53 protein-coding genes (2 of these 53 only partly in view) are annotated in these 55634 nt (G+C 63.4%); 19 read left to right on the forward strand and 34 right to left on the reverse strand.

All coding sequences use genetic code 11. The annotated features are described in order from the left end of the window. From NKH43_RS07355 to hutI, 6 genes are all read right to left on the reverse strand, one after another. Positions 1–3747 carry the beginning of a glycoside hydrolase family 94 protein gene (locus tag NKH43_RS07355; RefSeq protein ID WP_352857264.1) on the reverse strand. It extends 4824 nt beyond the left edge of the window, so only the first 3747 of its 8571 coding nucleotides appear in the window; the start codon lies at positions 3745–3747; the stop codon falls past the left edge of the window. A gap of 268 nt (positions 3748–4015) precedes the next feature. Next, positions 4016–4603 carry a HutD/Ves family protein gene (locus tag NKH43_RS07360; RefSeq protein ID WP_023717208.1) on the reverse strand — a complete coding sequence of 196 codons (588 nt, stop codon included), beginning with the start codon at positions 4601–4603 and terminating at the stop codon, positions 4016–4018. An 8-nt stretch (positions 4604–4611) separates the two neighbouring features. Beyond that, on the reverse strand, positions 4612–6282 hold the full coding sequence (hutU, locus tag NKH43_RS07365; protein ID WP_352857266.1) for a urocanate hydratase: 1671 nt from the start codon (positions 6280–6282) through the stop codon (positions 4612–4614). Positions 6283–6314: 32 nt separating this feature from the next. Beyond that, on the reverse strand, positions 6315–7124 hold the full coding sequence (gene hutG / locus NKH43_RS07370; RefSeq protein WP_352481267.1) for an N-formylglutamate deformylase: 810 nt from the start codon (positions 7122–7124) through the stop codon (positions 6315–6317). A gap of 490 nt (positions 7125–7614) precedes the next feature. Next, positions 7615–9150 (reverse strand): histidine ammonia-lyase, encoded by a 1536-nt coding sequence (gene hutH / locus NKH43_RS07375; RefSeq protein WP_352495270.1) that lies wholly within the window; start codon positions 9148–9150, stop codon positions 7615–7617. Continuing rightward, on the reverse strand, positions 9147–10397 hold the full coding sequence (gene hutI, locus NKH43_RS07380; protein WP_352857269.1) for an imidazolonepropionase: 1251 nt from the start codon (positions 10395–10397) through the stop codon (positions 9147–9149). The genes hutH and hutI overlap by 4 nt, the downstream gene beginning before the upstream one ends. 98 nt (positions 10398–10495) lie before the next feature. Here hutI and NKH43_RS07385 point away from each other — a divergent pair, with 98 nt between their 5' ends. Then, the gene (locus NKH43_RS07385) at positions 10496–11848 is read left to right on the forward strand and encodes a formimidoylglutamate deiminase (RefSeq protein WP_352481270.1); all 1353 of its coding nucleotides are present in this window, start codon (positions 10496–10498) and stop codon (positions 11846–11848) included. Continuing rightward, positions 11845–12606: a histidine utilization transcriptional repressor HutC gene (gene hutC / locus NKH43_RS07390; RefSeq protein ID WP_352481271.1), complete on the forward strand. Its 762-nt coding sequence runs from the start codon at positions 11845–11847 to the stop codon at positions 12604–12606. Before NKH43_RS07385 ends, hutC begins: the two co-directional genes overlap by 4 nt. 181 nt (positions 12607–12787) lie before the next feature. Here the strand turns inward: hutC and NKH43_RS07395 are convergent, their stop codons facing one another. After that, on the reverse strand, positions 12788–13132 hold the full coding sequence (locus tag NKH43_RS07395) for a RidA family protein (RefSeq protein WP_352481272.1): 345 nt from the start codon (positions 13130–13132) through the stop codon (positions 12788–12790). Between the two features lie 224 nt (positions 13133–13356). Here NKH43_RS07395 and aztA point away from each other — a divergent pair, with 224 nt between their 5' ends. From aztA to NKH43_RS07415, 4 genes are all read left to right on the forward strand, one after another. After that, positions 13357–14172 (forward strand): zinc ABC transporter ATP-binding protein AztA, encoded by an 816-nt coding sequence (gene aztA, locus NKH43_RS07400; protein ID WP_352481273.1) that lies wholly within the window; start codon positions 13357–13359, stop codon positions 14170–14172. Then, complete coding sequence (gene aztB / locus NKH43_RS07405) at positions 14172–15047, forward strand: zinc ABC transporter permease AztB (protein ID WP_352857310.1); 876 nt, start codon at positions 14172–14174, stop codon at positions 15045–15047. The genes aztA and aztB overlap by 1 nt, the downstream gene beginning before the upstream one ends. Before the next feature lie 22 nt (positions 15048–15069). Then, positions 15070–15996, forward strand: coding sequence for a zinc ABC transporter substrate-binding protein AztC (gene aztC / locus NKH43_RS07410; RefSeq protein ID WP_352857271.1), 927 nt, complete (start codon positions 15070–15072; stop codon positions 15994–15996). 186 nt (positions 15997–16182) lie between these two features. Next, complete coding sequence (locus NKH43_RS07415) at positions 16183–16521, forward strand: protein tyrosine phosphatase family protein (RefSeq protein ID WP_023674411.1); 339 nt, start codon at positions 16183–16185, stop codon at positions 16519–16521. Between the two features lie 12 nt (positions 16522–16533). Here the strand turns inward: NKH43_RS07415 and NKH43_RS07420 are convergent, their stop codons facing one another. Next, positions 16534–17001, reverse strand: coding sequence for an Lrp/AsnC family transcriptional regulator (locus NKH43_RS07420; protein ID WP_352816030.1), 468 nt, complete (start codon positions 16999–17001; stop codon positions 16534–16536). A 152-nt stretch (positions 17002–17153) separates the two neighbouring features. On the opposite strand from NKH43_RS07420, the gene hppD reads away from it, so the two are divergent. The 3 genes from hppD to NKH43_RS07435 all read left to right on the forward strand — a co-directional run bounded on the left by hppD (position 17154) and on the right by NKH43_RS07435 (position 18937). Further along, positions 17154–18269 carry a 4-hydroxyphenylpyruvate dioxygenase gene (hppD, locus tag NKH43_RS07425; RefSeq protein ID WP_352845177.1) on the forward strand — a complete coding sequence of 372 codons (1116 nt, stop codon included), beginning with the start codon at positions 17154–17156 and terminating at the stop codon, positions 18267–18269. Positions 18270–18338: 69 nt separating this feature from the next. Then, positions 18339–18563: a type II toxin-antitoxin system Phd/YefM family antitoxin gene (locus NKH43_RS07430; RefSeq protein WP_023717195.1), complete on the forward strand. Its 225-nt coding sequence runs from the start codon at positions 18339–18341 to the stop codon at positions 18561–18563. Then, on the forward strand, positions 18560–18937 hold the full coding sequence (locus NKH43_RS07435) for a type II toxin-antitoxin system VapC family toxin (RefSeq protein ID WP_352857274.1): 378 nt from the start codon (positions 18560–18562) through the stop codon (positions 18935–18937). The genes NKH43_RS07430 and NKH43_RS07435 overlap by 4 nt, the downstream gene beginning before the upstream one ends. Here the strand turns inward: NKH43_RS07435 and NKH43_RS07440 are convergent, their stop codons facing one another. Genes NKH43_RS07440 through hmgA form a run of 5 tightly spaced genes read right to left on the reverse strand, consistent with a single transcriptional unit; the run spans position 18938 to position 23081 of the window. Next, a complete protein-coding gene (locus tag NKH43_RS07440) occupies positions 18938–19492 on the reverse strand; it encodes a DinB family protein (protein ID WP_352857276.1) in 555 nt (184 codons plus the stop codon). A gap of 4 nt (positions 19493–19496) precedes the next feature. Beyond that, entirely contained in the window at positions 19497–19790 is a 294-nt protein-coding gene (locus NKH43_RS07445; protein ID WP_023717192.1) for a hypothetical protein, read from the reverse strand. After that, entirely contained in the window at positions 19787–20809 is a 1023-nt protein-coding gene (locus NKH43_RS07450) for a fumarylacetoacetate hydrolase family protein (RefSeq protein WP_352857277.1), read from the reverse strand. Before NKH43_RS07450 ends, NKH43_RS07445 begins: the two co-directional genes overlap by 4 nt. A 48-nt stretch (positions 20810–20857) precedes the next feature. Then, complete coding sequence (locus NKH43_RS07455; RefSeq protein WP_352481276.1) at positions 20858–21757, reverse strand: MBL fold metallo-hydrolase; 900 nt, start codon at positions 21755–21757, stop codon at positions 20858–20860. Between the two features lie 10 nt (positions 21758–21767). After that, on the reverse strand, positions 21768–23081 hold the full coding sequence (gene hmgA / locus NKH43_RS07460) for a homogentisate 1,2-dioxygenase (RefSeq protein WP_352588463.1): 1314 nt from the start codon (positions 23079–23081) through the stop codon (positions 21768–21770). Positions 23082–23218: 137 nt separating this feature from the next. Here hmgA and NKH43_RS07465 point away from each other — a divergent pair, with 137 nt between their 5' ends. Next, entirely contained in the window at positions 23219–23668 is a 450-nt protein-coding gene (locus NKH43_RS07465) for a MarR family winged helix-turn-helix transcriptional regulator (RefSeq protein ID WP_023717189.1), read from the forward strand. Between the two features lie 199 nt (positions 23669–23867). Here NKH43_RS07465 and tdh read toward each other — a convergent pair whose 3' ends face one another. Further along, a complete protein-coding gene (tdh, locus tag NKH43_RS07470) occupies positions 23868–24902 on the reverse strand; it encodes an L-threonine 3-dehydrogenase (protein ID WP_023717188.1) in 1035 nt (344 codons plus the stop codon). Positions 24903–24970: 68 nt separating this feature from the next. Further along, entirely contained in the window at positions 24971–26158 is a 1188-nt protein-coding gene (locus tag NKH43_RS07475; protein ID WP_352548954.1) for a glycine C-acetyltransferase, read from the reverse strand. Positions 26159–26423: 265 nt separating this feature from the next. Here NKH43_RS07475 and NKH43_RS07480 point away from each other — a divergent pair, with 265 nt between their 5' ends. Then, positions 26424–28496 (forward strand): putative bifunctional diguanylate cyclase/phosphodiesterase, encoded by a 2073-nt coding sequence (locus NKH43_RS07480; protein ID WP_023717186.1) that lies wholly within the window; start codon positions 26424–26426, stop codon positions 28494–28496. Positions 28497–28501: 5 nt separating this feature from the next. Here the strand turns inward: NKH43_RS07480 and NKH43_RS07485 are convergent, their stop codons facing one another. After that, on the reverse strand, positions 28502–28744 hold the full coding sequence (locus NKH43_RS07485; protein WP_023717185.1) for a type II toxin-antitoxin system Phd/YefM family antitoxin: 243 nt from the start codon (positions 28742–28744) through the stop codon (positions 28502–28504). A gap of 20 nt (positions 28745–28764) precedes the next feature. Next, complete coding sequence (locus NKH43_RS07490; protein WP_023717184.1) at positions 28765–29193, reverse strand: MarR family winged helix-turn-helix transcriptional regulator; 429 nt, start codon at positions 29191–29193, stop codon at positions 28765–28767. 117 nt (positions 29194–29310) lie between these two features. Between NKH43_RS07490 and NKH43_RS07495 the strand changes: the two genes are divergently transcribed. Next, a complete protein-coding gene (locus NKH43_RS07495; protein ID WP_023717183.1) occupies positions 29311–29718 on the forward strand; it encodes a hypothetical protein in 408 nt (135 codons plus the stop codon). 141 nt (positions 29719–29859) lie between these two features. On the opposite strand, the gene NKH43_RS07500 is transcribed toward NKH43_RS07495, so the two are convergent. Then, the gene (locus tag NKH43_RS07500; protein WP_352481281.1) at positions 29860–31905 is read right to left on the reverse strand and encodes an oxidoreductase; all 2046 of its coding nucleotides are present in this window, start codon (positions 31903–31905) and stop codon (positions 29860–29862) included. Between the two features lie 114 nt (positions 31906–32019). Here NKH43_RS07500 and queF point away from each other — a divergent pair, with 114 nt between their 5' ends. Then, positions 32020–32481: a preQ(1) synthase gene (gene queF / locus NKH43_RS07505; RefSeq protein ID WP_023717181.1), complete on the forward strand. Its 462-nt coding sequence runs from the start codon at positions 32020–32022 to the stop codon at positions 32479–32481. 29 nt (positions 32482–32510) lie between these two features. Here queF and NKH43_RS07510 read toward each other — a convergent pair whose 3' ends face one another. From NKH43_RS07510 to NKH43_RS07530, 5 genes are all read right to left on the reverse strand, one after another. Next, positions 32511–33695: a mandelate racemase/muconate lactonizing enzyme family protein gene (locus NKH43_RS07510; protein ID WP_023717180.1), complete on the reverse strand. Its 1185-nt coding sequence runs from the start codon at positions 33693–33695 to the stop codon at positions 32511–32513. A gap of 11 nt (positions 33696–33706) precedes the next feature. Next, positions 33707–34261 carry a hypothetical protein gene (locus NKH43_RS07515; RefSeq protein ID WP_352588473.1) on the reverse strand — a complete coding sequence of 185 codons (555 nt, stop codon included), beginning with the start codon at positions 34259–34261 and terminating at the stop codon, positions 33707–33709. A 4-nt stretch (positions 34262–34265) separates the two neighbouring features. Further along, positions 34266–34745 carry a DUF3828 domain-containing protein gene (locus NKH43_RS07520; RefSeq protein ID WP_352857280.1) on the reverse strand — a complete coding sequence of 160 codons (480 nt, stop codon included), beginning with the start codon at positions 34743–34745 and terminating at the stop codon, positions 34266–34268. Between the two features lie 105 nt (positions 34746–34850). Continuing rightward, entirely contained in the window at positions 34851–36500 is a 1650-nt protein-coding gene (locus NKH43_RS07525; protein ID WP_352857282.1) for an ABC transporter substrate-binding protein, read from the reverse strand. Positions 36501–36541: 41 nt separating this feature from the next. Further along, positions 36542–38092, reverse strand: a complete 1551-nt coding sequence (locus NKH43_RS07530) for a trimethylamine methyltransferase family protein (protein ID WP_023717176.1) — start codon at positions 38090–38092, stop codon at positions 36542–36544. 91 nt (positions 38093–38183) lie between these two features. Here NKH43_RS07530 and NKH43_RS07535 point away from each other — a divergent pair, with 91 nt between their 5' ends. Further along, entirely contained in the window at positions 38184–39086 is a 903-nt protein-coding gene (locus NKH43_RS07535) for a LysR substrate-binding domain-containing protein (RefSeq protein WP_352857284.1), read from the forward strand. Between the two features lie 20 nt (positions 39087–39106). Here the strand turns inward: NKH43_RS07535 and NKH43_RS07540 are convergent, their stop codons facing one another. Further along, the gene (locus NKH43_RS07540; protein ID WP_352857286.1) at positions 39107–40096 is read right to left on the reverse strand and encodes a zinc-dependent alcohol dehydrogenase family protein; all 990 of its coding nucleotides are present in this window, start codon (positions 40094–40096) and stop codon (positions 39107–39109) included. Positions 40097–40199: 103 nt separating this feature from the next. Between NKH43_RS07540 and NKH43_RS07545 the strand changes: the two genes are divergently transcribed. Both NKH43_RS07545 and mutL read left to right on the forward strand, forming a co-directional pair. Continuing rightward, complete coding sequence (locus NKH43_RS07545) at positions 40200–41102, forward strand: LysR family transcriptional regulator (RefSeq protein WP_352857288.1); 903 nt, start codon at positions 40200–40202, stop codon at positions 41100–41102. A 603-nt stretch (positions 41103–41705) separates the two neighbouring features. After that, positions 41706–43556 carry a DNA mismatch repair endonuclease MutL gene (mutL, locus tag NKH43_RS07550; protein ID WP_352857289.1) on the forward strand — a complete coding sequence of 617 codons (1851 nt, stop codon included), beginning with the start codon at positions 41706–41708 and terminating at the stop codon, positions 43554–43556. 34 nt (positions 43557–43590) lie between these two features. Here mutL and NKH43_RS07555 read toward each other — a convergent pair whose 3' ends face one another. Continuing rightward, positions 43591–44112, reverse strand: coding sequence for a hypothetical protein (locus NKH43_RS07555; RefSeq protein ID WP_352857290.1), 522 nt, complete (start codon positions 44110–44112; stop codon positions 43591–43593). A 364-nt stretch (positions 44113–44476) separates the two neighbouring features. Further along, complete coding sequence (locus tag NKH43_RS07560; protein ID WP_352857292.1) at positions 44477–45370, reverse strand: DMT family transporter; 894 nt, start codon at positions 45368–45370, stop codon at positions 44477–44479. Between the two features lie 90 nt (positions 45371–45460). Between NKH43_RS07560 and NKH43_RS07565 the strand changes: the two genes are divergently transcribed. Beyond that, complete coding sequence (locus tag NKH43_RS07565) at positions 45461–46387, forward strand: LysR family transcriptional regulator (RefSeq protein WP_352857293.1); 927 nt, start codon at positions 45461–45463, stop codon at positions 46385–46387. Positions 46388–46621: 234 nt separating this feature from the next. Next, positions 46622–46855, forward strand: a complete 234-nt coding sequence (locus NKH43_RS07570; protein ID WP_031193470.1) for a DUF2093 domain-containing protein — start codon at positions 46622–46624, stop codon at positions 46853–46855. 253 nt (positions 46856–47108) lie between these two features. Here NKH43_RS07570 and lpxK read toward each other — a convergent pair whose 3' ends face one another. The 7 genes from lpxK to epmA all read right to left on the reverse strand — a co-directional run bounded on the left by lpxK (position 47109) and on the right by epmA (position 53909). Beyond that, complete coding sequence (lpxK, locus tag NKH43_RS07575; RefSeq protein ID WP_023717168.1) at positions 47109–48137, reverse strand: tetraacyldisaccharide 4'-kinase; 1029 nt, start codon at positions 48135–48137, stop codon at positions 47109–47111. Position 48138: 1 nt separating this feature from the next. Next, positions 48139–49455: a lipid IV(A) 3-deoxy-D-manno-octulosonic acid transferase gene (gene waaA / locus NKH43_RS07580; RefSeq protein WP_023717167.1), complete on the reverse strand. Its 1317-nt coding sequence runs from the start codon at positions 49453–49455 to the stop codon at positions 48139–48141. Beyond that, a complete protein-coding gene (locus NKH43_RS07585; protein WP_023717166.1) occupies positions 49452–50231 on the reverse strand; it encodes a lysophospholipid acyltransferase family protein in 780 nt (259 codons plus the stop codon). The genes waaA and NKH43_RS07585 overlap by 4 nt, the downstream gene beginning before the upstream one ends. 5 nt (positions 50232–50236) lie before the next feature. Further along, positions 50237–50482: a DUF4170 domain-containing protein gene (locus tag NKH43_RS07590; RefSeq protein ID WP_023717165.1), complete on the reverse strand. Its 246-nt coding sequence runs from the start codon at positions 50480–50482 to the stop codon at positions 50237–50239. 74 nt (positions 50483–50556) lie between these two features. Next, complete coding sequence (locus NKH43_RS07595; protein ID WP_023717164.1) at positions 50557–51363, reverse strand: 3'(2'),5'-bisphosphate nucleotidase CysQ; 807 nt, start codon at positions 51361–51363, stop codon at positions 50557–50559. After that, positions 51350–52693, reverse strand: coding sequence for a TldD/PmbA family protein (locus NKH43_RS07600; protein WP_023717163.1), 1344 nt, complete (start codon positions 52691–52693; stop codon positions 51350–51352). The genes NKH43_RS07595 and NKH43_RS07600 overlap by 14 nt, the downstream gene beginning before the upstream one ends. Before the next feature lie 169 nt (positions 52694–52862). Beyond that, complete coding sequence (gene epmA, locus NKH43_RS07605) at positions 52863–53909, reverse strand: EF-P lysine aminoacylase EpmA (RefSeq protein ID WP_352857294.1); 1047 nt, start codon at positions 53907–53909, stop codon at positions 52863–52865. 114 nt (positions 53910–54023) lie between these two features. Between epmA and efp the strand changes: the two genes are divergently transcribed. Beyond that, a complete protein-coding gene (gene efp, locus NKH43_RS07610; protein WP_023717161.1) occupies positions 54024–54590 on the forward strand; it encodes an elongation factor P in 567 nt (188 codons plus the stop codon). 133 nt (positions 54591–54723) lie between these two features. Here efp and NKH43_RS07615 read toward each other — a convergent pair whose 3' ends face one another. Next, positions 54724–55634, reverse strand: the 3' portion of a protein-coding gene (locus NKH43_RS07615) for an AraC family transcriptional regulator (RefSeq protein WP_352481290.1). It continues 97 nt past the right edge of the window; 911 of the gene's 1008 nt are visible here — the last part of the coding sequence; its start codon lies off the right edge, out of view; the stop codon is at positions 54724–54726.

Here is a 55634-nt window from a genome sequence, read left to right on the forward strand (position 1 = left end):
CGCGACGGCGTTTTCGTCGCTGTGCGCGTCGTGGACATGCGCCTCGCAGGTGGCTTCGAGCCTGGCCGCCCAATCGGCGATGGTGTCGCTCTGGGTCGATGCGGCCTCGGTGTGGATGGCTGTCGCGAGCTTGCGTATCTCGCCGGCCAGGACGGCCAGGTTGATAGTGCGGATCGACGCCATCTCCGGCTGCGCCTTGATCAATTCCACCGCCCGCCGCATGCCGTCGAGACGGTCGGCGAGCCGCTGGCGCAAGGGCCGCAATTGACGGCGGTCGTCGGGCAACTCCTCAAGGCTTTCGTCGAGGATGGTGACGGTGTCGAGGATGCCTTCGAAGTCGCCCTGCACATGCACCGACGGCGCTTCCGCCCATTCGGCGCAGGCAGCGGCCACGGCCACCAGATGGCCGGCGAGATTGCCGCTGTCGACGGCAGAAATGTACAGCGGATAGAGCGGCTTCAACGTCGTGGTGTCGTACCAGTTGAAGAGATGGCCGCGATCGCGCGGCATGCTCTCGATGGTCGACATGGTCGCGTCGATGCGGTTGACGGCGTCGGAGAGGCTGATCCAGCCGAAATCGCGTGCCGAAATCACGGACAGCAGGTAGACGCCGATATTGGTCGGCGAGGTGCGGGGCGCCACCACGGGGGCCGGGCTTTCCTGGAAATTGTCCGGCGGCAGATGGTGATGCTCGGCCGTCACGAAGGTCTCGAAATAGTGCCACGTTCGCCGCGCCACGGTGCGCAGCGCGTGGATATCGGCGGCCGATATGCGCAGGCGATCCTCGGTTTCGGCCGAACGGCTGATCCAGCAGGCGATGGCGGGCGAGCCGATCCAGAACAAGGCAAAGAAGAAGGCGACGAAGGCGCCGGTGGAATCGGCCAGCACCGGCACAGCGAGGCCGACGACGCCGATGATCACCGCGCCGTACATGATGCTGTAATAGGAGCCGAGATCGTTGTCGCCGCCCTTGTGTGCCTGCGAGGCGGTGCGCCATTCGAGCAGGTTCTGGCGGCTGACGAACAGGCGGTAGAGCGTGCGGATGATCGCGTCGCCCATCATCCAGGCAAGATGCGCCATCAGCACGATCTTCAGCGCCACCAAGGCGGTACCGAAGGCAACGTCGCGCGCCAATGCCGAGAAATGGCCGCGCGGCGTCTGGTCGCCGCTCTTCGGCAGGATGGCGTTGACGATGTCGAAAGTGGGCGCCATGAACAGCGTGAGGATCAGCAGCGCCTGCCATTGCGCCGCCTGCGTGAATGGCAGCAGCGTCCAGCCGGCGATCGCGGCCATCACCCAGAAGATCGGCGTCACCGAGCGGCGCAGATTGTCCACCATCTTCCAACGCGACAGCGCCGGCACGTTTGAGCGCGGGCCGAGGATGAAGCCCAGAAGCTGCCAGTCGCCGCGTGCCCAGCGATGGTGGCGCGATGCGTCGACCGAATAGCGGGTCGGATAATCCTCGACCAGTTCGACGTCGGTGACCAAGGCCGATCGCGCCAGCGCGCCTTCGAGCAGATCGTGGCTGAGGATGGTGTTTTCCTCGATGCGGCCCTTCAGCGCCGCCTCGAAGGCGTCGACATGGTAGAGACCCTTGCCGGTGAAGGAACCGTCGCCGAAGATGTCCTGGTAGAGGTCCGACACGGCAAAGACGTACGGGTCGAGCCCGCGATTGGCGGAAAAGACACGCTGGAAGAACGACGCCTCGTCGCCACTGGTCAGCGACGCGGTGATGCGCGGCTGCAGGATAGAATAGCCTGCCGTGACTTCGCGCCGGGCCGCGTCGAAATGCGGACGGTTGAGCGGGTGGCAAAGCTTGCCGGCCAGCGCGGCGACGGCGTCGCGGGTTGTGCGGGTGTCGGCGTCCAGCGTCATGACGTGGACGACGCTCTCCGGCAAGGGCACTTCCAACGGCAGGAAGGTGGTGTCGCTGTCGCCGCGCAGCAAGAGGTTCAATTCGTGCAGCTTGCCGCGCTTGCGCTCCCAGCCCATCCAGACGCCTTGCGAGGCGTTGTAGAGCCGGCGCCGATGCAGCAGATAAAAGCGCGGCGCGCCATCCGAGGGATAGCGGGCGTTCAGTCGGGCGATTTCGGCGCGGGCGAATTCGAGGATTTCGACATCCGCCGTATCGATCTCGGTCTTCGAGTCCGGCCAGTCGGAAAGCAGCGCGAAATGGATCTCGCCCGCCGTGTTGGCGAGGTGATGCACTTCGATGTTGCGGATGTTCTCCTCGACGTCGTCGCGCGAGCCGATCAGCGACGGCACCACCACCAGCGTCCGTGCCTCGGGCGGTACACCATGCCTGAAATCATAGCCGATGAGACGCGTCGGCTTCAAAAACAGCGAGACGACGGTGTTGAAGAATGCGAGCGCGCCTTCGCTGGCCGGCACCGCGAACAGGGCCAGCATCAGGACGATCGACGGCACTGACAGGCCGAGATTGGCGAGCGCATTGCCGGAGACGACCAGAAGCAGGACCGTCAGCGCAAACACCGGCACGACGATGCCCAGCCATCCGGTCTTGCGGAACGTCCGGTTGATCGTCTTGCCGATGGTAGGCCGGTAGCCGATCGACCGCTCCAGTTCCATCCGGCGCGGACCGACCAGAAAGAAGCCGACGTCGGTGTGAGCGATCGGACCGGTTTCGGAGCCCGGCGCATCGGCAGCATGGCCGGCGAGTTCAATCGCCCGTTCGGCAACGCGAAATTCGGAAAGATCGGAACGGCGTGCCAGCTCCTCGATCGCAGTCCGGTATTGGTCGCGCGAAAAGAAATCGAGCGCCGCGAAATCGGTGCGCTCGCGCAGCAAAGTGTCGATGCGGCTGACGCCCTCGAACCACACCGTCCAGTCGATGTCATTGATGAGGCGCAGGCCGCGGATGATGTTGCCGGTGGTCACATTGCCGCTGGACAGCGTGCGGTGCTCGCTGAGGATGATTTCCTCGGCGTCGGAGCCCGTCCTTTCCAGCTCGCCCTCCAGCCATTCCAGCGCCCTGCCGGCATTTTGCGAGCCGTCGCGCAGCCGGTAGAGCAACTGGGTTGCGAAGGTGGTGTCCTGCGCATGGGCGCTGTAGCCGGAAAGTATCGTCTGCCGGTCGGCGCTGTCGTCCGTCGCCAGCACACGGTCGGCGACCTCGTTGGCGATCTGGCGCAACTCCCGCGTGCGATTGACGCGCACCGCGATCCGGCGAAGATTCTCGATCAGGACAAAGCGCAGCAGCGACGGCAGCGCCCATAGTTCGCCGATCTTCAGCGGCTCGACGGACTGGAAGCCTTCGACGATCGCCTTGAACATGGCCGACGAGACGGAACTGTCGGAATGCGCGACATAGGTCCATGCGACCGCCAACGCGCGCGGCACGCTGGATCCGTCGGACAGTTTCAGCGTCGGCAACTGGCGATAGAAGCGGCGCGGCAGGTCGCGCTTGACCTGGAAAATGGTCTCCTCGACCAGGTAGTTGTTGTCGAGCAGCCACTGTGCCGCGGGCGTGATCGTTTCGCCCCTCGCCTGGGCAGCGTTGGTGGAACGGTAGACATCGAGAATCTTCCTGGCGCTGTCGCGGATGCGCGCCTGAAAATCGAAAGGCGTCAGCCCGAACAAATCCTTGGCATCGCCATTGGCAAGGGCTGCGCCCAACGCGCGCAGCCGATCTTCCGTCAGGAAATGGGAGCGTATCGGCTCGTCGGTGACAGCCGGGAAGCTGGCGCTCGTCTTTTCGATCTGTGCGAGATTGGTCTGGATATTCATCTAAGGTTCCGTGTTGGGGACGCAGTGCGGCGTCACCGCCACGGCAATGTCCCTAAAACCGGTCCAAATGCAATTGGTTGCATCGCAACACTTGGCCGAATGTTTGTTTCCGCACCACGACAAGGTGTCGTCTTTCGACAACTTCCAGGCGAGCGCCTCCGAGCATCGTTTCGGCTTCTGATCGGCGGAAGATTCAGGCTTTTTCGTGATGCAGGGACCAGCTTACGCAATATTTGACCGGCGTCTCGATCATGTTTGGAAACAGGCGTTAATCGTTGCCGGCAATGCGATCGATGCGGATCACGAACAGCATCGCCGGCCGGACGGGATCAAGGCGCAGTTCCGGCGCTTGCGGCCCGAGCAACAGCGCATCGAGCGGCCCCAGTTGCACGGGCGCGGCGCCGGCCACCCTAAGCTCGCCGTCGAGGGACAGGATGAGTGTTTCATCGGCTCCAAACCGGATTTTCGTCGGAGCCGAAATCAACAGGCGCTCGATCTGGTGGATCGCCCGGGTCCGGCGGGTCATGACGTTGAGGTCGGTGATCGGACCGGCGATCAGCGTCGCTTGCGTTGGCACGTCGGCCGGAAAGGCAAGCGGTGCGGAAGCCTTGGTGATTTCGACCGGCGGCCGGCCGGCGATATCGAGGACCATGCCCTCGCCTTCCAGCAAGGCCAAAGTCCGGTCGACGCCGGGAAAGCCGGAAAACGGGCCGCCGCCCTCGACCAGCGCCATCGAGACGCGCCAGTCGAAATCGTCGAGCCCAGCACCTGCCGGCGAGACGGCAATCTCCGTCGTCACGCCGCCGCCGTTCTTCCACGGCATCGACCGGTATTCCGAGGCCCGAAGGATGCGCAAGGCGCGGCTCAGCCCAATATGCCGGGCAGGTTGAGCTGGTTCTCCCTGGCGCACTCGATCGCGATGTCGTAGCCGGCGTCGGCGTGACGCATGACGCCCGTCGCCGGATCGTTCCACAGAACCCGCTCAAGGCGCTTGGCCGCCTCACGCGTGCCGTCGGCGACGATAACCATGCCGGCATGCTGCGAAAAGCCCATGCCGACGCCGCCGCCATGGTGCAGCGACACCCAGGTGGCACCGGACGCGGTGTTGAGCAAGGCGTTGAGCAGCGGCCAGTCGGAGACGGCATCGGAGCCGTCCTTCATCGCCTCCGTCTCGCGGTTCGGCGAGGCGACCGAGCCGGAATCGAGGTGGTCGCGGCCGATGACCACCGGTGCCTTCAGTTCGCCGCTGGCGACCATCTCGTTGAAGGCGAGGCCGAGCCGGTGGCGGTCGCCAAGGCCAACCCAGCAGATGCGGGCCGGCAACCCTTGGAAGGCGATGCGCTCACGCGCCATGTCGAGCCAGTTGTGCAGATGGGTGTTACCAGGAGTCAGCTCGCGCACCTTGGCGTCGGTTCTGTAGATATCCTCGGGATCGCCGGAAAGTGCTGCCCAGCGGAACGGGCCGATGCCGCGGCAAAACAGCGGACGGATATAAGCCGGCACGAAACCCGGGAAGGCAAAGGCATTCTCAAACCCCTCCTCCTTCGCCACCTGGCGGATGTTGTTGCCGTAGTCGAGCGTCGGCACGCCGGCGTTCCAGAACGCCACCATCGCCTCGACATGCTCGCGCATCGACGCGCGGGCAGCCTTTTCGACCGCCTTCGGGTCGCTGGTGCGCTTCTCGCGCCATTCGGCCAGCGACCAGCCCTTGGGCAGATAGCCGTGGAGCGGGTCATGCGCCGAGGTCTGGTCGGTGACGATGTCGGGGCGTACGCCGCGCCGCACCAGTTCCGGCACGATGTCGGCGGTGTTGCCGACCAGGCCGACCGATTTCGCCTCACCGGCTGTGGTCCAGCGCTCGATCTTCTCCAGCGCCTCGTCGAGGGTGTCGGCGCGCTCATCGACATAGCGGGTGCGCAGCCGGAAATCGATGCGGTCGGGATCGCATTCGACCGCCAGGCAGCAGGCGCCGGCCATGACCGCGGCGAGCGGCTGGGCACCGCCCATGCCGCCGAGGCCGCCGGTCAGGATCCATTTGCCTTTGAGATTGCCGCCATAGTGCTGACGGCCTGCCTCGACGAAGGTCTCGTAGGTGCCCTGCACGATGCCTTGCGTGCCGATGTAGATCCATGAGCCGGCCGTCATCTGGCCGTACATCATAAGGCCTTTTCTATCGAGCTCGTTGAACTTCTCCCATGTCGCCCAGTGCGGCACGAGGTTCGAATTGGCGATCAGCACGCGCGGCGCATCGGCATGGGTGCGGAACACGCCGACCGGCTTGCCGGATTGCACCAGCAGCGTCTCGTCGTCGGCAAGCGTCTTCAGCGAGGCAACGATGCGGTCGAAATCGTTCCAGGTGCGCGCCGCCCGGCCGATGCCGCCATAGACGACCAGTTCGTTGGGATTTTCGGCGACGTCCGGATCGAGATTGTTCATCAGCATGCGCAACGGCGCTTCCGTCAGCCAGGTGCGGGCGTTGAGCTCGCTGCCGCGCGGGCTGCGCACTTCACGGATATTGTGGCGAGGATCGGTCATGATTGTCCCTTTCGAGTGAGGTGCGCCGTGCGTCAGCGTTCAGCCCAGGCGATCGCCGTTTCCAGGATCTTTCTCAGCGTGACGCGGATCGGCGCTGCGAATTCGGCGTCGTAAGGCACCGGCCAGTTATCCGGTTCGCCCTTGCCTTCGGGCTCGCGCAGATAGCCACGGTTGGAGAGCTCCATCTGCAGCGCGTGGACGCCGGCTTGCGGCTGGCCGAAATGACGCGTGATCCAGCCGCCCTTGAAGCGGCCGTTGACGACAAAGCTCTCGCCGGTTTCTGCGACAATCTGCGTGACTTTCTCCTGCAACGCCGGATCGGCGCTCTTGCCGTCATTGGTGCCGAGATTGAAGACCGGCAATTTGCCTTCGAACAGGCGCGGCAGCACCGAACGGATCGAGTGGCAGTCATAGACGACGATCTTCCCGTGCAAAGCGCGCAGCCTGTCGATCTCGGCCTGCAACGCGGCATGATAGGGCACGAAGAATTTTTCGCGGCGTTCGTCGATCTCAGACGGCCCCGGCTCCTCGCCTTCGCGGTAGAGCGGATCGCCGTCGAAGGTCTCGGTCGGGCAGAGCCCAGTCGTCGTCTGGCCGGGATAGAGCGAAACGCCAGACGGATCGCGGTTGACGTCGATGACGGTGCGCGAGATCGCCGTATGCACCACCGTCGCGCCAAGGCTCTCGGCGAAATCATAAAGCTTGTCGATCCACCAGTCGGCGTCACGGCGGCCGAGCCAGGGCGAGATAAGTCGGTTGTCGAGGCCGGCCAGATCGATGCCGGTATGCGGGATCGAAACCAGCAGGGGTGCCGTGCCTCGGGTGACGGTGAGCCAAGTCATGAGAAGTCTCCGCGCGTTGGAGCTCTACGGCGCCCCCCTCTGCCCTGCCGGGCATCTCCCCCACAGGGGGGGAGATTGGCAGCTGCGGCGCCTCGCTCAGTCCTGCAACGTTGGAGATTGGCGAAAGCCAGTGTAACGGCCAATCTCCCCACTCGTGGGGGAGATGCCCGGCAGGGCAGAGGGGGGCGCGGCAGAACGCGACCTTGCAATTGTCCGTGAACACCGACCTCGCTTTTTGCCGGCCGTGTCGTATTTTGTTCTTGCTTTGTGCCGGCAGCTATGCTACTAATATGGGTATGGTGATGATTGTCACCGACGACCCGCCCTCGAGGCGGGTTTTTTGTTTTTGACTTTGAAAATTTCGGTATTGCCGGGCTGAGGTTGGCGGGACAGCGCCGCCCTCTGTCCTGCCGGACATCTCCCCCACTTGGGGGGAGATCAGCTGGCGTCGAGGGTTTCGCCAACGTCCGACCTGTGGCGGCGTATAGTCTCACGACGTCACTCCCGGCAGCTTTACCGCGCTTGCCGCTTCCACCGCCGCGCCGCTGCGTACCATGGCGATGGCCTTCTCCATGTCGGGATGGAAGTGCCGGTCGTTGTCGAGATGCGGCACCTCTGCCCTGACCAGCCGGCGCACCGCCTCCAGTGCCGCGCTCGAGGCCAGCGGGGCATGGAAATCGCAGCCTTGCGCCGCGGCCAGCAATTCGATGCCGATGACGGCCGTCGCATTCTCGACCATGCCGATGAGCCGGCGCGCGCCATGTGCCGCCATCGAGACGTGGTCTTCCTGGTTGGCCGAGGTCGGGATCGAATCGACGCTGGCCGGATACGCTTTTTGTTTGTTTTCCGAGACGAGCGCCGCGGCTGTCACTTGCGGGATCATGAAACCGGAATTCAGACCCGGCTTGGGCGTCAGAAAGGCCGGCATGCCCGACAGCGCCGGGTCGACCAGCATGGCGATGCGCCGTTCCGACAGCGAGCCGATCTCGCAGACGGCGAGCGCGATCATGTCGGCGGCGAAGGCCACCGGCTCGGCGTGGAAATTTCCGCCAGAAAGCGCTGTGTCGTCCTCGGCAAAGATCAGCGGATTGTCGGTGACGCCATTGGCCTCGGTGCCGAGCGTATCGGCGGCCTGACGCAGCACGCTGAGTGCTGCGCCCATCACCTGCGGCTGGCAGCGCAGGCAGTATGGGTCCTGCACGCGCTCGTCGCCGACGCGGTGCGATTCACGGATGGCGCTGCCGGCCATCAAATTACGCAACGCCTCGGCCGTCTCGATCTGGCCGCGATGTTTCCTGAGCAGATGGATGCGTGGATCGAACGGCGCGTCGGAGCCCTTGGCGGCATCGGTCGACAACGCGCCGGCGACCAGCGCTGACTGATAGAGCACTTCCGCCTCGAACAAAGCCGCCAGCGCATAGGCGGTCGAAAACTGCGTACCGTTGAGCAGCGCAAGGCCTTCCTTGGCGCCCAATATCACCGGCTCCAGGCCGTGCGAGACAAAGGCGACCTTGGCCGGGAAGCGGCCATGCGGGGTAAAGCATTCGCCGACACCGATCATCACCGCGGTCATGTGCGACAGCGGCGCGAGGTCGCCGGAAGCGCCGACCGAGCCTTGCGCCGGCACCACGGGGATAACGTCGTTGGCCAGCATCGCCTCGAGCAGCTCGATCGTCCGCGGCCGCACGCCGGAGGCGCCCTGGGCCAGGCTGGCCAGCTTCAGCGCCATCATCAGCCGGCAAATTGCCAGCGGCATCGGCTCGCCGACGCCGGCGGCATGCGACAGCACGATGTTTCGCTGCAGCGTCTCGAGGTCGGCGGCGGGGATGCGCACGCTGGCCAGCTTGCCGAAGCCGGTGTTGATGCCGTAGACCGGCTCGCCCTTGGCAACGATCCTGGCGACGGCCTCGGCGCTGGCCTTGATCTTCGGCCGGCAGGCATCGTCGAGCCTCAGTGCGGCGCCGCGATAGATGGCGCGCCAATCGGCCAGCTTGGCATTGCCTGGCCTGAGCTTGAGTTCGGTCATTGTCCCCTCCAGATGCGGGCATGCAGCGGGTTGAAGCCAATGCGGTAGACGAGTTCGGCCGGGCGTTCGACGTCCCAGATCGCCAGATCGGCGGATTTTCCGACCTCCAGCGTACCGGTCTGTCCAAGCAACCCGAGCGCGCGGGCAGCCTCGCGCGTGACGCCGGCAAGGCATTCATCGACGGTCAGGCCGAACAATGTCGCCGCCATGTTCATGGTCAGCAGCAGCGAGGTCAGCGGCGAGGTGCCGGGATTGTTATCGGTGGCAACGGCCATCCTGACGCCATGCTGGCGAAACAGGGCGATCGGCGGCTTCTTGGTCTCGCGGATGAAGTAGTAGGCGCCGGGCAGGATGGTCGCCACGGTTCCTGCCTTCGCCATCGCCGCCGCGCCCGCCTCGTCGGTATATTCGAGGTGATCGGCCGATAGCGCACCATAGCGTGCCGCAAGTTCCGCGCCGTGCAGATTGGACAGCTGGTCCGCATGAAGCTTGACCGGCAGGCCCGCCGCCTTGGCCGCATCGAACACGCGAGAAATCTGCTCCGGCCAAAAGGCGATGCCTTCGCAAAAGCCGTCGACGGCATCGGCCAGGCCCTCGGCAGCGACGGCCGGCAAAATCTCGTTGGCGACAAGATCGATAAAGGCGTCCTTGTCGCCTTTTGCTTCGGGCGGCAGCGCATGAGCGCCGAGGAGAGTGGTTCTGACCGTCACCGGCCGCTCACCGCCCAGCCGTCGCGCGGCGCGCAGCGACTTCTTCTCGTTTTCGAGGTCGAGACCGTAGCCGGATTTGATCTCGACGGTGGTGACGCCTTCGGCGATCAGCGCGTCGAGGCGTGGCAGCGACTGGGCGACCAGCTCGTCCTCGCTCGCGGCGCGCAGTGCCTTGACCGAGGAAACGATGCCGCCGCCGGCCTTGGCGACCTCCTCATAGGTGGCGCCGGCCAGCCGCATCTCGAATTCATTGGCACGGTTGCCGGCATGGACCAGATGGGTGTGGCAGTCGATCAGGCCAGGCGTGATCCAGCGGCCTTCGCAGTCGGTCGCCTCGGCGTCTTTGCCAAGTGCTCTGGGGCGGAGCGCTGCCGGCATGTCGGCTTCCGACCCGGCATAGACGATCCGGCCGTTGCGCACGGCGATTGCACCGTGCTCGACGACGCCTAACCCGGCGCTGCTATCAGCCATGGTCGCGAGGCGCGCATTGCGCCAGAGGCGAAGCTCCCGTGCCCGGTTTTTGCTCTCTCCAGCCATCATCTTTTCCGTTTCAATCGGGAGTTATTATGTATATACATATCAAAAGGCACTGCAAGCGCTATCATCACATGGCCAACCGGGATTTGGAGAAAGACGTGACGGCGATTTTTGCGGAACAGGCACTTCTGCCCGACGGCTGGCGCAGCGATGTGCGGATCGTAGTCTCCGACGGCAAGATCGCAACGGTCGAGGCGGATACCTCGCCTCTGCCTGGCGACGAGCGCCATTCTATCCTTTTGTCCGGCATGCCGAACCTGCACAGCCATGCCTTCCAGCGCGGCATGGCCGGCCTTGCCGAATTGCGCGGCCCTTCCGCCGACAGTTTCTGGAGCTGGCGCGAGGTGATGTATCGTTTCGCGCTGTCGATGACGCCGGACCAGGTCGAGGCGGTCGCGGCGCAACTCTATGTCGAGATGCTGGAGGCCGGGTTCTCGCGCGTCGGCGAGTTTCACTATTTACACCACGACCGCGACGGGCGGCCCTATGCCAATATCGCCGAGATTGCGGAGCGCATCGTTGCCGCAGCGTCCGAGACAGGCATCGGGCTGACTTTGCTGCCCGTCTTCTACGCGCATTCCTCTTTCAACCGCGCTGCGCCAAATGAAGGCCAGCGGCGATTCATCAACGATGTGAACCAGTTCTCGCGGCTTGTTGAGAAAAGCCGCGAATCCCTTCGCGCGTCGACTCAGGCTGTCGTCGGCGTGGCCCCACACAGCCTGCGTGCCGTGGCACCCGAGGAACTGGAAAACATCACGGCGATGGCGCCGGAGGGGCCGATCCACATCCACATCGCCGAGCAGATGAAGGAGGTCGAGGACTGCCTTGCCTGGTCCGGGGCGCGGCCGGTCGAATGGCTGCTTGCCAATGCCAAGGTCGACCAGCGCTGGTGCCTCATCCACGCCACCCACATGACCGACACCGAGACGACCGATATGGCGAAAAGCGGCGCCGTTGCCGGCCTCTGCCCGATCACCGAGGCCAATCTCGGCGACGGCACCTTTGCCGCGCCCCTTTTTATGCAGCATGGCGGCCGCTTCGGCATCGGCTCGGATTCCAACGTGCTGATCGGCCTGCCCGACGAGTTGCGCCAGCTCGAATATTCGCAGCGCCTCGCCCACCGCGCCCGCAACGTGCTGGCGGTGGCCGGCGGATCGACCGGTCGCGCGTTGTTCGATGCGGCGCTCGAGGGTGGCAGTTCCGCGCTGGGCGCCGGCGCCTCGCGGATCACTGCCGGTGCCTCGGCCGATCTCGTCTCGCTCGACGGCAAGCATCCATCGTTGGCGGGCAAGGCAGGTGATGCGATCCTCGACGCCTGGATTTTTGCCAACGGCACCAAGATCGATTGCGTCTGGGTGCATGGCAGGAAACTGGTCAGCGACGGCAGGCATGCAAGACGCGATGCCATTGCCGAGCGCTTCCGCAAGGTGATGACGGCGCTTTCGGCATGAGCATGATCGAGGCGATAAGCGCGGATTCTGGAAGCGCGGACGGCGGCGAGGCCCTTTCGCTACACCGGCGCATCCTGTCGGACATCAGCGAACGGATCCTGTCCGGCGCCTGGGCGCCCGGCCACCGCATTCCGTTCGAGCATGAACTGACGGAAGAATACAGATGTTCGCGCATGACGGTGAACAAGGCGCTGTCGCAATTGGCCAAGGCCGGGCTGATCGAGCGCCGGCGTCGCTCCGGCAGTTTTGTCCGCCGGCCGCAATCGCAGGCGGCCGTTCTCGAAATCCACGACATCCGAATCGAGGTCGAGGCACTTGGCCTGCCCTACCGCTACGAGCGCGTGGCGGGAAGCAGAAGGCGCAGCAGTGCCGACGATCGCGCCCTGCTGGAACTCGACGTCGCCGGGCCGGTGCTGGCGCTGGAATGCCGGCATTTCGCCGGCAACCGGCCGTTCGCCCACGAGCAGCGGCTGATCAACCTGGCTGCCGTGCCGGAGGCCGCCGAAGAGGCGTTTTTCGACACGGCGCCCGGTCCGTGGCTGATCGGCCGTGTGCCATGGAGTGCGGCCGAGCATCGCATCCGCGCGGTTGCAGCCGACAAGCATATCGCGGCGGCTCTCGACATCGCGACCGGCGCGCCGTGCCTGGTGATCGAGCGGCGAACATGGAGCGCCGAGCACCCCGTCACCCATGTCCGGTTCACCTACGCGGCCGAGAGCCACACGCTGGTGGCGCGGTTCACGCCGTCGCAGGGGTGAGCATTTCAACTGAGGGTCAGACCCCCTCACCCGGATTGCCGACCGAATTGCGAAGAGCATTCGGGGCAATCCGACCTCTCCCCGAGGGGAGAGGAGATCGCTGGTGCCAGCGCCAGTCTCTTCTCCCTCGGGGAGAAGGTGGCCGCGAAGCGGCCGGATGAGGGGGAACCTACGGAGCTGCTCAAATCGCCGCGGTGACAATGATCTCGACCAGATATTCCGGTCCGGCAAGCTTGGCCTCGCCGGTGGCGCGGGCCGGCGTGTTGCCCTGCGGTACCCATTTGTCCCACTCGGCGTTCATCTCGGCAAAGGTGCTCATGTCGGCCAGCCAGATGATCGCCTGCAGGATCTTGGTCTTGTCGGTGCCGGCCTTGGCCAGCAATTCGTCGATCGCCGCCAGAATGTCTTTTGTCTGGGCGCCGACGTTTCCACCCGGCTTGCCGACCTGACCGGCCAGATAGACGGTGTTGCCGTGGATCACGATCTGGCTCATGCGCGGGCCCACATCGATGCGACGAATGCTCATTGGATATTCCTTCTCTTGTCCGGCTTTCTCTTGTCGGCTGCGCCTGTTTAGGATCGCTGCTGGCTTCGAGCAAGGCCGCTCGAGCGGAACCTCTTGAGCCAAGCCAAAGCGGACAACATGACGGCCCGGCCGCAATTCCGCCCGATTGGCTTGTTGACTAATGTAATAACATCACATATCGAATCCGCCCCTGCAGCACCGATCGTCGCCCCATGGATCGTCACATGAGCCAAACCTGCCTGACCTTCCGCGACCTGACGCTGGGCTATAACAGCCATCCTGCGATCCACCACCTCAATGGTACGATCCGCAAGGGGTCCTTGACGGCGGTCGTCGGCGCCAACGGCTCCGGCAAGTCGACGCTGATGAAGGGCATCGTTGGCGTCCTGAAGCCGATGGCCGGCGCGGTGATCCGGGCGCCCGGCGTGCGCGCCGCCTACCTGCCGCAGCAGTCCGAGCTCGACCGCTCCTTTCCGGCCCGGGTCGTCGACCTGGTTTCGCTTGGCCTGTGGCCGCGGCGTGGCATGCTCGGCCGCTATACCAGGGAAGATCGCGACTCGGTCAGCAAGGCGCTGATGGCCGTCGGCCTCGGCGGTTTCGAGAAGCGGCCGATCGACACGTTGTCGGGCGGCCAGCTGCAGCGCACGCTGTTTGCCCGCGTGCTGTTGCAGGATGCCGAGCTCATCCTGCTCGATGAGCCGTTCAATGCCGTCGACACGAAGACCGTCGGCGACCTGATCGCACTGATCAAGCGCTGGCATGGCGAGGAGCGTACGATCATGGTGGTCGTCCACGATCTCGACCTAGTGCGGCAGAATTTCCCCGAAACACTGCTCCTGGCGCGCCAGCCGGTCGCCTGGGGCGAGACCAGAGAGACGCTGCGGCCGGAGAATTTGTTGCGCGCGCGCCGCTTCCACGAAGCCTGGGAGGACAACGCGCCATGGTGCGAGCCTGGTGAGCATGATCACAGTGTGCACGATCACAGCAGCCACGAGCATAGCCATGACCATCATCACGGCTCCGGGCCGAGGGCGGCATGATGGACGTGCTTTACGGTCTTTTCGTCGCCCCGTTTGCCGACTACGCCTTCATGCAGCGGGCGCTCGCCGGTTCGATGATGCTGTCGCTCGGCGCCTGCCCGGTCGGCGTGTTCCTGATGCTGCGGCGCATGAGCCTGTCCGGCGACGCCATGGCCCATGCCATCCTGCCGGGTGCTGCCGCCGGCTTCCTGTTTTATGGCCTGGAGATCCTGCCGATGACCATCGGCGGACTGATCGCCGGCATCATCGTGGCGCTCGGCGCCGGCGCCGTCTCGCGCTTCACCATCCAGCGCGAGGACGCCTCGATGGCGGCCTTCTATCTGATTTCGCTGGCGATCGGCGTGCTTATGGTGTCGATCCGCGGCTCCAGCGTCGATCTCATGCATGTGCTTTTCGGCACCGTGCTGGCGCTCAACAACGAGGCGCTGACGCTGATCGGCGGCATCGTCGTGGTGACGCTGGTCAGCCTCGCCATCTTCTGGCGAGCGCTGGTCGCCGAATGCCTCGACCCATTGTTCCTGCGCTCGGTCAGCCGGCTGGGCAGCCCGGTGCATTTCATCTTCCTCGGCCTCGTCGTGCTCAACCTCGTCGGCGGCTTCCAGGCGCTCGGCACCTTGCTGTCGGTCGGGCTGATGATGCTGCCGGCGGCAGCCGCTCGCTTCTGGACCATGCGCGTCGAGCCGATGTGCGTGCTGGCGACAGTGATCGGCTTTGCCTCTTGCATTGCCGGGCTGCTGTTGTCCTATCATGCGTCGCTGCCCTCCGGCCCGGCCATCATCCTGTCCGCCGGCGTCGTCTATTTCGCCTCGATCCTGTTCGGGACGCGCGGCATCCTGCGCGCCCGCATCATCCATCACCGCCACAGAACTGCCTGATCCCAACGAAGGAGACTTGTCCATGCTGAAATCGATCCGCGCCGCTTTGGCCGTGAGCGTTATAACATTAACCGCCTTTGGCGCATCTTCGGCTTTCGCGGAGCCGTTGAAAGTGGTCGCCAGTTTCACCATCATCGGAGACTTCGCCAAGAATGTCGGCGGCGACCGGATCGATCTGACCACCATCGTCGGGCCGAACGGGGATGCGCATGTCTACGAGCCGAGCCCAGCCGATGCGGTGGCGATGGCCAAGGCCGACATCGTGCTGGTCAACGGCCTGCATTTCGAAGGTTTTCTGCAGCGCCTGGTCGACGCCAGCGCAACCAAGGCGACCGTCGCCGTGCTGACCAAGGGCGTCACGCCGATCAATTTCAAGCCCGAATTCGCCGAGGCCGACGCCCACGCCGATGGTGAGACGGCAACCGATCCGCACGCCTTCCAGTCGATCGCCAATGCCAAGATCTATGTGAAGAACATCGCCGACGCCTTCTGCACGGCCGACGCTGCGGGTTGCGACAGCTACAAGGCCAATGCAGCCGCCTATACGCAAAAGCTCGATGCGCTCGAGGGCGAGGTACAGGCAGCGATCCAGTCGATCCCGCAAGAGAAGCGCGTCGTCATCACCTCGCATGATGCCTTCGGCTATTTCGAGCAGGCCTACGGCTTGACGTTCCTGGCCCCGGAAGGCGTGTCGACCGAGTCGGAGCCCTCCGCCGCCGACGTCGCCAAGCTGGTCAGCCAGGTGAAACAGGACAAGGCGGCGGCGATCTTCGTCGAGAACATCACCAATCCGCGGCTGATCGAGCAGATCGCCAGCGAGACCGGCATCAAGGTGGGCGGCACGCTCTATTCCGATGCGCTCTCACAGCCCGACGGCCCGGCCGCGACCTATATCGACCTGATGCACAACAACATCGCCCAGATCAAAGGCGCGATCCTCGGCAGCTGAGCCGACCGATCCGGTTCATCCAGCCGGGCTGGCGCATGATGCGTCCTGGCGACATGCGGCGTTAGCCCGGCTGGATTTCCGGCATCGAAATCTCTATCTGCGCGGATGGATTTCTTTTCGCGCGGATTGCCGACCGGGTCAGGGAGTGGCAAGACTGCCGCTAACCAGATTGCGAGGACCCCAGCCATGGAATACCGTCAGATCAGCGAGGACTATTCGGTCTCGGGCCAGATCCAGCCCGAGGATGTCGCGACCATCAAGGCCGCCGGCTTCAAGAGCGTGATCTGCAACCGGCCGGACGACGAGCAGCCCGGCCAGCCATCGGCCGACACCGTCAAGGCGGCGGTCGAGGGCGCCGGGCTCGCCTTCCGCTACATCCCCGTCATCAGCGGCCAGATCACGGCCGAGAATGTCGAGGACCAGGCTGAGGCACTCGACGAACTCGAAGGCCCGGTGTTCGCCTATTGCCGGTCCGGCGCCCGCTGCACCAATCTCTATGGGCTGATCCAGCAATCGAAGGGGTGAACGTTCGCGCCCTCAGATCGGCAGCGCGCCGGTCTCCTTCAACGTCTCCAGCACGATCGCCGTCTTCACATGCTGCACCGATTCGTGCGGGAGCAGCACGCTGTTGACGAATTCCGACAGCGACTTCAGGTCCGGCGTCACCACTTTCAATATATAATCCATCTCGCCGGTCAGCGCGTGCGCTTCCTGCACTTGCGGCAGCCGCGCCACTAATTCGCCGAAACGCCGCGCATTGTCGCGGTTGTGGGTGGCGAGCGTCACCGAAATGACGTTGACCAGGGAAAAGCCGAGCTTGTCGCGGTCGAGCACCGCCCGGTAGCCCTTGATATAACCGTCTTCCTCCAGCCGCTGGCGACGGCGCGAGCATTGCGACGCGGACAGGTTCACCCGTTCCGACAAATCGTTGTTGGTCAGCCGTGCATCGCCCTGCAGCAGAGCCATTATCTTGCGGTCAAACTGGTCGATGCGCGCGTCATCCATGAATATCCGCTCCGCAGTGCACAACTCGCGCATGACAAGACCATTTCAAGCGTTTGAATGCAAGCAATTTGCACTCGCTCCGCGCTATGATTGGGCTCAGATATGGCCGATGCGACCAATGCCAGATTTCGGGCCAGATTCGGAGCAATGCCATGGGTCCCTTCCCGCACGACGCACCGCCCGCCAAGATCAGCAAAACCAATCCCGCCGGCACCGACGGCTTCGAATTCGTCGAATTCGCGCATGCCGAGCCGGAAAAGCTCGCCGAGCTTTTCACCCGCATGGGCTACGTGCCGGTGGCCAAGCACCGCAGCAAGGACATCACCGTCTGGCGGCAGGGCGACATCAATTATGTCGTCAATGCCGAACCCGGCTCGCATGCGATGAAATTCGTCGACAAGCACGGCCCTTGCGCCGCCTCGATGGCGTGGCGGGTGGTCGATGCCAGGCATGCCTTCGACCACGCCGTGGCCAAGGGCGCGACGCCCTATGAAGGCGCCGAGAAGGCGCTTGACGTGCCGGCGATCGTCGGTATCGGCGGATCGCTGCTCTATTTCATCGAAACCTATGGCGAGAAGGGCTCGGCTTACGACGCCGAGTTCGACTGGCTGGGCGAGCGCGATCCCAGGCCGGAAGGCGTCGGCTTCTATTATCTCGACCACCTGACCCACAATGTCTATCGCGGCCAGATGGACAAATGGTGGGATTTCTACCGCGACCTGTTCGGCTTCAAGCAGATCCATTTCTTCGACATCGACGGCAAGATCACCGGCCTGGTCAGCCGCGCCATCACCTCGCCCTGCGGCAAGATCCGCATCCCGCTCAACGAGTCCAAGGACGAGACCAGCCAGATCGCCGAATATCTGAAGAAGTACAATGGCGAGGGCATCCAGCACATCGCCGTCGGCACCGACGACATTTACGGCGCCACCGACAGGCTGGCCGCCAACGGCCTGAAGTTCATGCCGGGCCCGCCCGAGACCTATTACGACATGTCTTATGCCCGCGTGAACGGCCATGAAGAGCCGATCGAGCGCATGAAAAGGCACGGCATCCTGATCGACGGCGAAGGCGTCGTCGACGGCGGCACGACCAAGATCCTGCTGCAGATTTTTTCAAAGACTGTGATCGGGCCGATCTTCTTCGAGTTTATCCAGAGGAAGGGCGACGAAGGTTTTGGCGAGGGCAATTTCCGCGCTCTGTTCGAATCCATCGAGCAGGACCAGATCAAGCGCGGCGTGCTGAAGGTGGACGGCAAGGCAGCGTAGCCAGTTCGGCCGAGGTGCCTTGTGGTTTGATCAGTTATGACCTAAATTCTGGTCATAAAGGATCGAGTCATGAATGTTTCCATTGCCGAAGCCAAGGCCAAATTGTCGGAACTCGTCAGCCGTGCGGAAGCCGGCGAGGAGATCGTGCTCACACGCCACGGCAAGGTGGCGGCGCGTATCGTACCTCCGGCAGTGGCCGAATCCCTGCCGCGTATCGGCGCATTGAAGGGCAAGATCTGGATTGCGGACGATTTTGATGAACTCGGTCCCGAGTGGGATGAGTACGTGAAATGACGGTCGGCCCGTTTCTCGCCGACACACACATCATCCTCTGGTCGATTTCGGACGATCGGCGTCTCAGCGAGCACCACCGCGCTATTCTGGCTTCGGAAGCGGTGGTGTTCGCGAGCGCGGCTAGCGTCTGGGAAATTGCCATCAAACGCTCGATCAGAAAACTCGATGCGCCGGACGACCTGCCAACGCTGCTTCCAAGGATGCAATTTCAGCCGCTCGCCGTAACCTTCCAGCACGCAAACGCCGTCGGCAGCCTACCCCACCACCATGGTGATCCGTTGGACAGACTTCTGATTGCGCAGGCGCAAATGGAGAATCTCACCATCCTTACATCCGACCCGCATTTCGCCAGTTACGATGTGGCTTTGGCATAATTAGCCAAGCAGTTGGTCTCGCAGTCCCAGCCGCTCGACTTCGGCTTTCCTCAACTTAACATCGTAATCGAGGAAGAACTCGTCGAGTTGTGGCGGTTTCACCGAGGTGCCAGACAGCATCGCGTGCACCTGGCCGCGATGATGGATGTCGTGGATGAAGAGATGGGCGAGCAAATCGCCGATCCGCTCCGGTATCATGCCGTCCTCGCGCCGATCAGTGACGACGCGGCGTTCGAGATCGTCCGCCGACAGGCGGTCGCAAAAAGCGATCAGCCGCCGGTCGGCCTCCGCCCGCTTGCTAAAGAGCGCGTCCGCTTCGTCGAAGCGCAAGAACTCATCATAGGCCGCGGCGCCGACGCCGCCCTCTTCGAGAAAATCGAGATAGAGGTGATCGACCGCCAGAATGTGGTTCAGCGTTGCCTTGATCGACGGGAAGAAGCTGGTTCGCTCGGCTTCGAATTCACCAGGCTTAAGCTGCAGTACGGCGCCATAAAGCCGGTCGTTCGACCAGAGATTGTTGCGCGCCATGCGGCGGAAATGGTTCAGCAGGTCCATGACTTCACGCAGCTGACCGGACCAACGACAAGCCTGCCCCCATTAGCAGGAATCCAGCGAGAACAATCAGCAGCAGCCCGATCATGCGCCGCCGCATGCCTTGCGTTTCCTGGTCACGCGCGACGTTCGTGTTGGTGACGGTGTGAAACATCATCGCCTTGCGCGGAAAGCCGCTGCGGTTGGTCAGGCCGGGCGAGCGCGCCTCGATGCGATAGCTCAGCCGGATCGCCTGGATGAAGATCGCCAGCATGACAAGGGCCCAGACACCGCACAGGAGATAGAATGTCTCGCCTGTCATTCTCTTGCCCCCTCGTATTTCTCGACCTTCTGCTCGATGGCGCCGAAGATCGAATGCCCGCCCCTGTCCTTCATCTCGATGCGCACGGTATCGCCAAAGCGCAGGAACGGCGTTTTCGGTTCGCCGGCTTCGATGGTCTCGATCATACGCAACTCGGCGATACAGGAATAGCCGGCGCCGCCCGCCGAGACAGGCTTGCCCGGCCCGCCATCGAGCTTGTTGGAGACGGTGCCCGAACCGACGATGGTGCCGGCGGCCAGCGGCCGCGTTTTTGCGGCATGGGCAATCAGCGCCGGAAAGTCGAAGGTCATGTCGATGCCGGCGTTCGCCCGGCCGAACGGTTTGCCGTTGAGATCGACCAGCAGCGGCAGGCTGACCTTGCCGCCATCCCAGCTATCGCCCAGTTCGTCCGGCGTCACCGCAACCGGCGAAAAGGCCGATGACGGTTTCGACTGATAGAAGCCGAACCCCTTGGCGAGCTCAGGCCCGGTCAGGCCGCGCAGCGTCACGTCGTTGACCAGCATGACCAGCCGGATCGCCGCCCGCGCCTCATCGAGGCTTGCGCCCATCGGCACGTCGTCGACTATGACGGCGACCTCTCCTTCCATGTCGATGCCAAGGGTCTCGTCGGTCATGCGGATTGGTTCGCGCGGTGCGAGGAAGGCGTCCGAACCGCCCTGGTAGATCAGCGGATCGGTCCAGAAGCTTGCCGGCATCTCGGCGCCGCGCGCCTTCCGCACCAGCTCGACATGGTTCACATAGGCCGAGCCGTCGGCCCATTGGTAGGCGCGCGGCAGCGGCGAATGGGCGTCGTGCTCGTGAAAGCGAGCCGACGGCACCGCATTGTTCTCCAGCGATTCGGCCATGGCGGTGAGATGCGGCGCGATCCGACGCCAGTCATCGAGCGCGGCCTGCAGCGTCCGCACCAGGAACGACGCATCGGTAAACCGCGTCAGGTCGCGCGAGACGACGACGAGTTTTCCGTCGCGCGTCCCGTCCTTCAAGGTGGCAAGCTTCATGCGGTTTCCTCTCCTGGCGCAGCTTTGGTGCTGCTTTGATTTTTTGTTCTAGGCATGATCTCTTCCGAAAACCGGTTTCCACTTTTCGAGATCATGCTCCAGCCCCACAACAAGGCCGTCGCGGGCGATCGTCAAGTCGCCGGCCCATGTTTTCCTGACGGCGGCAATCCAGTCGGCCTCGCCGATCTCGGGATCGTCGGCGGGAATGAGATGGTTGAGGACCAGTCTTTTGACGCCTGCATCGCTGGCGATGCGGCCCGCTTCCTCGGCAAAGCTGTGGCTGGCAAGCAGGTGTTCCCTCAGTCTTGCACCGTTGCCGGTCTTCGCGACCAACCGCTCGATGCCCTCTTCCAGCATGGCCTCGTGGACCAGGACGTCGGCGCCTTCGGCGAAATCCGACAATGGCGGAAAGAACGCCGTATCGGACGAGAAGACGATGCTTTGCCCGGCTTGCTCGAAGCGCAGCGCAAAGCAGTCCGTCACCGGCGGGTGGTCGACACGCAAGGCCGATATTTTGAGACCGCGCTCTTCCGCCACCTGCCCTTCACCAAACTCGACAATCGAGACCAGGTCGCGGAGATCCGGCCGCCCTTCGTCGGCGATGCGGATCTCGATGTCGAACTCCATCGCCTGGCAAAAGCGCTGCCAGTAGTAGCCGATGCCGGGCGGGCCGAATACGGTGACCTTTGTCCCCAGGCCGGCCGTCCATGCGGTGTGGATCAACGGTCCGAGTTCCAGCACATGGTCTGAATGCAAATGCGTGATGAAGATCAGGTCAAGCGCCTTCAGACTGACGCCGGCATCGGTCAGCCCGCGCGTTACGCCCAGCCCGCAATCGACGACGAGGGTGCGGCCGCCAATCTCCAGCAGCGATGAACTCGGCCACGGTCCGCCCGGCCGGAGCGCCGGACCACCCTTCGAGCCAAGAAGCACCAGACGATCCATCATGCGACGGCGCTCAAGACCAATCGCCCTCGGGCGTGCCGTTGAAGCGTTTCTTCAGATCGGCCCAGCAGTCGATATAATTGTCCTGCCGGGTTTCGAGCTCGGCGCCATAGCGGGTCACCATCTGCGGGAAGCGTGTCTCGAACATGAAGGCCATGGTGTTGGCGAGCTTGACCGGTTTCAGCTCCGCGCGCGAGGCCTTTTCGAAGCCAGGCGCATCGGGTCCGTGGGCCAGCATCATGTTGTGCAGGCTGATGCCGCCGGGCACAAAGCCCTCTTCCTTGGCATCGTACTGACCATGGATCAGGCCCATGAACTCGCTCATGATGTTGCGGTGATACCACGGCGGCCGGAAAGTGTTTTCCGCCACAAGCCAGCGCGGCGGGAAGATGACGAAATCGATATTGGCGGTGCCTTCCTCGCCGCTCGGCGCGGTCAGCACGGTGAAGATCGATGGGTCAGGATGATCGAACAAGATCGCGCCGACCGGCGAAAAGGTCGCAAGATCATATTTGTAGGGCGAATAATTGCCGTGCCACGCCACCACATCCAGCGGCGAATGATCGATCTCGGTGACATGGAACTGGCCACACCATTTCGCGATCAGCCGGCACGGTGTTTCCTTGTCCTCGAACCAGGCACAGGGCGTCTTGAAATCGCGCGGATTGGCCAGGCAGTTGGCGCCAATCGGGCCGCGATCCGGCAGCGTCAGCTTGGCGCCGTAATTCTCGCAGACATAGCCACGCACTTGCGGATCCACCAGTTCGACCTTGAACACCAGGCCGCGCGGCAGCACGGCGATCTCGCCCGGCCTGAGTTCGATGACGCCCATCTCGGTGACGAAGCGCAAGGCTCCAACCTGCGGCACGACCAGCAACTCGCCATCGGCGTTGAAGAAATGGTCGTCGGCCATCGAACGGTTGGCGACATAGACATGTGCCGCCATGCCGGTCTGGCCGAGCACGTCGCCGGCGGTGGTGATCGAGCGCATGCCGGCGATGAAGTCTGTCGGCTCTTTCGGCATCGGCACGGGGCTCCAGCGATACTGGCCGAGAGCGAGCTGGTGGTCGCCGACGTTCGGCGCGCTTTTCCACAGCGGATAATTCGCCGCTTTGAAGCGACCGGTATGCCTGACGCTCGGCCTTATCCGATAAAGCCAGGAGCGCTCATTGGTGCCGCGCGGCGCAGTGAAAGGAGAGCCCGAAAGCTGCTCGGCGTAGAGGCCGTAGGCCGGCCGCTGCGGCGAGTTGCGTCCTTGCGGCAGCGAGCCCGGCAAAGTCTCGGTCTCGAAGTCGTTGCCGAAACCCGGCATGTAGGAATAGGCCATGGCATCCTCCCTGGATACTGACAGAGCGCGCTCCTCGCCTCCGATGGCTGCGGCACTCAAGCATTGACCAAACTGGTTTCATCTGTAACCATTGAAAATGTAACTATCAACCACGGCGTCTGCCGGGATACAAAATCATGGACGTCCTGGAACTCGAAAGCTTCCTGCCCTACCGGCTCTACCGTCTCGCCGATGCCGTCAGCCGGGAATTCTCCAGGATATACAAGGACCGTCACGGCCTGACCCGACCCGAATGGCGCACGCTGGCCGGGCTCGGCCAGCACGGCACCATGACCGCGACGGAACTCGGCGAGCAGTCGGCCATGCACAAGACCAAGGTTTCGCGAGCCGTCGCCGAGCTCGAACGGCGCCGCTGGCTCACTCGCACACCGGATGGAAAAGACAGGCGGGTCGAGCATCTGACGCTGACCCGAGCTGGCCTTGTCGCCTATCGCGAGATGGTGCCGCTGGCTAAAGCGTTCGAGCTGGAATTGCTTGCGAGGCTGAGCACGGAACAGCGAGCGGCCGTTGTCAGCGGAGTGGCGGCCCTGGAGATGGCGTTGCCGGATCGACGAAAGGAGCTGTGAAAGCTGCTACGCAGCGATCGTTCACACCCCCTCTGTCCTGCCGGACATCTCCCCCTCAAGGGGGGAGATTGGACGTCGCTTCGGCTTTCGCCAATCTCCAAAGAAGAGCGATGTCGGCGAAGCTGCCAATCTCCCCCCTTGAGGGGGAGATGGCCGGCAGGCCAGAGGGGGGTGCTGTCCCGCCAACATTTCTGATCGCCTACCAGTCCATCACCACCTTGCCGGAATTGCCGCTCTTCATCGCTTCGAAGCCGGAAACATAGTCGTCGATGCCGATGCGGTGGGTGATCAGGCCGCTGACATCGAGAGGACCCTGCACCAGCGCAATCATCTTGTACCAGGTCTCGAACATCTCGCGGCCGTAGATGCCCTTCAGATGCAGCATCTTGAAGATGACCTTGTTCCAGTCGATTTCGAAGCCGGTCGGCGCGATGCCGAGAATGGCGATCTTGCCGCCATTGTTCATGGTGTCGATCATGTCGCGGAAGGCAGGGGCTGCGCCCGACATTTCGAGGCCGACGTCAAAGCCCTCGGTCATGCCAAGCGCCGGCATCACGTCGCGCAGCTTTTCCTTCGATGCGTCGACGACATGCTGAACGCCAAGCTTTTTCGCCAGTGCCAGGCGCACCGGGTTGATATCGGTGATGACCACTTTTCGCGCGCCGACGCACTGCGCCACCAGTGCACCCATGATGCCGATAGGCCCGGCGCCGGTGACCAGCACGTCCTCGCCGACGAGATCAAAGGACAATGCGGTGTGAACAGCATTGCCTAAGGGATCGAAGATCGCCGCGATCTCGTCGGGCACGTCGTCGGGGATCGGCACCACATTGTGCTGCGGGATCGCCAGGTATTCGCCAAAGGCGCCCGGCCGGTTGACGCCGACGCCGAGCGTGTTGCGGCACAAATGCCCCCTGCCCGCCCGGCAGTTGCGGCAATGGCCGCAAACGATATGGCCTTCGCCGGAAACGCGCTGGCCGAGTTTGTACTCGGTCACCGCCGCACCGAAATCGGCGACGGTTCCGACAAATTCGTGGCCGGTAACCATCGGCACCGGCACGGTCTTTTGCGCCCACTGGTCCCAATTATAGATGTGGACGTCGGTGCCGCAGATCGCCGTCTTCCTGATCTTGATCAGCACGTCGTTGGGGCCGATCTCCGGCACCGGCACTTCTTCCATCCAGATGCCCGGCTCGGCCTTGGCCTTGACCAGCGCCTTCATCATGTTCGACATTCTTTTGTTCCCCAGAACCTTAGTCGCTTGAACCTCTTGATCCGGAATCGCTTTTCGGTTCCGGCCGTTCAGGAAATCACGCCGAGTTCCCGACCGACTGCGGCGAACGCCTCAACCGCGCGATCGATGTCTGCGCTGGAATGGGCGGCCGACATCTGCGTGCGGATGCGCGCCTGGCCCTTCGGCACCACCGGGAACGAGAAGCCGATGACATAGATGCCGCGCTTCAGCATCCGCGCCGCCATCTCCTGCGCCAGCGTCGCATCGCCAAGCATCACGGGGATGATCGGGTGGTCAGCGCCGGCCAGGGTGAAGCCGAGCTTGCCCATCTCGGACCGGAAATGCCCGGCATTGTCGTAGAGCCTCTTCCGCAATCCATCCCCGACTTTGATCAGTTCGAAGACCTTTATCGAGGCGCCGGCGATCGCCGGCATCAGCGTGTTGGAAAAAAGATAGGGCCGCGAGCGCTGGCGCAGCCAGTCGACCACCGGCTTCCTGCCCGACGTGTAGCCGCCCGACGCTCCGCCCAATGCCTTGCCGAGCGTACCGGTGATGATGTCCACCCTGCCCTCGACGCCACAATGTTCGGCCGAGCCACGGCCATTCCTGCCGACGAAACCAACTGCATGGCTGTCGTCGACCATCACCATCGCATCGTATTTGTCGGCGAGGTCGCAGACGCCCTTCAGATTGGCGATGGTGCCATCCATCGAGAACACGCCGTCGGTGGCGATCAGCCGGAACCGGCAGTCGCTCGCGTCTTTCAACCGCGCCTCCAGATCGGCCATGTCGTTGTTGGCGTAGCGGAAGCGCTTTGCCTTCGACAGCCGCACGCCGTCGATGATCGAGGCGTGGTTCAGCGCATCGGAGATGACCGCATCCTCCTCGCCGAGCAGCGTCTCGAACAGGCCGCCATTAGCATCGAAGCAGGAGCCGTAGAGGATAGTGTCCTCCATGCCGAGGAAATCAGAAATGGTCGCCTCGAGCTGCTTGTGTTCTTCCTGCGTGCCGCAGATGAAGCGCACCGACGCCATGCCGTAGCCGTAACGGTCGAGCGCCTGCTTGGCTGCTTCCCGCAGTTCGGCGCTGTCGGCGAGGCCGAGATAATTATTGGCGCAGAAATTCAGCACCTTCTCGCCGCCCACCTCGATCTCGGCCGATTGGGTCGAGGTTATCACCCGCTCGGATTTGTAGAGACCTGCCGATTTCAGTCCTTCAAGCTCGCTGTCGATGTGGGAAAGGAATGCTTCGGTCATGATCAGGCCCTGTTGAGATCGATGAGGACTGTCGCGCCGCGCGGACGAAAAATCCATCGCAAAAGCGACCGCTTCGGTGGCGGCAATGGCACGGCAGAGGCCACGATGTTCAAATGCAGAGGCGCCGCGAAAGATTGCAATAACCACTTTGCGGGTTTCCCGCCACGGTCGTCGCCGCCGGCCTGTTGCCATCCCAAAGCTGTTAACACTTTGAAGCCAAAGGTTGTCGCACAAGAATTCGTTGGCGAGAGGGCCGACTCGGAAAATGTCGCAGCAGCCGGTGCACGCCGTTTCGGGCAGGCTTATACTCCTGATCAAGTCCGGCTACTGGCTGGCTCTGCTGATCATAGCCGCCATGGTAGTGGCGTCCTTCATCCTGCTGCAACAGGTGATGGCGACCCAACGGCACAATCAGGCGCTGCTCGATATCGTCAGCACACAAAAAGCCCTGTCGCAGCGCATCGTCTTCCTTGCCGGCGCAACAGGCAGCGCCTCGCGCGATCAACAGCACGCCCTGGTTAGCGCGCTCAAGCAAGCGACAGTGGAGTTCGAGAAGAACTACGATCTGCTGCTCGAGCGGACCGCCGCCGATCCGGTGTCGCCGGCAAGATTCGATCCGAAATCGATCGAGAGCGTGCTTTTCGCCAAGCCGTACCATCTCGACTATTTCTCGGTCGGGCTTATCGCCAACGGCGAGCGTCTGATCTCTTCATTCGAATCGCGGCTCAACACGACCGGCAGCGGCGGCTACAAGGGCGGAGAGGAGCGCGTTAATCTGGACGCTTCCGTTGCCAACGCAACATTGTCGGGCTACGCAGCACTCGGCCAGCGCATCAGCGCCTACGCGGACCAGCGCTCCGAAAGGCTCCTCGATCTTCATCGCACATTGTTCCATTCGACCATCGGCGTCATCCTGCTGGTGGCACTTTTCATTTTCCGGCCGATGTCGAATGCCATCTTGCGCCGGACGCGCGAGCTGGTCGATGCACGCAATTCCATGGCCTTCATTGCCGTGCATGACGGGCTGACCGGCCTGCACAACCGTACCTTCCTGACCGACCATTTCGATACGTTCATCAGTGGTGCGCAGCGAAGGCGTGAGCGGGTCGCCGTAGTGCAGTTCGACCTCGACCGGTTCAAGCAGATCAACGACACGCTCGGCCACGCCGCTGGCGATTATGTGCTGGTGGTGGCCGCGCAGCGCATGCGCGATTCCTGCCGGACGTCGGATCTCAACGTGCGTCTCGGAGGCGACGAATTCGTTGTCGTCCTCAACGACGCCGGCAGCACCGCGGACATCGATATCGTCGCCAGACGCATGCTGGCCAAACTCAATGAGCCGGTCATCTTCCAAGGCACGACGATCCATCCAGGCGTAAGTGCCGGGATTGCGGTCTACCCCGTCGACGCCGACAATGCGCAGGACCTGCTCGTCCATGCCGATCTGGCACTCTATTCAGCCAAGAGGCAGGGCGGCGGCAGTTTGTCGTTCTTCTCCGATGAGCTGAGGCGCGAACTTGATAATCGCAAGCAGCTCGAACTCGACATCAGGATCGCCATCTCTGAGAAGGCGTTCGAAGTCTATTTCCAGCCGCAGGTGTCGCTGTCGGATGGCGCTATCAGTGGCATCGAGGCTTTGGTTCGCTGGAGGCATGCCGAGCGCGGCATGATCGCGCCGGGCGAGTTCATTCCGATCGCAGAAAAATGCGGCTTGATGCCCGAGATCGGCCGCATCGTTATTGCCAAGGCGATCGACGAAGCAGCCGAATGGAACCGCGCAGGCATCGCCTTCGGACGGATCGCCGTCAATGTGTCCGGCTCGGAGCTGCGCGAGACAGATTTCGAAGTCTTCCTGTTCGGTACGCTGGAGAGGGCTGGCCTGCCCGCGCACAAACTATCGCTGGAGATCGTCGAATCCGTTATTCTCGATGACGAGAAGACCGGTATCGCGGCAAAGCTGCGGCACATCCGCGCCGCCGGCATCCATCTTGAGCTCGATGATTTCGGCACCGGCTACGCATCGCTCAGCCATGTCAATCCAAACGAGATCGACCGGCTGAAGATCGATCGCCGTTTCGTCCAGAACATCAACGAGAACAGCGGCAACACCAAGATCGTGCGTGCCCTCACCGAGCTCGCCCGCGGTCTCGGCATCTCGATCGTCGCCGAGGGCGCCGAAACCGAAGCCGAGCTCGACTCGCTGATGGCGATCGGCTGCGACCAGGTGCAAGGCTATTCCATCGCTTTCCCGATGCCACCGGACAGGGTGCGCGAATGGCTGGTGGCCCGGGCGCCCAAGAAGGCCAGGCTGACGGTGCTGCAGGGCAGCCGGGCGTAGATCCGTCATGGTTCGGGCTTGCGAACCGACCTGATGAGCCGAGGCGGAAGGTCATCCTCATCACCGGGAAATGCTGCCAGCAATTGTCCAATGTTGGGCACACGCGCCAGTTTTTCGTAGTCCTGAAATGACAAAATGACCGCCTGCTTGCGGCCGCGCCGCGTGATGGCCGCCGGTTCTCCCGCGACGACCTGATCGAGCAGCGCCGAGAGTGTAGTCCTGGCATCCTTCAGCGAAATTTCGCGCATAGCGTTTTCCTAGCCTAATTCTAACCTTCGACATTGGCCCGCAGCGCGGCCAGCACCTGTGCAAACTCCGCCAACCTGTCGTCGGATAATCCCTTCCGCAGCCGCTTGTCGAAGGCTAACGCGGCGGTGCGCAATTTCAGGAACAGCGCTTCTCCGGCTTGGGTCAGCTCCACCTGGTGAACCCGGCGATTTTCGGGATCGCGGCGCCGTATCAGCAGGCCTTGCGTCTCCATGGCGTTGAGATGATGGGTCAGTGTTGCGCCCCGAATACCGATCATGCCGGCGAGCTCGCGTTGGTTGGCCAGCTCCCGCGACTTGACCGACAGCAAAGTCACCCAGACCGGCAGCGTGCCCCCCGCCTCGACCAGGGCAGCGTCGAAAGCCTGCGCGACCAGCTTGGCGGTGCGGGCGAGATTCATCCCGATCGGCGGGCGGTCAAAGGGCGTCATGATCCGACACTAGAACAAGGGCAAAGCCTATGGAACCGGCTCGAGCTTATGCGTTGACATCTAATCATTTGATATCTATCCATATGGTTAGCGGTGGGCAAGAGAGGAAATGCGGTCATGCAATATGTCTACATCATCGTCCTCGGCCTTCACGTCATGGCGGGTGTGTTCTGGGCCGGCACCACCATCGCGGTTGCCCGCGAACCGGAGATCCGGGCGGAACGTTTCTTCCGGCCGCAAATGGGCGCGGCCGGCGTGGTTTTCCTCACGGGTTTGCTGCTCTGGTATTTCTTCCACAACGGCTCCTTCGGCTCGATGGAGAAGGTCCTGGCGCTGGGCATCTTGACTGCCTTGATTGCCGCCGGGGTCCAGGGCGCACTGGTGGGTTCCGCCAGCAGGCAGTTGGCCGGCGCTGATGCGGCGACGCAAACCCAGTTGCGCGCGAAGATGACAAAAGGCGAACGCATCGCCGGCGGGCTGCTGGTCATCACCGTGTTCTGCATGGCTACCGCCAGGATGTTTTGAGCGGCCTGCCGCAATCGCAAGATCGTACGGTGTCCGGCCGCAAGCCGGCGGCGTGCGCGGCGCGCAGAACGAGCCGAAGTACCGTGGTGGCTCTCCGTACGGAGGTTCGGCTGCGCGCCACCAATCAATCCAAAATATTCCTCAGATTCGCAAGCCGAACCTGATGCCGTCATAGATGGCGGCGTGGATGTTGCGCGAGGCTACTGCATCGCCGATGCGGAAGAGCACGAAACCGGCGTGAGGATTGCGCACGGGAAAGATGTCGCCGCCATTGACCAGCTTTTCGTAGTCGATCGCGCCGGCGTTCTTCGACAGCGGCTTCAGCGCCAGATAGAGATCGTCGAGCGGCAGCGTGCCGTGCTCGACCACCACCTGGTCGACGCGGCGCTCTCCGCGCCAGCCATCAGCGAAGTCGGAGGCGAGCTCGGCGATCAGCTGGTTGCCCTCGCGCCGCACCGAACGCAGCCGTGTGTTGATGGTCACCGTGACACCCTTTTCCTGGAAGGCGCGCATGTAAGGCACATGGTTCATGCCGCCCATTTCCGGCGCGAAGAAGCGCTCTGGTGAAACCAGCTCCAGCCTGGCGCCGCTGTTGGCGATCAGTTCGGCAGCACCCATGCCCTGATGGCCGCCATTGTCGTCATAGAGCAGCACGTTCTCGGCCGGCTTGACGCTGCCGGCCATGATGTCCCAGCTCGAGGTGACGAGATCGTCGCCCGCAGTCAGAGGCGGGTTCTGCGGCAGGCCGCCGGTGGCGATCACCACCACGTCCGGCGACAGCGCCAGCACGTCGTCCTTCTCCGCCCAGGTGTCGTAGCGGATCTCGACGCCGAGCCGGTCCAGCTCGGCCAACCGCCAGTCGATGATGCCGATCAATTCCTTGCGGCGCGGGTTCTGCGTTGCCAGCCGCACTTGGCCGCCGGCCTGGCTCGATGCTTCCAGCACCGTTACCTGGTGCCCGCGCTCGGCGGCGACCCGCGCTGCCTCCAGCCCGCCGGCGCCGGCGCCGACCACGACCACCTTTCGCTTCGGTCCCTCGGTTTTCGGGATGATATGCGGGATATCAGCCTCGCGGCCCGTTGCCGCATTGTGGATGCACAGCGCCTCACCGCCCTCATAGATGCGGTCGAGGCAGTAGGTTGCACCGACGCAAGGACGTATCTCGTGCTCGCGGCCCTCCATCACTTTTTTGACGATGTGCGGGTCGGCGATATGGGCGCGCGTCATGCCGACCATGTCGAGCTTGCCGGTGGCGATGGCGTAACGCGCGGTGGCGACGTCGGAAATCCGCGCAGCATGGAAGGTCGGGAATTTCGTCGCCGCCCTCACCTCGCCGGCGAAGTCGAGATGCGGCGACGACCGCATGCCGGTCACCGGAATGACTTTTGTCAGCGCGGCATCAGTCTCGATCGAGCCACGGATGATGTTGAGGAAATCGACCTTGCCGGAGCCGGCCAGCCGCCTGGCGATTTCGACGCCTTCCTGTTTCGACAGGCCTTTCTCGAAATCCTCGTCGGCGACCATGCGGATGCCGACGACGAACTTTTCGCCGACCGCGGCACGCACCGCATCGAGCACCATTCCGGTGAAGCGCAGCCGGTTGTCGAGCGAGCCGCCGAAATCGTCGTCGCGCTGGTTGGTGGCCGGCGACCAGAAGCCGTCCATCAGGTGGCCGTAGGCCTCGAATTCGATGCCGTCGAGGCCGGCAGCCTGGCAGCGCTGGGCGGCCGCCGCGTAGTCGGCGACGATGCGCTCGATATCCCAGTCCTCGATAATCTTGGGAAAGGCGCGATGCGCCGGTTCGCGCACCGGCGAAGCCGACAGCACCGGCAGCCAGTCGGCCTTGTTCCAGCCGGTGCGGCGGCCGAGATGGGTGATCTGGATCATCACCTTGCAGTCATGCTCGTGGCAGGCATCGGTAAGCTCGGCGAGCCACGGCACGATGCGGTCGTCATAGACATGCAGATTGCCGAAGGCGGCCGGGCTGTCGCGCGAGACGATCGCCGAGCCGGCGGTCATGGTCAGCGCCATGCCGCCCTTGGCCTTTTCGGCATGGTAGAGCCGGTACCGCTCCTTTGGCATGCCGTCCTCAGAATAGGCCGGCTCATGGCTGGTCGACATCACCCGGTTCTTCAGCGTCAGATGCTTGAGCTGATAGGGCTGGAGGAGCGGGTCGTTGCTAGTCATCGTCTTCCTGCTGTTTCAAATTGTGCTAATGAGCGGCAAATTTTTGTTTTTACGCATGTCGCTATCCCAAAATCGCTGCGCAGTTTTGGGCGACATGCAGCAAGGAACCTGCTCATGACCGATACGAAAAACCTCACCCAGCTCGGCACCAACGTCGAGGCGCCACAGAGCCCTGAAGCGGCAGTCCTGGAAACCGTGCCATTTTCGCGCGGCGACGGCCCGCCGGCCATCGTTCGCTTCACCTGCCCGGAATTCACTTCGCTCTGCCCGGTCACCGGCCAGCCGGACTTCGCCCATATCGTCGTCGACTACGCACCCGATGCGCTGCTGGTGGAATCGAAGTCGCTCAAGCTGTTCATGACCTCGTTTCGCAACCATGGCGCGTTCCACGAAGAATGCACCGTCATGATCGGCCGCCGCATCATCGCCGCGACCAAGCCATTGTGGTTGCGCATCGGCGGCTACTGGTATCCGCGCGGCGGCATTCCGATCGACGTGTTCTGGCAGACGGGCGCCCCGCCGGAAGGTGTGTGGCTGCCCGACACCGGCGTCGCCCCCTATCGCGGGCGCGGGTGAGCCTGAGTTTCTGAGGAAAATACGTTGCATCAGTTGAGCGGGAGCCGCCGGTAGCGGCCGGGATTGTTCGGGTCGCTGAAATGGCCCATCGGCCCGTGTTCGGCGAAGTGGCCCGCCCAGCGTTTCATCGCAGCCGGATCGAGTTCGACGCCCAGCCCGTCACCCTCCGGCACGCGCACCGTATTGCCCGTCTGGCGGAAAGGACCGTCCTTGATGACATCGCCGATCTGCCAGCGAAACAGCGACTGCGATGCTTCGGTGATCCACGGTGTCGCCGCCACGACGTGCAGATAAGCCGATGTCATGATGCCGAGATCGTTCGAATAGCACCAGAACCCCTTGCCCATCGCCTCACAGGCGGCGATGAATTTCAGAGTTTTCGACAATCCGCCGAGTGCTGCGAAATTGCAGACGAAGTAATCCGGCGCACCGAGCGCGACTGCCCGTCTGAGATCCGGGATGTGCGTGGAGAACGGAATGCGCGAATGCTGGCGCAGCGCTGCCATCTCCTCGAAGGTCGCGACCGGATCCTCGTAATTGCGGATGTTGAACGGCTCGATCTCGCGCAGTACCCAGCGCGCTGTGGTCAGCGACCACTGCATGTTGGAATCGAGTTTGATCTGCGCCTTATCGCCAAGCGCCTCGCGCAGCATGCGCACTGTCCTGATCTCGAGCTCGGGATCGCCCATGATCAGCTTGCCCTCGAAGATCGTCGAGCCGTGCTGTTCTCGCATGCCGAGACAATAGTCGACGATCGCTTCGGCGGTCATCTCGCCGCCGGCTCCGCCTTGAGCGGGGCGAAAGGCGAAATATTCCGAAAACGGAATGTCCTTGCGCACCGCGCCGCCGAGCAGCTTATAGAGCGGCATGCCGAAGACCTTGCCTCTTATATCCCAGAGCGCCAGTTCGATGGCGCCGAACGCCACCGTGGCTGCGTTCTCGCCGGTGTTGGCGGTGATCTGCCAGGGCGGCACACAGCGCGCCTCGCAGTCGGCGATGTCGAGCGGATCGGCGCCAATCAGCGCCGGCGCGATCTCGGCCTTGATCACCTCGCCGAAATGCCACCATGGCGCCTCGCCCAGTCCGACCACGCCTTCGTCCGTCTCGACCTCGATGATCGATTTCGAGGCGCCGCCGTAGAGACCAGCCGTCCACCAGAACGGAGCATCGAGCGGGACGTTGACGTGGGTGACGCGGATGTTGCTGATCTTCATCGGTTCCGTTCTCACTCACACTGGTATTGGCTGAGCGCCCATTCGCCTGTCACCGAGAGCAGGTCCGATATTTTCCAGTCGCCGTCGACCTTTTTGAGCTTCCATTCCAGCCGGTGCGGATTGCCGGAGGCGACGAAAGCGACAACGACCTTGGCCTGGTCGCCCTTGACCGCTTCGATGGTCTTCAGGCTCTTGTCGATCTCCGCCTCGTCGTATTCGGCATTGTCGAGCGCCATGTTGGGATCGAGGCACTCGCCCTGCCCCGACTTCCGCAGCGCGTCGCTCTTGTCCAGCACCGACTTTGCCGGATCGGTGAAATGGCCCCGCTGAGCCGGATCGACCTCGAGCCCGGCATGCTCGTAGAACGGCTTCACCACCGCCGTCGGCGAGCCCGGCTGCACGGGTGCGGCCGGTGCGTTTTCTGCCGGCGACTCTGCCGGCGGAGGTGCCGCGTTGTCGGCCGGCGCGTCTGCGGGCGGCGCGCCCAACAGGCCCTGAGCGGCGGCGCTGCTCAATCCGGCCAGCAGGCACGCAGTCGCCAGAACCCAGGGACGGCAGCGCAGCACGGCATCACTCCGGCGACTGCCCGGCCAGGCATTCGAGCGCACTCAGCGTCCAGCCGCTGGTCTTCGAGGTGATGTCGGCGACCTTCCACTGGCCGTCGATCTTCTTCAACGACCAAACCATTTCGCGTTTGGAATCATCGCCTTCCGGGAAAAGGTTGAACGTCGCCGTCACCTCGGCGCTGTCGCCATCCAGCGTTTCGGCCAGCGTCAGCGTCTTGGCCACGGTCTTCTCGTCATAGTCCTGCGCATCGAGACCAGGGGCGAAGTCGATACAAGGAACTTCATCCGGATGGTTCTTTGCCGCATTGTCGTTCAGTTCGAACAGTTTCGTCACCGGTGCGGTGAAGCGGTCGCGATATTGCGCATCGGCCTCGAATTTGACCGACGGGACATAAAAGAACTTCACGGCGTTGGCAGCAGGGCCGGCAAACGCGGCCGCCGGCAAGGCAATCGAAAGCGCGGCAACAAAGAGTGGCAGGTTCATGCGTGTCCCCGATTGTTCACTGACAGAAGCTATCAGTACCACGCATCTTGCCTGTCGGCTTTCTTGCGGTCCATGAAATCCTGCAACGCGTCCTCTGCTGGCAACTCAGGCGTTCAGCCAGACGTTCTGGAGATCCATCTCGAAGGTTTGGTGGACACCGTAGTTCTTCACCTTCTCGTTCATGTGGCTGAACAGCTTCTGCCAAAACGGCTGAATGATGACGCCCGAATCCTGGAGGATCTGCTCGATGTCCTTCATGACCTCGCGGCGCTTCTCGACGTCGATAAGCGACAGAGCCTGCTTGAGCTTGGCATCGAAATCAGGGTTCGAGTAGCCGGTTTCGTTCCACGCCTCGCCGGTGCGATAGCCGAGCGCCAGCACCTGGACGCCAAGCGGGCGCATGTACCAGATGGTCATGGAATAAGGATATTTGGTCCAGTCGTTCCAGAAAGTCGAACCCGGCAGCACGGTGCGCTTCACCTTGATCCCGGCGTCGCGCAACTGGCCGGCAATAGCGTCACCGGTATTCTTTTGCCAATCGTCCTCGACGGTGATCAGTTCATGCTCGAAGTCGGCCTGCCCAGCCTCGGCCATCAGCTTCTTGGCGCCCGCGGCGTCGCGTGTCTTCTTGGGCAGCGCGTAGTATTCCGGATGAATCGGGCTGACGTGATGGTTTTCACCAACAGTGCCTCGCCCGGCATAGCCAAGTTCGAGCACCGCCTGGTTGTCGATGGCCATTTGCAGGGCGTTGCGGACGCGCTTGTCGTCGTAGGGCTTGTGCGTGACGTTGGTCCGGGCAACGAGCGTGGTCGCTGTCGCGACCTCCGATTTTACCAGCCCCATCTTGTCGAGGATGTCTATGAAGTCGGCGGGCGTCTCGAAGTTGAGATCGATTTCGCCGGAGTCGAATGCATTTATCGACGCGTTGAAATCGGTTCCGTAGTCGATGAATTCGACGCCGTCGAGAAGCGCTTCACCGCCCCACCACTTGCCAGTCTCACGACGCTTGACGACCGCTTTCTGGCCGACCGAATAGGACACCAGTTCGAACGGCCCGGTGCCGATCGGCTTCTCGATCGGATTGGCGCCGTCGGCGTCGAAGTTGCGATGGACCACGAGCGCTGGATAATCGGTGAAGTTCGGGATCAGCGAGATGTCCGGTTCGTTCAGCTTCAGCTTGACCGTGTTGTCGTCGACCTTGGTGATCGCGCCGTCCCTGGCCTTGCCGGTTTTTGCGTCGATCAGCGCACCGACGCGCGCGGCCATGGAATTGCCGGCGGCAGCCTTCTCGCACCAGCGCGTCAGATTGTAGACCACATCATCGGCGCCTAAGGCATCGCCGTTGTTCCAGGTGATGCCCTTGCGCACATGCAGCACATATTCGGTGGCGTCGTCATTGACCTCCCAGCTTTCAAGCAGAACCGGCTCGAAAGTGAACTGGCGGGTGTAGCGGACAAGCGGCTCGAGCCAGCAGCGTGAAATGTTCGCAAGTTCCACCCAGTCGTAGGTGCGCGGGTCCTTTTGTGCCTTCACCGACATCGAAACATGCAGCGTGCCGCCTTTCTTCGGCTCTTCAGCCAAAGCCCGTTCTGGCACGGCAAGACCGATCATGCCGTAGGCAAGGGCCGTCGATGCGCCGAAAGCGCTTGCCAGAGCCAGAAACTCGCGCCGATCCACACGACCTGCACGCGCCTCGCTGGCCATCGCTTCGATGGCGCTCGGTACGCGATCACCATTGCTTCTGAAGAGTGTCATTTTTTCCTCCGTTATGGTTCCCATCGGGTCTTCGCCCGTTATCAACTAACGCTGTCCGGCAGTTTCTCCTCGCGCCGCGCAATCAAATCTTTGAGACCATCGGCGATGCCCTCATCGAGCTTCGGCTCCTCATAATCGGCGAGCATGTTGCGCGCTTTCTCGCGGCCGCGGGTGTCGTGGTCCTTTGCTCCTTCCGCCTTCCACTGTTCGAACGAATTGAAGTCCATGATGCTCGGTATGAAGAAGGCGGACTCAAAATGCTGGAGCGTGTGTTGGGTGCCGAGGAAATGGCCCTGCGGTCCGACCTCGCGGATAGCCGCCATAGCCTCCTTGAAATCGTCGAACGGCAGCCCGCCAGCATATTTGTACCAGCCGACGAGCTGCTCGCAGTCGGTCGCAAATTTCGAATAGCCGCAGGTCAGGCCGGCCTCGAGCCAACCGGCGGAGTGCCATATGTAGTTGGCGCCGGCAAGGATGGCGGCATGCATCAGCATGTTCGCCTCGTAGCCCGCCTGGGCGTCGTTCAGCTTCGAGCCGACATGGAAACCGGACGTGCGCCACGGCAGCCGATACTTCCGCGCCAGCGCGCCCATGAGATACATCATCTGGGCCGCCTCCGGCGTGCCGCCCATGGGAGCGCCGGTCTTCATGTCGACCGTCACCATGAACTGTCCGTAGATCTGCGGCGAACCCGGACGCAAGAGCTGTGTGAACGCGACGCCCGCCAGCGCTTCGGCATTGACCTGCGCGACCGCACCGACTGCAGAGGCCGAAGTCGAGGCGCCGCAAAGGGCGAAGGGCGCGAGGATCAGCGGCTGGTTGTGGCGCGCATAGACTTTCATCGCGTCCAGCATGGTGGCATCCCAGACCAGCGGCGAATTGCAGTTGGTGATCGCCACCAGGACCGGGTTGTCGCGGACATAGTCCTCGCCGAACACGATGCCTGCCATCGCCATCGTGTCTTCGGCTCGATCCTTGGAGGTCACGATGCCCATGAACGGCTTGTCGGAGTGCTTCAGCGCTGAATGGATGATGTGGAGGTGACGCTTCGGCACCGCGATTTCCATCGGCTCGCAGATGATCGAGCTCGACGAATGCAGCGCCGGCGCCATGTAGGCCAGCTTGTGGAAATTGTTGAGGTCGGCGAGTGTGCCGTAGCGCCTGTTGTTGTCGAGGTCGCGCACATAAGGCGCCCCGTACATCGGCACGAAGATGGAGTTGTTTCCACCCACACGTACGGAACGCTGGGGATTCCTCGCATTGAGCGTGAACTCCGACGGGACCTTCGAGACGAGGTCCATCAGCAGGGCGCGGTCGATCCGGACCCTTGTCTCGGAGACATCGGCGCCCGCCGCCTTCCACATTGCGATAGCCTCGTCGTCGCGGAACTCGCATCCCACCTCTTCGAGGATGCTGAGCGACTCCTGGTGGATGAGCTCCACCGCCTCGTCCGGGACCATCTGATACACCGGAATCTTGCGAACCAGGGTCGGAAATGACGCTACGGGAGCTCCCCGCAGCGCCTTGCGCCCCAGGCGGCCACCCGCGCGACGATTGGTATGTTCGCTCACTTCAACGGCCGGTGCGTTCATGGAGGCTCCATCTTCCTGTCTCGATCAATCTAGCCAGACAAAATGCAGCTGTGACGCTGGAAAATCCTGATCTCTTGTATAAGCTCAGCTTATGCGAAGCTTGCGCCATCTGCTGCCCTCGGCCGGCAGCCTGATCGTTTTCGAGGCCGCCGGCCGGCTGTCGAGCTTTACCGCCGCCGGGCGGGAGCTCGGCATGACGCAGGCTGCCGTCTCCTATGCGATCCGTGGGCTCGAGGAGCAGCTCGGCGCCAAACTCTTCCAGCGCCGCCACCGGCAAGTCAGCCTTACCGAGGCCGGCGATCGCTTTCACGCCGACGTCTCGCTCGGCCTGTCGCATATCCGCAAGTCGGCGGAAGATCTGCGCCAGATCGCCGTCGGCGCTCACGTGACGCTCGCCGCCTCGACCGCATTCGCCTCGTTCTGGATGATGCCGCGCCTGCAGCAGTTTCGCGACGAACTGCCGGGCATCGACCTGCGCATCCAGACCGCGGACCGCGATCTCGACATCATCGCCGAAGACATTCCGCTCGGCGTCCGCGGCGGCGAGCCCAAGGAATGGCCGGATTATCATTCGCTGCCGCTGGCCGATGAAGTGATATTCCCCGTCGCCGGCGTTAGTTATGTGGCCCGGTTCGGGCTGCCGGCGAACGTGAAGGACCTTCCATCGCATCGTCTCATTCATCTCGAAGAGCCGTTTCGCGAGGCCGCCAGCTGGGACGAATGGTTCGCCTCGGCCGGTGTCGATATCGCCGATGCCGGGCGTGGCTTGCGCATCAATGACTATGCGCTGGTGATCCAGGCAGTCATGGAAGGGCAAGGCATCGCGCTCGGCTGGGGTCACCTCGCCGAGCGGCTGCTGGCATCAGGGCTGCTGGTGCGCGTCACCGGCCACACAATGTCGACCGGCAAGGGCTTTCATGTCATCTGGTCGAGGAACCGCGAGCTCAGCGACAACGCCCGCAAGGTGCGGGACTGGCTGGCGGCGCAAGCGTGAGGCTATCCCACAATGCCCGGTCAAACCGTCACGACGATCTTGCCGAATTGTTCGTTCGACTCGAGATAACGATGCGCCTCGACGATCTGATCAAACGGAAAGGTTCTAGCGATTGCGGGCTTCAGCGAACCCGATTTCAGTCCATCAAGGATGAATGTCTTGGCGGCCTGTAGCCGGGCCGGATCGCGCACGATCTCGTGGACGAGATAGCCGCGCAGCGTCAGCGTCTTGCCTAGCACTGCAGGTAACGGAAAAGGTGTCGGGTCGGGGCTCAAGCCGCCATATTCGATGAGAATGCCACCCAGTGCCATCGCTGCCGTCAGAGGCTCGAAGATCGGCCCGCCGACCGCGTCGAACACCACGCGCACGCCGTCCGGGCCGGCGATTTCCTTCAACCTGGCTTCCAGATCCACCTCTGCCGAGGCGATGACGTGGGCCGCGCCGAACTCAAGCAGAGTCCGCTTCTTGGCGGACGTCCGTGTGACGGCGATCGGGGTCGCGCCAACCAGGTTGGCAATCTGGATCGCCGCCAGTCCGACGCTGCTCGATGCCGCAGTGATGACGACAAAGTCCTTCCTGCCGAGTTTGGCAATGTCGATCAGCGCACCGTAGGCCGTGAGATATTGCATCCACCCAGCGGCGGCCTCTTCCCAGCTCAGCGATGGTGGATGCTTGACGACGAGCTCGGCGGGATATGTGGCAATCTCACCATACGCAGGCCAGCGGGCCATCGACACTGGCGGCACGATGCTGACGGCATCGCCCGGCGCAAACCCGTCCACGCCTTCGCCGACCGTTTCGACGAGGCCAGCGGCCTCAAGCCCAAGACCAGAAGGCAACGGCGCGGTTTGGATATATCTGCCTGAACGCAGCAACGCCTCGGCCCGGTTTATACCCAACGCCTTGACACGGATCTGGATCTCGCCTCGTCCCGGCGCAGGCATGTCGACATTCTCGATGCGCAGAACCTCGGGACCACCCAGCTCATAAAAACGAACGACACGCGCCATCGGTCACAACTCCAAAATATTTGCACTGAATGTGCTATGCCAGCGGCAATCAGGCGGATAAATAGCCGCTTGAGTAGATCAGTGGAAACTGTGGGTTTTGAATATGGATCGCCTTACGAGCATGGCCGTGTTCGTCAAAGCCGTCGACCTGGGCTCGTTCGCGGCTGCGGCGGCGGCTCTCGATCTATCCGGGCCGATGGTCGGCAAGCATGTCCGGCTTCTCGAGGAGCGCCTGGGCGTGCGCCTCATCAACCGGACCACGCGCCGCCAAAGCCTGACGGATTTCGGGCGCGCCTATTATGAACGCTGCCGGCTGGTGCTTGCCGAAGCGGAGGCCGCGGATGCACTCGCCGCCGACCAGCTTGCCGAACCGCGCGGAAAGCTGCGCGTCCTCATGCCGGTGCATTTCGGCCGGCGCTGCGTTGCCCCGATCCTGTTCGGGCTTGCGCAGCAATATCCGGCGCTGGAACTTGACCTGTCGTTCAGCGACGCCCTCGCCGACCTCGCCGAGGACGGCTGCGACCTTGCCATCCGAACGGGCGATCTGGAGGACCAGGCCGGGGTGATGGCGCGGCGCGTCGCGCGCCAGCACATGGTCGTCTGCGCGTCGCCATCCTATCTCGACAGGCACGGCCAGCCTCAGGCGATAGATGACCTCGGCAGCCATCACGCGATCATCTACCGCCGTTCCGGGCGTGCCGTTCAGCCGTGGCTGTTTCCACGCAATGGCCAGCCTGCGACGGAGGTCAGGCTCGCTGGCAGATTGCGGCTCGACGATCTCGATGCCATCGCCGATGCCGCGGCCGCCGGCATGGGGCTCGCCTGGCTGCCATACTGGCTGGTTCGCCAGCGCATTCAGGCGGGCGTACTTGTCCCGCTATTGCCGGAACAGCCGAGGTTTCTCTATGACGCCCATGCGCTGTGGCTGCAGACGCCACATCTGCCGATGAAAGTCCGCCTTGCCGTCGATGCACTGGCGGCAGCGCTGCCCAAACTCATGACTTGAAGTGCACGGTCGCGGTCAGCTGCGTGGATTTCCTCGAGAACGACCCGACGATTGAACAATAATCTATATGGTAGATTTCGAATATACAGGAGGTAAACCAGAACAACTGTTAGCGATATCGAAATAATCGTCCAAATAGTGAACAAAATTACTCTTGCAATACGACTCTTTCGACGCTGTATCCATCGAGCGAAGTTTACCATTAAGTAATCTAGGATGACGTCAAAATGTCGCCTCCAACGGCCATTCGCTTCAGATTTTGGCCTTCGCCCGACTAAATCCACTAAGTCAATTGGGGGTCAAGCCCATTCACTTCAACAATATTCCTATCTCTACATCGTGGCGGGACAGCACCCCCCTCTGGCCTGCCGGCCATCTCCCCCGCAAGGGGGGAGATCGGATGTCGCCTCGGCCTCCGCCAGTCTCCAATGTCTCAAAGGTTGGCGGGACGCATGAACCGCCAATCTCCCCCCTTGCGGGGGAGATGGCCGGCAGGCCAGAGGGGGGTGGGACGGAGCGCAACGGAGCAGTCTCCCTGCCTTGCAACAATCAACGCTATTCTCCCCCTCCCGTATCGGCCACGAATCCGCCTATAGTGCTGCCATGCCCATTCGCCAGCTTTCCGAAACGATGATCAACCAGATCGCCGCCGGCGAAGTCATCGAGCGTCCGGCAAGCGTGGTCAAGGAACTGGTCGAGAACGCGCTCGATGCCGGCGCCACGCGTGTCGAGATCGTCACCGCTGGTGGCGGGCTGAACCTGATCCGCGTCAGCGACGACGGCTCGGGCATTCCGGAAAAGGAACTGGCGCTGGCGATCGCGCGCCATTGCACCTCGAAGCTCGCCGACAATATTCACGACATCCGCTCGCTCGGCTTTCGCGGCGAGGCCTTGCCGTCGATCGGCTCGGTGGCGCGGCTGTCGATCCGCTCGCGCACAGCGTCCAGTGAAAACGCCGCCGAGATCGGCATCGCCGGCGGCCGCGTCTCCGCCGTCAGGCCGGCGGCGGCCAATCGCGGCACCACGGTCGAGGTGCGCGACCTGTTCTTCGCCACGCCGGCGCGGCTCAAATTCATGAAGGGTGAGCGCGCCGAAGGCTCGGCCATCGGCGACGTGGTCAAGCGCATCGCCATCGCCTTTCCCGCCGTGCGCTTCACGCTGGCCGGCCCGGACCGCTCGACGCTGGAGCTGCCGGCGACCGAGGACAGCCCGGAAGGCCGGCTGCGCCGGGTGGCACAGGTGATGGGCGCCGACTTTCCCGACAATGCGATCGCCATCGACGCGGTGCGGGACGGCGTGCACCTCGCTGGCCATGTCTCGGTGCCCTCCTTCACCCGCGCCAACGCCCTGCAGCAATATGCCTATGTCAACGGCCGCCCGGTGCGTGACAAATTGATCGCCGGCGCCATTCGCGGCGCCTTCGCCGACGTGCTGCCGCGCGACCGCCATGCCGTCACCGTGCTGTTCCTGACGCTCGATCCGGCGATCGTCGACGTCAACGTCCATCCGGCCAAGGCCGACGTGCGCTTCCGCGACCCGGGGCTGGTGCGCGGGCTGATCGTCGGCGCCATCCACGAAGCGCTGGCCAATGCCGGCATCCGCGCCGCCACCACCGGGGCCGCCGGCATGATGGCGGCGTTCCGGCCAGGCGCCGCATCCTATGCGCATGGTGGCCCGGCCAACGGTCACCGCAGCTACGAGGCCGCCTATCGGGCATCGGGCTTTTCCGGGTTCGATCCTGCCCGTTCGCCGCAGCGGCCGCTCGACATGGGCGACGGCTTCGGCGAGGACGAGCAGGCGGCCTTCGACGCCGGGCCGCTGCACAGCGCCGATGCGCGCGCCGGGCAAAACGAAGCGGCGGAAACGCTGCTCGGCACGGCGCTGGGCGCGGCGCGCGCGCAAGTGCACGAGAATTATATCGTCGCCCAGACCAGGGATTCGCTTGTCATTGTCGACCAGCATGCGGCGCATGAGCGGCTGGTCTACGAGGCCTTGAAGAACGCCCTCCACTCACGCGCGGTGCCGTCGCAGATGCTGCTGTTGCCCGAGATTGTCGATCTGCCGGAAGAGGATGCCGAGCGGCTTGCCATACACTCCGAGACGCTGGCCCGCTTCGGCCTCGGCATCGAGCGCTTCGGCCCCGGCGCCGTCGCGGTGCGCGAGACGCCGTCGATGCTCGGCGAGACCAACGTCCAGCAGCTGGTGCGCGATCTCGCCGACGAGATCGCCGACAACGACACGGTCGAAACGCTGAAGGAGCGGCTGGACAAAATAGCCGCGACCATGGCCTGCCACGGCTCGGTACGTTCCGGCCGCCTGCTCAAACCGGAAGAGATGAACGCGCTGCTGCGCCAGATGGAGGCGACGCCGGGCTCCGGCACCTGCAACCACGGCCGCCCGACCTATATCGAGCTCAAGCTGGCGGATATCGAGAGGCTGTTCGGGCGACGGTAAGCATTACCTGGGCAACGCCAAGCGAGGCACCCGCTCAATTCGCCAATTGATGATACTTCTTGGTTTTAAGAGAGAAAACATAGTCCATTGTATAGCCAGCGCCGCCGCCACGAAAGTTTACTGAAATGATCTCGGCGATTTTTTCCGTCTGTTTTTGAACATTCATGTAGATTGGCGTCATCAGCATTCCCGCGTCGCAATTGTCGTCATCGAACTCGATCTCTTGATAGACTTTCTTGCTTCGCTTGCCGATGACTTGCAATTTTCGCATGCAAATTCCGGCTTCGGTTTTCGCGTAGATGCCTGAAAACCTGTCGGTGTCGGTCTGCGCCCAGAACGGGATCTCAACGGTTCCGTCAATCTTCCCGTCGCCGGTATCGTCCAGGCTAGCAACTTTCTTGAGCGTGACGGGATGTTTGTCCGCACCCTTGCTCCAGGTTCCTGTTGCGCCGCTTTCACCAATGTCGAGAGAGAATGGGCATCCACTGGTGTCGACGGGCGTTTCGAACCCATGACCAGCACCCGGTCGAATTCCTTGTCGTCCGCAATCTCGCAAAGGGATACGCTGATGCCGTTGATCTTGCCGTACACTGCTATCGGGCTTTGCTTCGCGTCGTAGAAATAGCTCCCCTCGACCGTAATCCCGCTGCCGAAACTGTCATTCCTCTGCAGCGACAGATGGACTGGGTTAGGCCCAATGAAACCTTCGTAATTTTCGATCTGATACCAACCCGCGACCGCATTTTGGCTGAACAGCAACAAGAAAAAAATTGCGGAGATAAACTGCATTCCCATGTCGACCCCTCGCCACGCTTCGCAAACGCAATCAACATAGACGCCGGCCTGGCTCATGTCTGCATCGCAATGGTCGTCAGTAACGGCTCATGGTTTGAGTCGGGAAAAAGCTTCAATTATCTGAATCACCTCCTCAAATTCACCACGATGACGCCGCCCAGCGCCAGCGCCCCGCCGAGGATGCCGAGCAGCGTCGGCACCTCGCCCAGCCAGAAGAAGCCGATCAGCGTCGCCACCGGGGACACCAGATAGAGGAAGTTCGATGCGCGCGCCGCCGGCAGCCGGGAAAGTGCTGTTGCCCAGGCAGCGTAGGCGATGAGACTGGGCACGATGCCGAGAAAGATGACGGCGCCGAGCCCGGCCGTATCGGCGACCGCCGCTTGCGCCAGTCCGCTCGGCAGGAACGGCGACAGGCAGAGCGCGCCAAGCACCATGTTCGAGGCCGAGATGGTCAGCGGGTGGTGGCGACCAAACAGCGGCTTCTGGACGATGGTGTTGACGGCCGAGCACAATGCCGAGCCGAGGACAAGCAGCGCACCATTCTTGAAATGCAAGCCCTGCCCCTCGCCCATAGCGATGATGCCGATACCGGCGAAGGACAGGAATGTGCCGGCCCAGGCCAAGCCTGAGAAGCGTTCGCCGAGCAGCGCCATGGCCATGATGGCGGTGAAGATCGGGCTGACATTGATGATGAAGCCCGCCGCACCTGCCGAAACGGTCAGCTCGCCGAAATTGAGCATCACCGTGTAGAGCGCGACGAAGACGGCACCACCGAAGACAAAGCGCCAGAGTTCGTCAAGTCTGGGCAGAGCCGGCCGCTTGACCGCGAGAAAGATCGCCGCCGGAACCGCGGCGATGGCAAAGCGCAACGCGCCAAGTTCCAGCGGCCCGAAGGCGGCAAGGCCGGCGCGGATCGCTGGAAAGGCGGAGGCCCAGCCGACCACCGTCAACGCCACCGCGATAGCAGCGGTGGTGTCCATCCGCTGTGTCGGATTCAACGTTCCGGTATAGACGCTCATCTCGGTGTCCTCGCGATCCAATGCCATGAAGTAGAGAAACGCTATTGCGCGTCGATTGACAAACGAACAAATCGAGTATCACCTGTGACTATGGATCACAGCTCAGGCTCGATGCTGCCGCTTGAAACCCTGCGCGCCTTCGATGCCGCGGCGCGGGCAGGCAGCTTTTCGGCGGCGGCCGAGAAGCTCAACATCACCCATGGCGCCGTCAGCAGGCAGATCGCCAAGCTCGAGAACTGGCTCGGGCTGAAAGTCTTCGATCGCGGCGCGCGCGGCGTCTCGCTGACCGTCGAGGGCAATCGCCTGCATCTGCGCACCACCGAAGCCTTCGCCCTGATCGCCAGCAATTCGGATCGCTGGGTCGAGCCGCGCGGCACGGCGGTGGTGCGGCTGACCTCGATCCCCTCGGTCAGCGGGCTGTGGTTGATGCCGCGCATGGCGGCGCTGGAGAACCACCCGTCCAAGCTGCGCATCGTGCTCGACGTCGACATCCGCCAGGGCGATCTTGCCGACGAGGGCATCGACCTGTCGATCCGCTGCGGGCGCGGCCGCATTCCGGGCCGGATCTCGGTGCAGCTTTTCGAAGAATATGTGTTCCCGGTCGCCTCGCCGGAATTGGCCAGGGAGATCGGCCGCGGCGATCCGGCCCGGCTGCTCGAATTTCCGGTGATCAACGATTCCGACGCTTCGGCGTGGCGCGCCTGGTTTGCGGCGCAGGAGATGGACTATCGGCCGCGGCCGCACGACCGCCGTTTCGAGGATTACAACCTCGTGCTCGACGCCGCCGCGCACGGGCTCGGCATTGCGCTGGCGCGTCCGCCATTGACGGTGGACCAATTGAAATCGGGCCGCATCGTCGCCGTAGACGAGCGCCGTGCCCTCAGTCCGATATCCTACTGGCTCGACCGGCCGCTGGGGCGGCCGCGCGCCGCGGCAGCCGAACTTGCTCGTCGCATCGCAGTCCAGGCCGGGCTGCCAGCGGAGAGGATCGAAGAGTTTATCATCGCCGAAGAATGAGATGCCTGAAGCGCGTCGCGTTCGACCGGCCTCATGCGACGCGCTTCAGGTTCTTGTGTTTATGCATGTCGTTATCGCAAAACCGCTGCACACTTTTGCGCGACATGCATTGGCATCCGCTTTGCCGGCTTGTTCGAGCAAGTGTCACCAGAAACAGAGGCAGGCAAAGCCAACCAAGCTTGACCTCGCCGCAATTTGTGGCGATGACATCGTCATGAATTTCGGCTCCACCCCATGATGAACCGTTTCGAAGGCCCCGGCGGCAAGGAAGCCCGCATCCGCTATCTCGACGGCGATTTCCAGGTGACTAGCCCCGGCGCCTTCGTTCGCTGTGCGGTGACCGGCGAGAGCATCCCGCTCGACGAGCTCAAATATTGGAGTGTCGCCAGGCAGGAACCCTATCTGAATGCCGCTGCATCATTGCGCCGCGAGATCGAAGCGCATCCGGAACTGCGCCGCCGACGGTAGTCTGACGCAAATGCAAGTCGCCCCGTTGCGATCCTTCGCGCGCCGTCTCCTGCCGCGACGTCAAGCCAGCGACACCGAAACCTTAGAAGTTATCTTGAAATAAAAAACCCGCCTCGGGGCTCGAGGGCGGGTCGTCGGCGAATCACCACCATATACAAATTAGTAGCATAGCTGCCGGCACAAAGCAAGAACAAAATACACTCGACCGGCGGAAAATTCCGGTCCCCGCATTGCCTCGGTCTCAAGCTGCCGGTCAGCCTTTAAGCCTGCGCTGCCGCCAGGCATCCAGCGTTTCGTCGATGATGCGTTGCGGCACATGGTCGAGCTCGAAGACGGTGTCGATCTCCAGCACATCGAGCCGGTCGAGGAATTCCGGCGGCGCTGCGCCGTGACGCAGGCGGGCAGCATCCTTGGCAGTGGTAATCAGGCCAAGCCCGGCTTTACGTGCCGTCGCCGCCAATTCGGCAAGCTCGTCCGCGCTGTAGAAATGATGGTCAGGAAACGGTCGGGTCAGCGCAAGCTCGCCGCCGGCCTCGGCTACGGTGTCGAAAAACTTGTCGGGATGGCCGATGCCGGCGAACGCCAGGAACCGCCTGCCGGCCAGCGTCACCGTGCTGCTCGGGGCGGTGTGCGCCTCGAAGATCGGCCTGCCGGCGCGCGCTGCCTGGCGCACGACCGTATCGGCCGCGGTGCCCTCGCCCATCTTCAGCAAGCCGCTGGTGAAGACCAGCTGGTCGACGATGTTCGCCCGCAGCGGTCCGCCGGGGATGACGCGGCCATTGCCGATGCCATGGCGCGCGTCGACGACGACCAGCGCATAATCGATGTGGATGCGCGCGCTCTGAAAACCGTCATCCATGATCAGGAAATCGCAGCCGAGCTTCTCCAGCAGAAGCCTGGCGCCGGCGGCCCGGTTCGGCGTCACCGCGACCGGCGCATGTTCGGCCAAAAGCAGCGGCTCGTCGCCGACATGCTTGGCGGCGTCGTGGTGCGGATCGACGACATGCGGCTGCGCGAAGGAGCCGCCATGGCCGCGCGACAGGAAACCGGGATTGAGCTGCATGCGCCGGGCCTGCTCGGCCAATGCGATCGCCACCGGCGTCTTGCCGGTGCCGCCGACCGTGAAGTTGCCGATGCAGAGCACCGGCGCCTCGACTTTTTCGCGCGGCGCGTGCCGCATGCGGCGACCGGCGATAAGCGCATAGATGGCGGAAAGCGGCGACAGCGCCACGACCCGCCAGTCCGGCTCTTCCCACCAGAAGGGCGGCGCTTCCGAGGTCACGTCAACGCCCGTTCGCGCCCTTCAGGCGCGACTTGACGACCAGCGGCTGGATATAGGGCTCGAGCGACCTGAGCGTGTGCGCCAGCGCACCGCGCATCTCGTCGACCGTCGCCGCACCCGCCGCCATCATTTCGTGACGAGCCACCTCGTTGGTCAAAAGGAAATTCACGGCGCCGGCCAGCATATCGCGGTCGCGCACCAGCTTGGCGCCGCCACTGTCGAGCAGGCGCTGATAGGCCTCGCGAAAATTCTGGACGTTGCGGCCGGCAAGCACCGCTGTCTCCAGCATGGCCGGTTCCAGCGGGTTCTGGCCGCCCTCGGAAGTCAGCGAACGGCCGACAAAGGCAATTTCCGTCAGCCTCAGATAAAGCCCCATCTCGCCGATCGTGTCGCCGAGCAGAATATCGGTATCGGCGGTGATCCTGTCGCCCTTGCTGCGCTGCGCCAGCTTCAGGCCCATGCCGGAAATCTGGGCGGCCAGCTGCCCGGCGCGTTCGGGATGGCGCGGCACGATGATCGTCAAAAGCCCGTGGTGCCGCTTGTGCAGCATGGCGTGAACTTCGGCCGCGACCGCCTCTTCGCCGTCATGGGTCGAAATCGCCGCCCAGGTCGGGCGAGCGCCGATCTGGCGTTTCAGCGCCGCCAGTGCCCGTTCGTCGGCCGGCGGCGGCGCGGTGTCGACCTTGAGATTGCCGGACACGGTGACCGGCCGGGCGCCGAGCGAAAGGAAGCGCTCGCCATCGAGATCCGACTGGGCGACGACATGGGCGAGATTTTCGAACAATGCTTCGGCGATGTTGGCGCGCTTCTTCCAGGATTTGAAGGAGCGGTCGGACAGCCTGCCATTGACCAGAACCTGCGGCACGCGGCGGGCGCCGAGTTCCAGGATGGTCATCGGCCAGATCTCCGATTCGGCGATGATCGCCAGGTCCGGTTGCCAATGATCGAGGAAGCGGCTGACCGCCGGCTTGAGGTCGAGCGGCACATATTGGTGGATGATGCGGCCGCCCAGCCGTTCTTCGGCGACCTGCGCCGAGGTGACGGTGCCCGTCGTCAGCACGATGTTGACGCCGTAGTCGAGAATGCTCTCGACCAGCGGCACGACGGCGATGGTCTCGCCGACGCTGGCTGCATGGATCCAGATCACCGGGCCTTCGGGGCGCTCGCGTCCGGCGACGCCGTAGCGCTCGCGCCGGCGAATGCGATCCTCCTTGCCTCTGGATGTGCGCCAGGCGACATAAGGTCCGACCAGCGGGTAGGCGGCGGCCCCGGCGAAGCGGTATGCCGTCAGGAAGGCGCGCGCCCAGCGCATACTCATTTCGAACCGTCCACAAGGCGATAGGCCTCGGCGGTCGCGGCATTGAGCGAGGCCGTGACCTCCTGGCGCTTGCGTTCCATTTCCGCGGCGTCTGCGTTGGCCGGCACGAAGACAGGCGTGCCGACGACAATCGAGGAGCGGCCGAAGGGCAAGTTGATCGTCGTCTTGTCCCAGCTGCCCTCGATCACCTTGCGGCGGCTGGTGGCAATCGCGGCAGGCAGGATCGGCCGGCCGGACAGCCGCGCCAGGAGGACGACGCCGAGCCCCGCATCGCGCGGCGTGCCGTGGGGAATATCAGCAATCATGGCGACATTCTTGCCGGTGGCGAGCGACTTTTTGAGGGCGATGAGCGCCTTGGCGCCGCCCTTGTCGAGATGCCTTGCGCTTTCGCGCCCGCCAGAGCCGCGCACCGCCTCGATGCCGAATTTCTCGACCATCAGCGCGTTGAGCTCGGCATCGGCGCTGCGCGACACCATGGCAACCAGTGGCCGTCCCTTGGGATAATAGGCCGGCGTCAGCAGATGCTGGCCGTGCCAGAGCGCGATGATGCCAGGCTCGAGCTGCGCATAGGCGCCGCCGGAAAACTTCGCCGATCCGTCGACCATGCGGTTGGTCAGGCGGACAAGGCGGACGAAATACGCAAACAGCGCGGCAAGCGCATTCTTGACGAATCGCGACTGCGCCAGCGGTTCGCGGATCTTGCGCCAGAACGTCTTCGGCTTGCGACGTCTGACCGCCGACCGCGGGGCTGATCGCTTGACCGCTTCATGGTTCATCGATGTCAACCGGCAGCCTTGTTTTCGGGGTCGAGCAGGCGGTGCAGGTGAACGACGAAATAACGCATATGGGCATTGTCGACGCTGGCTTGCGCCTTGGCCTTCCAGACGGCGTGCGCCGATTGATAGTCGGGATAGATGCCGACTACGTCGAGCGCGTCGAGGTCGCGGAATTCGGTGCCGCCCAGCTTCTTGAGTTCGCCGCCGAACACCAGGTGCAAAAGCTGTTTCTTTCCGTCTTCAGCGGCCATGTCGATCCTTCACATATCGTGAGTTTGGGACAGGTCTAGACCAAAGCCGCCGACTTTGGAACTATTGATGATGGTCAATTGTCCAGCCCGGCGATGACGCCGGCGAGCACAGCGAGGAGTTCGCCGCTGCCGGCGGCAAGCGCGCCGTGGCGGATCACTTCGCCGGCATAGAGCGGCGCGCGGCCGTGCCGATCGAGCACGGCGCCGCCTGCCTCGCGCAGGATGAGGTCGGCCGCGGCGATGTCCCAGTCATGCGCGTTGGCCTTGACGAAGGTGGCATCGAGCTGGCCGCCGGCGATCATCGCCAACCTGTAGGCGAGCGAAGGAATATAGGGCACGCGCTTCAGCCGTTTGTGCCATTTCGCCGGCATCAGGTCGATCATCGCCTTCGGTCCGGCGATTTCGGCCGTTTCCGACGGCGGACGCACGCTGATGCGCTTGCCATTCAGGAATGCGCCCTCGCCCGGCAGCGCCCAATAGATTTCGCCCTTCGCCGGGCAGTCGAGCACGCCGGCAAGCGTGCGGCCGTTCTCGACCACCGCGACGCTGACGCACCATGTGGGCAGGCCTTCGAGGAAGCCGCGCGTGCCGTCGATCGGATCGACGACGAAGGTGCGGCGCGCGACAAGCCTTACCGGGTCGTCGACGGTTTCCTCCGACAACCAGCCATAGTCCGGCCGGGCCGCCAGCAAGGTCTCGCGCAGATATTTGTCGGCGGCGTGATCAGCTTCGCTGACCGGCGAGGTGCCGCCCTTCATCCATACTTGCGGATTGTTGTTGAAGTACTGCATGGCGATGAGCCCCGCCTCGCGGGCAGCGTCGCGCAGCAGCTGCAGGTCTTCAGTAGCGCCGGCCGAGACGGCCGGATCAAGCTCCGGCAAGGGTCATCCCTTCGATCAAAAGCGTGGGCGCGGCAGTGCCGAAATTGCGGTCGAGATCGCTCGCCGGAACCATGTTGAGGAACATCGTCTTCAAATTGGAGGCGATGGTCACCTCGGCAACGGGATAGGCCAGCTCGCCATTCTCGATCCAGAAGCCGGAAGCGCCGCGGCTATATTCGCCCGTCACCATGTCGACCCCCTGGCCGAACACTTCGGTGACGTAGAAGCCGGTCTCGAGCGACTTGATCAGCTCTTCCGGCGTGTTTTCCCCGGGCTCGATGGCGAGATTGGTCGACGATGGCGAGACCGACGAGCCGCTGCGCGAGCCGCGCCCATTGGTGACGAGGCCGAGTTCCCGCGCCGCCGAGGTCGACAGGAACCAGTGGTTGAGCACGCCCTTGTCGACCATGAACAATTTCTCGCCCTCGACGCCTTCGCCGTCGAAGGGGCGCGAGGCCTGGCCGCGGCGCCGGAGCGGCTCGTCGGTGACGGTGATTGCGGCCGAAGCCACCTTCTTGCCCATCATGTCGCGCAGAAAGCTGGTCTTGCGCGCCACCGCGGCGCCATTGATGGCACCGGCGAGATGGCCGGCAATGCCGCGCGCGACGCGCGGATCGAACACCACGTCGACCGGCCCGGTCGCCGCCTTGCGCGCGCCAATGCGGCGTACGGCGCGCTCACCGGCCTTGCGGCCGATGTCTTCCGGCGCGTCGAGATCGGAAAAATGCTGGCGCGAGGAGAATTCGTAATCGCGCTCCATGCCGGTGCCCTCGCCGGCGATGACGCTGGTCGAGCGCGAAAAGCGCGACGCGACATAATGGCCGACAAACCCATGCGAAGTGGCGAGCACAAGGCCGCCGAGCCCGGCGCTGGCGCCGCTGCCGGCCGAATTGGTGACGCCCTTGACGGCAAGCGCCGCCGCCTCGGCGGCAAGGGCTGCTTCCTTCAACTGGTCCGCCGATACCTCGGTGGCGTCGAACAGATCGAGATCGCGCGGCTTTTTGACCAGCAAGGCCGGATCGGCGAGACCCTGATAGGGATCTTCGGGCGACACTTTGGCCATGGCGACGGCGCGCTCAGCCAGCATATTGGGGTCGGATGCCGCCGTTGCCGAAACGCTCGCCACCCGTCTGCCGACGAAGACGCGCAACGAGACGTCCTCGCTCTCGGACGCCTCTGTGCCTTCGACCTTGCCAAGCCGCACCGACACACCGGTTGAGCGGCCGCGTACTGCAACCGCATCGGCGGCATCGGCGCCGGCCCGTTTGGCAGCCTCGACCAGGGCCGCGACGCGGTCGGTCAGTTTCGCTGCGTCGAGCGTATCGGTCATGCGCATAATCCTGTTATTTCCGGCCGGCTGAAGGGCAGCCGCTGCTGCACCATCTATTGTCCCGATGCAGCTTCTGCAATGGGAGAAGGCGCAAAGCGGGGGCATCAAGCGCCTGAACAGGGCTGCCAGTGTCAGGCAGGTGAGCGGCAATGGCGAGATCGACAATCCCTCAGGAAGCGGCCACCGGCGTCCAGATCACGTCGTCGATCCTGAGCGCGCCGGTGGCGAGCATCACCAGCCGGTCGAAGCCGAGCGCCGCGCCGCTCGCTTGCGGCGTGATGGCGAGGGCGGCGAGGAAATCCTCGTCGATCGGATAGCGTTCGCCATAGACACGCTGCTTTTCGTCCATTTCGGCGGCAAAGCGCCGGCGCTGCTCGGCCGGATCGATCAACTCGCCAAAGGCGTTGGCAAGCTCGACGCCGCAGCAATAAAGCTCAAAACGCTCGGCGGTGCGTGGATCGTCGGCGCTCGGCCTGGCCAATGCCGCCTCCGAGATCGGATATCCGAAAAGAATGGTGGCGCGCCCCTGCCCCAGCGCCGGTTCGATTTTTTCGACCATCACCCGGCTGAACAGGTCGGCCCAATTGTCGTCGGGCGCGGTCCGCAATCCGGCCTGGACCAGGGCGGCATGCAACCCCGCGCGGTCGGTGCTGCCATCGGTTGCCACAGTCGCCAGCAGATCGATGCCGGCATGGCGCATGAAGGCTTCGGCGACGCTCAACCGTTCCGGCTCGGCGAACGGGTCGGCCTCGCGGCCGCGGAAGCTAAAACGCTTTGCGCCCGCCCGTTCGGCCGCCAGCGCGACGAGCTCGGCGCAATCGCGCATCAGGCTCTCATAGGCCTCGCCGACGCGGTACCATTCGAGCATGGTGAACTCCGGATGGTGCAAGGGGCCGCGCTCACGGTTGCGCCACACAGCAGCGAGGCTGAAGATGCGCTCCTCGCCGGCGGCAAGCAGCTTCTTGCAGGCGAATTCCGGCGAAGTGTGGAGGTAGAGCGGCTGGCGCTGCCCGTCCGGCCCGATCGCCTCGGTGGCAAAGGCCGACAGATGCGCTTCATTGCCGGGCGAGATCTGCAGGGCCGATGTCTCCACCTCCACGAAGTCACGGCGGGCGAACCAGTCGCGCATGCCGGCGGCAATGGCGTTGCGCAGGATCAGCCGCGGCCGGCGGTCGGCATGGACATGCGGCGTCCACCATGGCGAAGCGGCGGTCATCGGCTTCAGGCGAATTGCACAGAGGGCTGGCGATTGCGGCCAAGATGCGCTAGGCCGCACCCAACGGCCTCTCCAGCCGATTTGCGCCAACAAATTTTATCAGGATGGAAACCCGTGAAGGTCATCGCCAGCTCCTTACGCAAAGGCAACGTCGTCGAAAAGGACGGCAAGCTTTATGTGATCCTCTTTGCCGAAAACATTCATCCTGGCAAGGGTACGCCGGTCACCCAGCTCGACATGCGGCGTATCTCCGACGGGGTTAAAGTTTCCGAGCGTTACCGCACCACCGAGCAGGTCGAGCGCGCCTATGTCGAGGAGCGCGAGCACACTTTCCTCTACCAGGACGGCGAAGGCTTTCATTTCATGAACCCGGAGAGCTACGACCAGGTGGCGGTGCCGGAGAGCGTGGTCGGCGACATGGCGCCCTACCTGGTGGAAGGCATGCCGGTGCAGATCTCGCAATACAACAGCATCGCCATCTCGCTGGTACTGCCGCAGCGCGCCACTTTCGAGGTGGTCGAGACCGAGCCGGTGACCAAGGGCCAGACGGCGTCCTCGTCCTACAAGCCGGCAACGCTGTCCAACGGCGTGCGTACCCTGGTGCCACCACACATCAGCGCCGGCACCCGCGTGGTGGTGATGACGGCGGATGGCGCGTATGTCGAGCGCGCGAAGGATTGAGGCGCGAAGCCTGAAACGCCTCGCCCTAGCGCGCCGAGGCGGCCGGTCATCGTCGACCGCTTTGTGCCAGGGGGCTTTCGAGCATTGGGACGCGGCACGCAGACCGCAGCGTCAACGCCCGGCCAGTTCTTTCCTATTGCACGACGCCAGCGGGCAATCTTTGAGCCTCGAGCAACGCCGACCGTCCCTTTCGCCAGGTGCCAGGTGGAATGCCGACGAACTTTTTGAAGGCGCGATTGAAGGCGGCTCCCGACTCGTAGCCGACCTCGGCACCCGCTTGCGCAATGCTCATTTCGGGCCGTTCGAGCAAACGTCCCGCCAGTTGCAGACGCCAGCGAGCAAGATAGTGCATCGGCGAGACCTCGACATAGTGGGTAAAGCGGCTCGCAAACGCCGTGCGCGAGAGCCCTACTTCGCGGGCGAGCCGGTCCAATGTCCATTCCTCCCTGGGGCGAGCGTGGATGAGCCGGAGCGCCTCGCCGACATGTGGATCCCGTAGGCCTGACAGCCAGCCGCGCGAATCGCCGGGGAGGGTCTCGAGATGGCGGCGGATGATCTCGACAAACATCAGCTCGCTCAGCTTGGCGAGGATCGTTTCACCGCCCGCCCGCCCACTGCCACCTTCGGCCAGCGCCAGCCGAAACAGGTCGATAACCCAGCTGCTTCCATCGGCGGGCTTGCGGGCACACAGGATGGCCGGCAATGCAGCGAGGAGAGGATTGAAGGGACGTGCATCGCAGCCAAGATACCCGCAAATGAACCGGGTCCGCTCGTCTCCCCCGCCACCATGGATCACCGCGAACGGCAGGCTCTCGTCAATCGGCCGATAATACATCGCCATATTGGGTTCGCCCCGCGCTCCGGGCGAAGAGCTCAAGACGTTCGGAACACCACCGGGGAAGACAACGACATCACCGGCGTTCACGAGCACCGGGGGCACCGAATCGTCTGCCAGCGCGGCCCAGCACGAGCCCGACATCACGGCATGAAAAGAAATGATGTGCTCTGCCTCCGGCATGATGGCGGCGGCAATGTCGGCCGTGC

The organism is Mesorhizobium sp. M1163 (assembly GCF_040318415.1).
Taxonomy (GTDB): domain Bacteria; phylum Pseudomonadota; class Alphaproteobacteria; order Rhizobiales; family Rhizobiaceae; genus Mesorhizobium.

What these genes read in the sequence shown, in the direction of transcription:
- aztB (WP_352857310.1), top strand. Translation starts at nt 14,172, where the DNA reads ATGGACGTGCTTTACGGTCTTTTCGTCGCCCCGTTTGCCGACTACGCC.
- NKH43_RS07540 (WP_352857286.1), bottom strand. Translation starts at nt 40,096, where the DNA reads ATGGCGCGTGTCGTTCGTTTTTATGAGCTGGGTGGTCCCGAGGTTCTG.
- NKH43_RS07395 (WP_352481272.1), bottom strand. Translation starts at nt 13,132, where the DNA reads ATGAGCATTCGTCGCATCGATGTGGGCCCGCGCATGAGCCAGATCGTG.
- NKH43_RS07510 (WP_023717180.1), bottom strand. Translation starts at nt 33,695, where the DNA reads ATGAAGATCAGCAACATCCGCGTCACCCACGTCAACGTCCCGCTCGAT.
- hutC (WP_352481271.1), top strand. Translation starts at nt 11,845, where the DNA reads ATGAGCATGATCGAGGCGATAAGCGCGGATTCTGGAAGCGCGGACGGC.
- NKH43_RS07565 (WP_352857293.1), top strand. Translation starts at nt 45,461, where the DNA reads ATGGATCACAGCTCAGGCTCGATGCTGCCGCTTGAAACCCTGCGCGCC.
- hutH (WP_352495270.1), bottom strand. Translation starts at nt 9,150, where the DNA reads ATGACCGAACTCAAGCTCAGGCCAGGCAATGCCAAGCTGGCCGATTGG.
- hutI (WP_352857269.1), bottom strand. Translation starts at nt 10,397, where the DNA reads ATGGCTGGAGAGAGCAAAAACCGGGCACGGGAGCTTCGCCTCTGGCGC.
- NKH43_RS07450 (WP_352857277.1), bottom strand. Translation starts at nt 20,809, where the DNA reads ATGAAGCTTGCCACCTTGAAGGACGGGACGCGCGACGGAAAACTCGTC.
- hutU (WP_352857266.1), bottom strand. Translation starts at nt 6,282, where the DNA reads ATGACCGATCCTCGCCACAATATCCGTGAAGTGCGCAGCCCGCGCGGC.
- NKH43_RS07585 (WP_023717166.1), bottom strand. Translation starts at nt 50,231, where the DNA reads ATGAACCATGAAGCGGTCAAGCGATCAGCCCCGCGGTCGGCGGTCAGA.
- hmgA (WP_352588463.1), bottom strand. Translation starts at nt 23,081, where the DNA reads ATGGCCTATTCCTACATGCCGGGTTTCGGCAACGACTTCGAGACCGAG.
- hppD (WP_352845177.1), top strand. Translation starts at nt 17,154, where the DNA reads ATGGGTCCCTTCCCGCACGACGCACCGCCCGCCAAGATCAGCAAAACC.
- NKH43_RS07475 (WP_352548954.1), bottom strand. Translation starts at nt 26,158, where the DNA reads ATGACCGAAGCATTCCTTTCCCACATCGACAGCGAGCTTGAAGGACTG.
- NKH43_RS07415 (WP_023674411.1), top strand. Translation starts at nt 16,183, where the DNA reads ATGGAATACCGTCAGATCAGCGAGGACTATTCGGTCTCGGGCCAGATC.
- tdh (WP_023717188.1), bottom strand. Translation starts at nt 24,902, where the DNA reads ATGTCGAACATGATGAAGGCGCTGGTCAAGGCCAAGGCCGAGCCGGGC.
- NKH43_RS07495 (WP_023717183.1), top strand. Translation starts at nt 29,311, where the DNA reads ATGCAATATGTCTACATCATCGTCCTCGGCCTTCACGTCATGGCGGGT.
- NKH43_RS07420 (WP_352816030.1), bottom strand. Translation starts at nt 17,001, where the DNA reads ATGGATGACGCGCGCATCGACCAGTTTGACCGCAAGATAATGGCTCTG.
- mutL (WP_352857289.1), top strand. Translation starts at nt 41,706, where the DNA reads ATGCCCATTCGCCAGCTTTCCGAAACGATGATCAACCAGATCGCCGCC.
- NKH43_RS07560 (WP_352857292.1), bottom strand. Translation starts at nt 45,370, where the DNA reads ATGAGCGTCTATACCGGAACGTTGAATCCGACACAGCGGATGGACACC.
- NKH43_RS07435 (WP_352857274.1), top strand. Translation starts at nt 18,560, where the DNA reads ATGACGGTCGGCCCGTTTCTCGCCGACACACACATCATCCTCTGGTCG.
- NKH43_RS07480 (WP_023717186.1), top strand. Translation starts at nt 26,424, where the DNA reads ATGTCGCAGCAGCCGGTGCACGCCGTTTCGGGCAGGCTTATACTCCTG.
- NKH43_RS07485 (WP_023717185.1), bottom strand. Translation starts at nt 28,744, where the DNA reads ATGCGCGAAATTTCGCTGAAGGATGCCAGGACTACACTCTCGGCGCTG.
- NKH43_RS07430 (WP_023717195.1), top strand. Translation starts at nt 18,339, where the DNA reads ATGAATGTTTCCATTGCCGAAGCCAAGGCCAAATTGTCGGAACTCGTC.
- NKH43_RS07440 (WP_352857276.1), bottom strand. Translation starts at nt 19,492, where the DNA reads ATGGACCTGCTGAACCATTTCCGCCGCATGGCGCGCAACAATCTCTGG.
- NKH43_RS07520 (WP_352857280.1), bottom strand. Translation starts at nt 34,745, where the DNA reads ATGAACCTGCCACTCTTTGTTGCCGCGCTTTCGATTGCCTTGCCGGCG.
- NKH43_RS07500 (WP_352481281.1), bottom strand. Translation starts at nt 31,905, where the DNA reads ATGACTAGCAACGACCCGCTCCTCCAGCCCTATCAGCTCAAGCATCTG.
- NKH43_RS07600 (WP_023717163.1), bottom strand. Translation starts at nt 52,693, where the DNA reads ATGACCGATACGCTCGACGCAGCGAAACTGACCGACCGCGTCGCGGCC.
- epmA (WP_352857294.1), bottom strand. Translation starts at nt 53,909, where the DNA reads ATGACCGCCGCTTCGCCATGGTGGACGCCGCATGTCCATGCCGACCGC.
- queF (WP_023717181.1), top strand. Translation starts at nt 32,020, where the DNA reads ATGACCGATACGAAAAACCTCACCCAGCTCGGCACCAACGTCGAGGCG.
- NKH43_RS07590 (WP_023717165.1), bottom strand. Translation starts at nt 50,482, where the DNA reads ATGGCCGCTGAAGACGGAAAGAAACAGCTTTTGCACCTGGTGTTCGGC.
- hutG (WP_352481267.1), bottom strand. Translation starts at nt 7,124, where the DNA reads ATGACTTGGCTCACCGTCACCCGAGGCACGGCACCCCTGCTGGTTTCG.
- aztC (WP_352857271.1), top strand. Translation starts at nt 15,070, where the DNA reads ATGCTGAAATCGATCCGCGCCGCTTTGGCCGTGAGCGTTATAACATTA.
- waaA (WP_023717167.1), bottom strand. Translation starts at nt 49,455, where the DNA reads ATGAGTATGCGCTGGGCGCGCGCCTTCCTGACGGCATACCGCTTCGCC.
- NKH43_RS07525 (WP_352857282.1), bottom strand. Translation starts at nt 36,500, where the DNA reads ATGACACTCTTCAGAAGCAATGGTGATCGCGTACCGAGCGCCATCGAA.
- NKH43_RS07445 (WP_023717192.1), bottom strand. Translation starts at nt 19,790, where the DNA reads ATGACAGGCGAGACATTCTATCTCCTGTGCGGTGTCTGGGCCCTTGTC.
- NKH43_RS07545 (WP_352857288.1), top strand. Translation starts at nt 40,200, where the DNA reads ATGGATCGCCTTACGAGCATGGCCGTGTTCGTCAAAGCCGTCGACCTG.
- NKH43_RS07455 (WP_352481276.1), bottom strand. Translation starts at nt 21,757, where the DNA reads ATGATGGATCGTCTGGTGCTTCTTGGCTCGAAGGGTGGTCCGGCGCTC.
- NKH43_RS07465 (WP_023717189.1), top strand. Translation starts at nt 23,219, where the DNA reads ATGGACGTCCTGGAACTCGAAAGCTTCCTGCCCTACCGGCTCTACCGT.
- NKH43_RS07490 (WP_023717184.1), bottom strand. Translation starts at nt 29,193, where the DNA reads ATGACGCCCTTTGACCGCCCGCCGATCGGGATGAATCTCGCCCGCACC.
- NKH43_RS07535 (WP_352857284.1), top strand. Translation starts at nt 38,184, where the DNA reads ATGCGAAGCTTGCGCCATCTGCTGCCCTCGGCCGGCAGCCTGATCGTT.
- NKH43_RS07570 (WP_031193470.1), top strand. Translation starts at nt 46,622, where the DNA reads ATGATGAACCGTTTCGAAGGCCCCGGCGGCAAGGAAGCCCGCATCCGC.
- NKH43_RS07530 (WP_023717176.1), bottom strand. Translation starts at nt 38,092, where the DNA reads ATGAACGCACCGGCCGTTGAAGTGAGCGAACATACCAATCGTCGCGCG.
- aztA (WP_352481273.1), top strand. Translation starts at nt 13,357, where the DNA reads ATGAGCCAAACCTGCCTGACCTTCCGCGACCTGACGCTGGGCTATAAC.